56 protein-coding genes and 1 pseudogene (2 of these 57 cut by a window edge) are annotated in these 54,181 nt (G+C 69.0%); 25 read left to right on the plus strand and 32 right to left on the minus strand.

The window, feature by feature from the left end:
* A protein-coding gene (locus AC3WR5_RS26260; protein WP_492488291.1) for an ABC transporter permease crosses the window boundary here: on the minus strand, positions 1–1,800 show its 5' portion. It extends 774 nt beyond the left edge of the window; only the first 1,800 of its 2,574 coding nucleotides appear in the window; its start codon is at positions 1,798–1,800; its stop codon lies beyond the left edge, outside the window.
* Positions 1,801–1,897: 97 nt separating this feature from the next.
* Between AC3WR5_RS26260 and AC3WR5_RS26265 the strand changes: the two genes are divergently transcribed.
* The 9 genes from AC3WR5_RS26265 (at position 1,898) to AC3WR5_RS26305 (ending at position 10,849) form a co-directional block, all read left to right on the plus strand.
* The gene (locus AC3WR5_RS26265; protein ID WP_492488292.1) at positions 1,898–2,752 is read left to right on the plus strand and encodes a dioxygenase family protein; all 855 of its coding nucleotides are present in this window, start codon (positions 1,898–1,900) and stop codon (positions 2,750–2,752) included.
* 73 nt (positions 2,753–2,825) lie between these two features.
* Entirely contained in the window at positions 2,826–3,440 is a 615-nt protein-coding gene (locus tag AC3WR5_RS26270; protein ID WP_170200935.1) for a GNAT family N-acetyltransferase, read from the plus strand.
* 212 nt (positions 3,441–3,652) lie between these two features.
* Positions 3,653–5,254, plus strand: a complete 1,602-nt coding sequence (locus AC3WR5_RS26275; RefSeq protein ID WP_141288593.1) for an ABC transporter substrate-binding protein — start codon at positions 3,653–3,655, stop codon at positions 5,252–5,254.
* A 194-nt stretch (positions 5,255–5,448) separates the two neighbouring features.
* Complete coding sequence (locus AC3WR5_RS26280) at positions 5,449–6,597, plus strand: branched-chain amino acid ABC transporter substrate-binding protein (RefSeq protein ID WP_141288592.1); 1,149 nt, start codon at positions 5,449–5,451, stop codon at positions 6,595–6,597.
* 21 nt (positions 6,598–6,618) lie between these two features.
* The gene (locus tag AC3WR5_RS26285; RefSeq protein WP_492488295.1) at positions 6,619–7,629 is read left to right on the plus strand and encodes an ABC transporter permease subunit; all 1,011 of its coding nucleotides are present in this window, start codon (positions 6,619–6,621) and stop codon (positions 7,627–7,629) included.
* Complete coding sequence (locus AC3WR5_RS26290; protein WP_492488296.1) at positions 7,622–8,539, plus strand: ABC transporter permease subunit; 918 nt, start codon at positions 7,622–7,624, stop codon at positions 8,537–8,539. Before AC3WR5_RS26285 ends, AC3WR5_RS26290 begins: the two co-directional genes overlap by 8 nt.
* Before the next feature lie 112 nt (positions 8,540–8,651).
* Positions 8,652–9,638 carry an ABC transporter ATP-binding protein gene (locus tag AC3WR5_RS26295; protein WP_492488297.1) on the plus strand — a complete coding sequence of 329 codons (987 nt, stop codon included), beginning with the start codon at positions 8,652–8,654 and terminating at the stop codon, positions 9,636–9,638.
* The gene (locus AC3WR5_RS26300; protein WP_492488299.1) at positions 9,635–10,612 is read left to right on the plus strand and encodes a dipeptide ABC transporter ATP-binding protein; all 978 of its coding nucleotides are present in this window, start codon (positions 9,635–9,637) and stop codon (positions 10,610–10,612) included. Before AC3WR5_RS26295 ends, AC3WR5_RS26300 begins: the two co-directional genes overlap by 4 nt.
* Positions 10,613–10,675: 63 nt before the next feature.
* Positions 10,676–10,849 (plus strand): hypothetical protein, encoded by a 174-nt coding sequence (locus tag AC3WR5_RS26305; protein WP_492488300.1) that lies wholly within the window; start codon positions 10,676–10,678, stop codon positions 10,847–10,849.
* Here the strand turns inward: AC3WR5_RS26305 and AC3WR5_RS26310 are convergent.
* From AC3WR5_RS26310 to AC3WR5_RS26325, 4 genes are read right to left on the minus strand one after another with little or no spacing between them, the layout of a single operon-like run.
* Entirely contained in the window at positions 10,833–11,027 is a 195-nt protein-coding gene (locus tag AC3WR5_RS26310) for a hypothetical protein (RefSeq protein ID WP_492488302.1), read from the minus strand. The two genes, AC3WR5_RS26305 and AC3WR5_RS26310, sit on opposite strands and share 17 nt — an antisense overlap.
* Positions 11,028–11,067: 40 nt before the next feature.
* On the minus strand, positions 11,068–11,475 hold the full coding sequence (locus AC3WR5_RS26315) for a hypothetical protein (protein ID WP_492488304.1): 408 nt from the start codon (positions 11,473–11,475) through the stop codon (positions 11,068–11,070).
* Positions 11,472–12,002: a hypothetical protein gene (locus AC3WR5_RS26320; RefSeq protein ID WP_492488306.1), complete on the minus strand. Its 531-nt coding sequence runs from the start codon at positions 12,000–12,002 to the stop codon at positions 11,472–11,474. The genes AC3WR5_RS26315 and AC3WR5_RS26320 overlap by 4 nt, the downstream gene beginning before the upstream one ends.
* 36 nt (positions 12,003–12,038) lie before the next feature.
* On the minus strand, positions 12,039–12,959 hold the full coding sequence (locus tag AC3WR5_RS26325) for a LysR family transcriptional regulator (protein WP_492488308.1): 921 nt from the start codon (positions 12,957–12,959) through the stop codon (positions 12,039–12,041).
* Positions 12,960–13,053: 94 nt separating this feature from the next.
* Between AC3WR5_RS26325 and AC3WR5_RS26330 the strand changes: the two genes are divergently transcribed.
* Positions 13,054–13,473 carry a nuclear transport factor 2 family protein gene (locus AC3WR5_RS26330; protein WP_492488310.1) on the plus strand — a complete coding sequence of 140 codons (420 nt, stop codon included), beginning with the start codon at positions 13,054–13,056 and terminating at the stop codon, positions 13,471–13,473.
* A gap of 160 nt (positions 13,474–13,633) precedes the next feature.
* Positions 13,634–14,698 carry an NAD(P)-dependent alcohol dehydrogenase gene (locus tag AC3WR5_RS26335; RefSeq protein ID WP_492488312.1) on the plus strand — a complete coding sequence of 355 codons (1,065 nt, stop codon included), beginning with the start codon at positions 13,634–13,636 and terminating at the stop codon, positions 14,696–14,698.
* A gap of 213 nt (positions 14,699–14,911) precedes the next feature.
* Here AC3WR5_RS26335 and iolB read toward each other — a convergent pair whose 3' ends face one another.
* From iolB to AC3WR5_RS26370, 7 genes are all read right to left on the minus strand, one after another.
* Positions 14,912–15,757 (minus strand): 5-deoxy-glucuronate isomerase, encoded by an 846-nt coding sequence (iolB, locus tag AC3WR5_RS26340; RefSeq protein ID WP_492488314.1) that lies wholly within the window; start codon positions 15,755–15,757, stop codon positions 14,912–14,914.
* Entirely contained in the window at positions 15,754–16,683 is a 930-nt protein-coding gene (iolE, locus tag AC3WR5_RS26345; protein ID WP_141289483.1) for a myo-inosose-2 dehydratase, read from the minus strand. Before iolE ends, iolB begins: the two co-directional genes overlap by 4 nt.
* 49 nt (positions 16,684–16,732) lie before the next feature.
* On the minus strand, positions 16,733–18,592 hold the full coding sequence (gene iolD / locus AC3WR5_RS26350; RefSeq protein WP_492488316.1) for a 3D-(3,5/4)-trihydroxycyclohexane-1,2-dione acylhydrolase (decyclizing): 1,860 nt from the start codon (positions 18,590–18,592) through the stop codon (positions 16,733–16,735).
* Positions 18,592–20,598, minus strand: a complete 2,007-nt coding sequence (locus AC3WR5_RS26355) for a bifunctional 5-dehydro-2-deoxygluconokinase/5-dehydro-2-deoxyphosphogluconate aldolase (protein WP_492488318.1) — start codon at positions 20,596–20,598, stop codon at positions 18,592–18,594. Before AC3WR5_RS26355 ends, iolD begins: the two co-directional genes overlap by 1 nt.
* On the minus strand, positions 20,598–21,398 hold the full coding sequence (locus AC3WR5_RS26360) for an ATP-binding cassette domain-containing protein (protein ID WP_492488320.1): 801 nt from the start codon (positions 21,396–21,398) through the stop codon (positions 20,598–20,600). The genes AC3WR5_RS26355 and AC3WR5_RS26360 overlap by 1 nt, the downstream gene beginning before the upstream one ends.
* A gap of 30 nt (positions 21,399–21,428) precedes the next feature.
* On the minus strand, positions 21,429–22,589 hold the full coding sequence (locus AC3WR5_RS26365) for an ABC transporter permease (protein WP_492488322.1): 1,161 nt from the start codon (positions 22,587–22,589) through the stop codon (positions 21,429–21,431).
* A gap of 73 nt (positions 22,590–22,662) precedes the next feature.
* Positions 22,663–23,697 carry a sugar ABC transporter substrate-binding protein gene (locus AC3WR5_RS26370; RefSeq protein ID WP_492488324.1) on the minus strand — a complete coding sequence of 345 codons (1,035 nt, stop codon included), beginning with the start codon at positions 23,695–23,697 and terminating at the stop codon, positions 22,663–22,665.
* A gap of 208 nt (positions 23,698–23,905) precedes the next feature.
* Here AC3WR5_RS26370 and AC3WR5_RS26375 point away from each other — a divergent pair, with 208 nt between their 5' ends.
* The 3 genes from AC3WR5_RS26375 to AC3WR5_RS26385 all read left to right on the plus strand — a co-directional run bounded on the left by AC3WR5_RS26375 (position 23,906) and on the right by AC3WR5_RS26385 (position 26,908).
* On the plus strand, positions 23,906–24,808 hold the full coding sequence (locus AC3WR5_RS26375; protein WP_141289024.1) for a MurR/RpiR family transcriptional regulator: 903 nt from the start codon (positions 23,906–23,908) through the stop codon (positions 24,806–24,808).
* A gap of 70 nt (positions 24,809–24,878) precedes the next feature.
* Positions 24,879–25,874, plus strand: coding sequence for an inositol 2-dehydrogenase (gene iolG / locus AC3WR5_RS26380; RefSeq protein WP_231011882.1), 996 nt, complete (start codon positions 24,879–24,881; stop codon positions 25,872–25,874).
* Positions 25,871–26,908, plus strand: coding sequence for a Gfo/Idh/MocA family oxidoreductase (locus AC3WR5_RS26385; RefSeq protein WP_492488327.1), 1,038 nt, complete (start codon positions 25,871–25,873; stop codon positions 26,906–26,908). Before iolG ends, AC3WR5_RS26385 begins: the two co-directional genes overlap by 4 nt.
* 43 nt (positions 26,909–26,951) lie before the next feature.
* Here the strand turns inward: AC3WR5_RS26385 and AC3WR5_RS26390 are convergent, their stop codons facing one another.
* From AC3WR5_RS26390 to AC3WR5_RS26400, 3 genes are all read right to left on the minus strand, one after another.
* On the minus strand, positions 26,952–27,767 hold the full coding sequence (locus AC3WR5_RS26390; RefSeq protein WP_492488329.1) for a class I SAM-dependent methyltransferase: 816 nt from the start codon (positions 27,765–27,767) through the stop codon (positions 26,952–26,954).
* The gene (locus AC3WR5_RS26395; protein WP_492488331.1) at positions 27,764–28,171 is read right to left on the minus strand and encodes a hypothetical protein; all 408 of its coding nucleotides are present in this window, start codon (positions 28,169–28,171) and stop codon (positions 27,764–27,766) included. The genes AC3WR5_RS26390 and AC3WR5_RS26395 overlap by 4 nt, the downstream gene beginning before the upstream one ends.
* Before the next feature lie 77 nt (positions 28,172–28,248).
* Positions 28,249–29,019 (minus strand): hypothetical protein, encoded by a 771-nt coding sequence (locus AC3WR5_RS26400; RefSeq protein ID WP_492488333.1) that lies wholly within the window; start codon positions 29,017–29,019, stop codon positions 28,249–28,251.
* Between the two features lie 162 nt (positions 29,020–29,181).
* On the opposite strand from AC3WR5_RS26400, the gene AC3WR5_RS26405 reads away from it, so the two are divergent.
* From AC3WR5_RS26405 to AC3WR5_RS26420, 4 genes are all read left to right on the plus strand, one after another.
* The gene (locus AC3WR5_RS26405; protein WP_492488335.1) at positions 29,182–29,667 is read left to right on the plus strand and encodes a GFA family protein; all 486 of its coding nucleotides are present in this window, start codon (positions 29,182–29,184) and stop codon (positions 29,665–29,667) included.
* Between the two features lie 110 nt (positions 29,668–29,777).
* A complete protein-coding gene (locus AC3WR5_RS26410) occupies positions 29,778–30,386 on the plus strand; it encodes a sulfite oxidase-like oxidoreductase (protein WP_492488337.1) in 609 nt (202 codons plus the stop codon).
* 56 nt (positions 30,387–30,442) lie between these two features.
* Entirely contained in the window at positions 30,443–31,192 is a 750-nt protein-coding gene (locus AC3WR5_RS26415) for a ferredoxin reductase (RefSeq protein WP_492488339.1), read from the plus strand.
* A 21-nt stretch (positions 31,193–31,213) separates the two neighbouring features.
* Positions 31,214–31,495: a VF530 family protein gene (locus AC3WR5_RS26420; RefSeq protein ID WP_492488341.1), complete on the plus strand. Its 282-nt coding sequence runs from the start codon at positions 31,214–31,216 to the stop codon at positions 31,493–31,495.
* A 10-nt stretch (positions 31,496–31,505) separates the two neighbouring features.
* Here AC3WR5_RS26420 and AC3WR5_RS26425 read toward each other — a convergent pair whose 3' ends face one another.
* Positions 31,506–33,206, minus strand: coding sequence for an FAD-dependent oxidoreductase (locus tag AC3WR5_RS26425; RefSeq protein WP_492488343.1), 1,701 nt, complete (start codon positions 33,204–33,206; stop codon positions 31,506–31,508).
* A 155-nt stretch (positions 33,207–33,361) separates the two neighbouring features.
* On the opposite strand from AC3WR5_RS26425, the gene AC3WR5_RS26430 reads away from it, so the two are divergent.
* Entirely contained in the window at positions 33,362–34,597 is a 1,236-nt protein-coding gene (locus tag AC3WR5_RS26430; RefSeq protein ID WP_492488345.1) for a CaiB/BaiF CoA transferase family protein, read from the plus strand.
* A gap of 10 nt (positions 34,598–34,607) precedes the next feature.
* Here AC3WR5_RS26430 and AC3WR5_RS26435 read toward each other — a convergent pair whose 3' ends face one another.
* The 9 genes from AC3WR5_RS26435 to atpD all read right to left on the minus strand — a co-directional run bounded on the left by AC3WR5_RS26435 (position 34,608) and on the right by atpD (position 41,364).
* On the minus strand, positions 34,608–35,519 hold the full coding sequence (locus AC3WR5_RS26435; RefSeq protein ID WP_492488347.1) for a F0F1 ATP synthase subunit gamma: 912 nt from the start codon (positions 35,517–35,519) through the stop codon (positions 34,608–34,610).
* Complete coding sequence (locus tag AC3WR5_RS26440; protein ID WP_492488495.1) at positions 35,516–37,000, minus strand: alternate F1F0 ATPase, F1 subunit alpha; 1,485 nt, start codon at positions 36,998–37,000, stop codon at positions 35,516–35,518. The genes AC3WR5_RS26435 and AC3WR5_RS26440 overlap by 4 nt, the downstream gene beginning before the upstream one ends.
* 110 nt (positions 37,001–37,110) lie before the next feature.
* Positions 37,111–37,923, minus strand: coding sequence for a F0F1 ATP synthase subunit B family protein (locus tag AC3WR5_RS26445; RefSeq protein WP_492488349.1), 813 nt, complete (start codon positions 37,921–37,923; stop codon positions 37,111–37,113).
* Between the two features lie 3 nt (positions 37,924–37,926).
* Positions 37,927–38,208, minus strand: coding sequence for a F0F1 ATP synthase subunit C (locus AC3WR5_RS26450; RefSeq protein WP_141288412.1), 282 nt, complete (start codon positions 38,206–38,208; stop codon positions 37,927–37,929).
* A gap of 20 nt (positions 38,209–38,228) precedes the next feature.
* Positions 38,229–38,897: a F0F1 ATP synthase subunit A gene (locus AC3WR5_RS26455; RefSeq protein WP_492488351.1), complete on the minus strand. Its 669-nt coding sequence runs from the start codon at positions 38,895–38,897 to the stop codon at positions 38,229–38,231.
* Complete coding sequence (locus AC3WR5_RS26460) at positions 38,881–39,216, minus strand: N-ATPase subunit AtpR (protein ID WP_492488353.1); 336 nt, start codon at positions 39,214–39,216, stop codon at positions 38,881–38,883. The genes AC3WR5_RS26455 and AC3WR5_RS26460 overlap by 17 nt, the downstream gene beginning before the upstream one ends.
* A complete protein-coding gene (locus AC3WR5_RS26465; protein ID WP_492488355.1) occupies positions 39,203–39,529 on the minus strand; it encodes an AtpZ/AtpI family protein in 327 nt (108 codons plus the stop codon). The genes AC3WR5_RS26460 and AC3WR5_RS26465 overlap by 14 nt, the downstream gene beginning before the upstream one ends.
* A complete protein-coding gene (locus tag AC3WR5_RS26470; protein ID WP_492488357.1) occupies positions 39,519–39,935 on the minus strand; it encodes a F0F1 ATP synthase subunit epsilon in 417 nt (138 codons plus the stop codon). The genes AC3WR5_RS26465 and AC3WR5_RS26470 overlap by 11 nt, the downstream gene beginning before the upstream one ends.
* Positions 39,925–41,364: a F0F1 ATP synthase subunit beta gene (gene atpD / locus AC3WR5_RS26475; RefSeq protein ID WP_492488359.1), complete on the minus strand. Its 1,440-nt coding sequence runs from the start codon at positions 41,362–41,364 to the stop codon at positions 39,925–39,927. Before atpD ends, AC3WR5_RS26470 begins: the two co-directional genes overlap by 11 nt.
* A 203-nt stretch (positions 41,365–41,567) precedes the next feature.
* On the opposite strand from atpD, the gene AC3WR5_RS26480 reads away from it, so the two are divergent.
* Entirely contained in the window at positions 41,568–42,464 is an 897-nt protein-coding gene (locus tag AC3WR5_RS26480) for an aspartyl/asparaginyl beta-hydroxylase domain-containing protein (RefSeq protein WP_492488497.1), read from the plus strand.
* A 117-nt stretch (positions 42,465–42,581) separates the two neighbouring features.
* Here the strand turns inward: AC3WR5_RS26480 and AC3WR5_RS26485 are convergent, their stop codons facing one another.
* Positions 42,582–42,968 (minus strand): translation initiation factor Sui1, encoded by a 387-nt coding sequence (locus tag AC3WR5_RS26485; RefSeq protein ID WP_492488360.1) that lies wholly within the window; start codon positions 42,966–42,968, stop codon positions 42,582–42,584.
* 219 nt (positions 42,969–43,187) lie between these two features.
* Between AC3WR5_RS26485 and AC3WR5_RS26490 the strand changes: the two are divergent.
* The 3 genes and pseudogenes from AC3WR5_RS26490 to AC3WR5_RS26500 all read left to right on the plus strand — a co-directional run.
* Positions 43,188–44,132 (plus strand): annotated as a pseudogene (locus AC3WR5_RS26490) (5'-methylthioadenosine/S-adenosylhomocysteine nucleosidase); the annotation flags it as partial.
* The gene (locus tag AC3WR5_RS26495) at positions 44,133–45,203 is read left to right on the plus strand and encodes a purine-nucleoside phosphorylase (protein WP_492488499.1); all 1,071 of its coding nucleotides are present in this window, start codon (positions 44,133–44,135) and stop codon (positions 45,201–45,203) included.
* Positions 45,204–45,339: 136 nt separating this feature from the next.
* Positions 45,340–47,625 (plus strand): TonB-dependent receptor, encoded by a 2,286-nt coding sequence (locus AC3WR5_RS26500; protein ID WP_492488362.1) that lies wholly within the window; start codon positions 45,340–45,342, stop codon positions 47,623–47,625.
* Positions 47,626–47,662: 37 nt separating this feature from the next.
* Here the strand turns inward: AC3WR5_RS26500 and AC3WR5_RS26505 are convergent, their stop codons facing one another.
* From AC3WR5_RS26505 to AC3WR5_RS26530, 6 genes are all read right to left on the minus strand, one after another.
* Positions 47,663–48,277, minus strand: a complete 615-nt coding sequence (locus tag AC3WR5_RS26505) for a DNA-3-methyladenine glycosylase I (RefSeq protein WP_492488364.1) — start codon at positions 48,275–48,277, stop codon at positions 47,663–47,665.
* Positions 48,274–48,567, minus strand: a complete 294-nt coding sequence (locus AC3WR5_RS26510; RefSeq protein WP_492488366.1) for a YciI family protein — start codon at positions 48,565–48,567, stop codon at positions 48,274–48,276. Before AC3WR5_RS26510 ends, AC3WR5_RS26505 begins: the two co-directional genes overlap by 4 nt.
* 40 nt (positions 48,568–48,607) lie before the next feature.
* Positions 48,608–49,225, minus strand: a complete 618-nt coding sequence (locus AC3WR5_RS26515; protein ID WP_492488367.1) for a TetR/AcrR family transcriptional regulator — start codon at positions 49,223–49,225, stop codon at positions 48,608–48,610.
* 78 nt (positions 49,226–49,303) lie between these two features.
* On the minus strand, positions 49,304–50,401 hold the full coding sequence (locus AC3WR5_RS26520; RefSeq protein WP_492488369.1) for an adenosine deaminase: 1,098 nt from the start codon (positions 50,399–50,401) through the stop codon (positions 49,304–49,306).
* Positions 50,401–51,507 carry a Rieske 2Fe-2S domain-containing protein gene (locus tag AC3WR5_RS26525; RefSeq protein ID WP_492488371.1) on the minus strand — a complete coding sequence of 369 codons (1,107 nt, stop codon included), beginning with the start codon at positions 51,505–51,507 and terminating at the stop codon, positions 50,401–50,403. Before AC3WR5_RS26525 ends, AC3WR5_RS26520 begins: the two co-directional genes overlap by 1 nt.
* 54 nt (positions 51,508–51,561) lie before the next feature.
* Positions 51,562–52,191: a hypothetical protein gene (locus AC3WR5_RS26530; RefSeq protein ID WP_231011900.1), complete on the minus strand. Its 630-nt coding sequence runs from the start codon at positions 52,189–52,191 to the stop codon at positions 51,562–51,564.
* Between the two features lie 107 nt (positions 52,192–52,298).
* Between AC3WR5_RS26530 and AC3WR5_RS26535 the strand changes: the two genes are divergently transcribed.
* Positions 52,299–53,579, plus strand: coding sequence for a winged helix-turn-helix domain-containing protein (locus AC3WR5_RS26535; protein ID WP_492488374.1), 1,281 nt, complete (start codon positions 52,299–52,301; stop codon positions 53,577–53,579).
* Between the two features lie 46 nt (positions 53,580–53,625).
* Positions 53,626–54,181, plus strand: the 5' end (the start) of a protein-coding gene (locus tag AC3WR5_RS26540; protein WP_141290803.1) for an amidohydrolase family protein. 731 nt of this gene lie beyond the right edge of the window; only the first 556 of its 1,287 coding nucleotides appear in the window; the start codon lies at positions 53,626–53,628; the stop codon falls past the right edge of the window.

Raw genomic sequence — 54,181 nt, forward strand, 5'->3', positions numbered from 1 at the left:
ATAGCTGAGGTTCAGTTCGCGCTCGACCGAGCGGCGCGCGTCCTCGCGCTGGGCCAGGCGCTGGGCAATGGGTTCGCCGTTGATCGTCGTCAGCCGGCCGCGCACCATCGGGTACCAGTCGCCGCCGGTCACGCCTTCGTTGACCAGTTGCTGGCGGAACGCGTCGGCCTGCTCGGGCACGATGTTGATGACAAAGCGGTTCGGTGCGTCCGGCGGCGTGGACTGGCGCCAGCTGCTGATCAGGTCGGTGCGCAGCAGCACCAAGAGCGCCAGCGCCATCAAGCCGACGGCCAGCGACGAGACCTGCAGCACCGCAAAGGCCGGCCGCGCCGCGACCTGGCGCGTGGCCAGCACCAGCCAGCGCGGCGCACGGCTCTCCGGCACCAGCCGGCGCAACGCCAGCACCGACAGCCAGGCCAGCAGCGCGAACACGCCGACCGCGGCGGCAAAACCGCCGACCGCGATCAGGCCCAGCGTCAAGTCCCGCGCCACGCCCATCAGCAGCGCGGCAAACGCGCCGCCCGCCGCCAGCAGCACGCCCAGCGACAGCGGCTTGATGCTGCCCAGCTCGCGGCGGATGACGCGCAGCGGCGGCACGCGCGCCAACTGCAGCACGGGAGGCAGGCCAAAGCCCAGCATCAGCGTGATGCCCACGCCCATGCCAAACGCGGCGGGCGCCCAGCCGGGCGGAGGCAGCGTGGCCGGCACCAGGCTGCCCAGCAGGTTGACGAACAGCCCGTGCAGCGCGAGGCCCGCCAGCACGCCCAGCAGGCTGGCCAGCACCGCCAGCGCGCCGAACTCGATCGCGTAGATGCCGGCGATCTGCCGCTGCGACAGGCCGAGCACGCGCAGCATCGCGCAGTCGTCCAGGTGGCGCTGGGCGAAGTCGCGCGCGGCAATCGCCACCGCCACCGCGGCCAGCAGCGCCGCCAGCAGGGCGACCAGGTTCAGGAACTTGTCGGCCCGGTCCAGCGTCTGCCGCATTTCGGGCCGGCCGGAGTTCAGGGATTCGACGCGCGTGCCGCGCTGGCCCTGGTCCTTCAGCGCCTGCTGGGCCCAGGCCATGTAAGGCGCCAGCGCCTTTTCCTGGCCCAGCGGTGCCACCAGCAGCGTGCGGTAGGTGATGCGGCTGGCCGGCTGCACCAGGCCTGTGGCCGGCAGGTCCGCCTCGTTGAGCATGACGCGTGGCGCGAAGCTGAGGAAGCCGGTGCCGCGGTCCGGCTCCAGCGCGATCAGCGCGGCAATGCGCAACTGCGCGTCGCCCAGCAGCAGCGGGTCGCCCACCTTCAGCGCCAGCGCCTCGGCCAGCGCCGGGTCCACGAAGACCTCACCAGCGGCCGGCATGCCGGGGCCGGGCTTGGCAGGACCGTTGGCAGTTTGCTGCAGGCTCAAGGCGCCACGCAGCGGGTAGCCCTGGCTGACGGCCTTCACGGCCACCAGCCGGCTGGCGCCGCCCAGGCTGTCCGGCGCGCGGGCCATGCTGGGAAACTGTGCCGTGTGGGCCGCCACCAGGCCTTGCTTCTGCGCCTGCTGCACATAGTCCGCAGGCAGCGGGTGGTCGCTGTTGATCACCAGGTCGCCGCCCAGCAACTGGGCCGCGTCGCGCTTCAGGCCGGCCTGCAGCCGGTCCGCAAAAAAGCCGACCGCGCTGAGCGCCGCCACCGCCAGCACCACGGCCACCAGCACCAGCCGCAGCTCACCTGCAGCGAAGTCGCGCAGCATCTGCCGCGCGGCGAGGCGCCAGATCGACGGAGAAACCGCGGCCGAAGCGGCGGGCAAGATGGGTGACGTGTCGGGCATGGCCGCCACGGTACACGAACGTTCCCAGCCAAGTCGAACGCTGCGTGCAAGCCAATCGAACGACCAGGGCCGTGGGGGCTGCTGCAATGAGGCCATCATGTCGCACACCCTGCCCAGCCTCTACATCTCCCACGGCTCGCCGATGACGGCCCTGGAACCGGGCGCCGCTGGCGCCTTCTGGGCCCAGCTCGGCCCGGCCATCGACGCCGCCTTCGGCCGGCCCAAAGCCATCCTGGCCGTCTCCGCCCACTCGCTGACGCGCGAGCCGGTGCTGCTGGCCGCACCGCGGCACGAAGCGGTGCACGACTTCGGCGGTTTCCCGCAGGCGCTGTTCGACCTGCGCTACCCGGCCGCTGGCGCGCCGGCGCTGGCCCAGCGGGTGCAAGCGCTGCTGAAGGACGCTGGCGTGCCCGTGCACGTCGTCGACGAAGGCGGGCTGGACCACGGCATCTGGACGCCGCTGCGCTCGATGTACCCGGACGGCGACGTGCCCATCCTGCCGCTGGCCTGGCCGCCGAACTGGACGCCGGCACAACTGCTGCAGCTCGGCCACGCACTGCAACCGCTCGCAGCTGAAGGTGTGCTGGTGATGGGCAGCGGCGCGATCACGCACAACCTGCGGCTTTTTGCCGGCGGCGCACGCACGCTGGAGGCGCCCGAGCGCGAGGAAAGCGCCGCCTTCCGCGGCTGGTTCCACCAGCAGGCCCAAGCTGCCGACTGGGCCGCGCTGACCGACTACCGCCGCCAGGCCCCGCACGCCGCCTTCATGCACCCGACCGACGAGCACCTGCTGCCCTGGTTCGTGGCGGCCGGCGCTGCCGGCGACGCGCCCACCGGCCTGCGCCTGCACGACAGCGTGACCTTCGGCCACATGGGCATGGACGTCTACGCCTTCGGCCCAGAAGCGCCGCGGCTGGCCCAGGCGCTGGACACCGCGAGCGCGCCAGCCTGAGGGGCAGCCGGGGAACAGACGCCCCTGCTCGCGTCTCGCGACTGCCGCCCGATCTGGGATAGATTGGGTGGCCATGCTGCTGTCTGCCGCCAAAACCATTCTGACCACGCCGCGCCTGCTGCTCACCGCGGGTGACCCTGCGCTGGCCGACGCCGTGGCCGAGTTCTACCAACGCAACCGTGCTCACTTCGCGCCTTGGGACCCGCCGACGCCGGAGGTGTTCTTCACCGCCGAAGCACAGGCCGCGCGCATCCAGGAAGGGCTGAGCGCGTTTTCGGCCGGCCAGGGCTTTCGCTACTGGGTGCTGCCGCGCGAGGCGCCAACCCAGGTGATTGGCAGCGTGAATTTCAACCAGGTCGCCCGCGGCGCCTTCCACAGCTGCATGCTGGGTTATGCGCTGGACGAAGCCAGCCAGGGCAGCGGCCTGATGCACGAGGCGCTGCAGGCCGGGCTGGCCGAGATGTTCTCGGCGCGGGTCAACCTGCACCGGGTGCAGGCGGCCGTGCGGCCGGAGAACAAGCCCAGCCTGTCGGTGCTGGCGCGGCTGGGCTTCGAGGTGGAAGGGCTGTCGCGGGACTACCTGTTCATCGACGGCGCCTGGCGCGACCACTTCGTGCATGCACTGCGCAACCCGGCCTTCCAGCGGCCGAGCGACTGGCCCCTGGCCCTGCCTGAATCATCTGCCTGAACGCCGGCTGAATGCCGGCCTGAAACTTGCTCGCCTGCACAGGTCGACCAAGGTGTCGGTGAGTTGAGCCAAAGCTAGAGGAAAATCCCGAGCAAGCCAGAATCCGCGCGTCAGGCTGCCGGCCGTACCATCCGCTGCCTTGACGCCGCCCCGTCCATCCGACGACCCGATCAACTCTCGCGACGGTGACCCCGTCCCCCGGAGACCCCTGCATGCGTGCATCCGCCCCTCAGCTGCTGTCCACCCTCGCCCTGGCCCTGCTCGCCGCCTGCGGCAGCGCCGCCAGCGCCAAGACCCTGGTGTATTGCTCCGAAGGTTCGCCCGAGAACTTCACCCCGGCGCTGAACACCACCGGCACCAGCTTCGACGCGGCCCGCCCCGTCTATGACCGGCTGACGCACTTTGCGCGCGGCACCACCACCGTCGAGCCCGGCCTGGCCGAGAGCTGGACCGTGTCGCCCGACGGCAAGGTCTTCACCTTCAAGCTGCGCAAGGGCGTGAAGTTCCACAGCGGCGTCAACGGCTTCACCCCCACGCGCGACTTCAACGCAGACGACGTGCTCTGGAGCTTCGAGCGCCAGTGGAAAGCGGACCACCCCTATGCCAAGGTCTCCGGCGGCAAGTACGACTACTTCGCCGACATGGGCCTGAAGGACGACCTGCTCGCGCTGGAAAAGCTGGACGACTACACCGTCAAGATGACGCTGAAAACGGCCAACGTGACCATGCTGGCCAACCTGGCGATGGACTTCGCGGCCATCTACTCGGCCGAATACGCTGACTTCCTGGCCAAGGCCAACAAGAAGGAACAGTTCGACCAGATCCCCGTCGGCACCGGCCCGTTCTCCTTCGTGACTTACCAGAAGGACGCGGTGATCCGCTACAAGGCCAACAAGGCCTACTTCGGCGAGAAGGCTCAGGTGGACGACTTGGTCTACGCCATCACCACCGACCCGACCGCGCGCTACTCCAAGATCAAGGCCGGGGAATGCCACCTGAGCGCCTACCCGCGTCCGGCCGACCTGCCGGAGATGCAGAAGGACGCCACGCTGAACGTCATCAGCCAGCCCGGCCTGAACATCGCCTACTGGGCCTTCAACACCCAGAAGCCGCCACTGGACAAGAAGGAAGTCCGGCAGGCGCTGACGATGGCCATCGACAAGGCGGCGATCCTGAAGGACGTCTACCTCGGTGCCGGCGCGCCGGCCGTCAACCTGATCCCGCCGACCATTCCGGCCTACAACGACGCGGTCAAGGACTGGCCGTACGACCCCACCAAGGCCAAGGCGCTGCTGGCCAAGGCCGGCGTGAAGACCCCCATCGAGCTGGACCTCTGGTACATGCCGGTGCAGCGCCCGTACAACCCGAACGCCAAGCGCGTGGCCGAGATGATGCAGGCCGACCTGGCCAAGATCGGCGTGAATGCCAAGCTGGTGACGTTCGAGTGGGGCGAGTACCGCAAGCGCCTGCAGCAGGGCGAACACCAGACCGGCATGCTGGGCTGGAACGGCGACAACGGCGACCCCGACAATTTCTTCTTCCTGCACGGCTGCGACGCCGCCCGCCCCGGTGGCCAGAACCTCTCGAAGTGGTGCTTCAAGCCCTTCGACGAGAAGCTGCTGAAGGCCCGCGCCACCGCGGACATGAAGGAGCGCACCAAGCTGTACAAGGAAATGCAGGTCATCGAACACGAGGAGGCGCCGGACTTCAAGATCGCCCACTCGGTGGTCTACGAGGTGATGCGCAAGCAGGTCACGGGCTACAAGCAGAGCCCGTTCAACACGCATGAATTCAACGGCGTCTCGCTGAAGTAAAGCGAGCCCGCCCGGCCGGCCGACGCACCCAGCTCTCAAGAAAACGAAGGGCCGTTCCCGAGTTTTCTTGACCCCCTCGGGGGGCCTGACGCGAAGCGGCAGGTCTGGGGGCGCCCAAGTACCCGGCCGGCGCGCATCGCCGCGCCCACGCAGCGCGGCAGCGCCACGGTTTTACCCACCCACCGCAGCCCACAATGAACCTCCGTCGTCTTCCTTCCCTGGCGGTCCTGGCCACGCTGTGCCTGGCCGGCATGCTGAGCGCGTGCCACCCGCTGCCCGACACGATCAAGATCGGCGTCGCCCAACCGCTGTCCGGCCCGCTGAAGGACCTGGGGCAGGACATGCTGGACGGCACGAAGATGGCGGTCGAGGAGCTGAACAAGGAAGGCTTCAAGATCGACGGCAAGACAATCAAGCTGGAAGTCGTGGCCGCCGACGACAAGGCCGACGCCGAGGCCGGCAAGCAGGCTGCCAAGACGCTGATCGACGCGGGCGTGGTCGCCGTGATCGGGCACCTGAATTCCGGCGTGAGCATGGCGGCAGCCCCGCTGTACGCCGAGAAGATGATCCCGCAGCTGGCCATCTCGACCAAGCCCGAATACACCAAGATGGGCCTGCCGACGACCTTCCGCCTGGTCGCCAGCGACGCGTTGCAGTCCAAGGCCATGGGCTCGTTTGCCGCCCAGCTGCCGGGCCAGCACGTCTACGCGGTGGTTGACGACGCGACGCCTTACGGCAAGGGCTTGGCCGAGTTGGCCCTGGGCCAGTTGAAGACGCGCAACAAGACCGTTGGCCTGACCATGTCGCTGGACGACAAGACCACCGAGTTCGCCAAGCTGGTGGCCGGCATCAAGGACAACAAGGTGGATGTGCTGGTCACCACGCTGGCCGACTTCCAGACCATTGCGCTGGCCGACCAGCTGCTCGCCGCCGGCCTGCACAACATCAGCATCGTCGGTGGCGACACCATCAAGACCGAAGGCCTGCTCAAGATCAACCCCGAGATCGGCAACATCTACGCCACCTCGCCCATCGTCGCGGCCGGCGAATTCCTCGGCGGCAAGATCTTCCTGAACAACTTCCGCACCGAGTTCAAGCACGACCCGGTCTACGCTGCGCACTATGCGTATGACGCCGTGCATGTGCTGATGTCGGCCATCCGCAAGTCGCACAGCGTGGACGGCAAGACCCTGGTCGAAACGCTGAAGACCCTCGATCCGCTGGCCCCGGTGACCAGCAGCATGCGCTTTGGTGCCGACGGCGAACAGCGTTATGGTGCCGTCAGCGTCTACCAGCTGACCCGCGGCAACTGGTTCCTGCTAACACGCAGCGACGTCTGGTAAGACCCAAAAGCAAACGCACGCATGTTCCGTTTTCTCTGGCGCCGGCTGGCGCTCACGGTGCCGACCTTCATCGCCCTGATGTTCGTCACCTTCGTGGCCATCCGGCTGGTGCCGGGCGACCCTGTGGAAGTGCGGGTTGGCGAGCGCGGCATCAGTGCCGAGCGGCTGGCCTTCTTCCGCCATGAGCTGGGGCTGGACCAGCCGATCTGGAAGCAGTTCTGGGACTACTTCGTGCAGCTGCTGCACGGCGACTTCGGCACCTCGCTGGCGACCAACCAGAAGGTGCTGACCGAGTTCCTTGCGCTGTTCCCGGCCACGCTGGAGCTGAGCCTCTTCGCGATGCTGTTCGCCGCGCTGATCGGCCTGCCGGCCGGCACCATCGCGGCAGCCAAGCGCGGCACCATCTTCGACCAGACGCTGATGGGCCTGTCGGTCACCGGCTACTCCATGCCCATCTTCTGGTGGGGCTTGCTGCTGATCATGTTCGTCGGCGAGCGCTGGGGCCTGACGCCAGTCTCCGGCCGCATCGACCTGATCAACTTCTACTTTGAGCCGGTCACCGGCTTCATGGTGATCGATGCCTGGCTCTCCGGCCAGCCAGGCGCGGTGCTGGACGCACTGCACCACCTGGTGCTGCCGGGCATCGTGCTGGGCACGGTGCCGCTGGCCGTCATTGCCCGCATGACGCGCTCTGCGATGCTGGAAGTGCTGAACGAGGACTATGTGCGCACCGCGCGCGCCAAGGGCCTGTCGGCCTGGCGCGTGGTCGGGCTGCATGCGCTGCGCAATGCGCTGATCCCGGTGGTCACCGTGATCGGCCTGCAGGTCGGCGCGCTGATGGCTGGCGCCGTGCTAACCGAGACCATCTTCTCGTGGCCCGGCATCGGCAAGTGGCTGATCGAGTCCATCGCCCGCCGCGACTACCCCGCGCTGCAGGGCGGCGTGATGCTGATCTCCGGCGTGGTGATCCTGGTGAACCTTGTGGTCGACCTGACTTACGGCCTGATCAACCCGCGAATTCGTCATGGCTGAAATGGCTGTTTCTCCTGTTGCCAAGACCAGCGCGCCGCCCTCGGCCGCGCGCCAGTTCTGGCTGTCCTTCTCCGAAAACCGCGGCGCGATGCTGGGCCTGGTGATCGTCGTGGTGGTCGTGCTGCTCGCGGTGTTCGCCGAATGGGTGGCGCCCTACGCGCCAGACCAGCAGTTCCGCGAAGCCGTGCGCGCCGCGCCCGCCTGGGCCGAAGGCGGCAGCCGGCAGTTCCTGCTGGGCACCGACAGCCTGGGCCGCGACATGCTCACACGGCTGATCTTCGGCGCGCGCATCTCGCTGTTCATCGGCCTGTCGGTGATGGGCGTGTCCTTTGTCATTGGCGTGCTGCTGGGCCTGGCCTGCGTCTCGTTCGACGGCAAGCTCGGCCAGACGGTGGACGTGGTGATCACCCGCGTGATGGACCTGATCATGGCGGTGCCCAGCCTGGTGCTGGCCATCCTGGTCGTGGCGGTGCTCGGCCCCAGCCTGATCAACACCATCGTGGCGGTGACCATCGTCTACCTGCCGCGCTACGTGCGGCTGCTGCGCGCCTCGGCGCAGACCGAGCTGGGCAAGGACTACGTCACCGCCGCCCGCGTGGCCGGCGTGGGCAAGTGGCGCCTGATGTTCAAGACCGTGCTGCCGAACTGCCTGGCGCCGCTGATCGTGCAGGCCGCGCTCGGCGTGTCGGATGCCATCCTCGAAGCCGCCGCGCTTGGCTTCCTCGGCCTGGGCGCTCAGCCGCCCACCGCAGAGTGGGGCACGATGCTGGCCGACGCGCGCGAATTCATCCGCTCCGAGCCGTGGCTGGTCACGCTGCCCGGCCTGGCGATCCTGATCACCGTGGTCTCGATCAACCTGGCAGGCGACGGCGTGCGCGATGCCCTTGATCCGAAGATGCGGAGGTCCTGAGGATGAACCACGTCGTTCAATGCGCGGAGCGGGCCGAGCGCCGGGCCGCTCCCAAGCCGGCCCGCATCCCCTCGGGGGATCGGTCGACGTATTCGTCGGACGAGGGGTTGTCATGACTCCTTTACTCGACATCCAGGGCCTGACCGTCAGCTTCGCCACCCGCGGCGGCGCCTTCCGCGCGGTCGATGGCGTGAACCTGCAGGTCGCGCCCAACGAGCTGCTGGCCATCGTCGGCGAATCGGGCTCGGGCAAGTCGGTCGCGATGCTGGCCATCATGGGCCTGCTGCCGTGGACGGCCACCATCACCGCTGAGCGCATGGTGTTCGACGGCCAGGACCTGCTCAAGCTCACGCCCAGGCAGCGCCGCACCCTCATCGGCAAGGACGTGGCGATGGTGTTCCAGGAGCCGATGAGCTCGCTGAACCCCTGCTTCACGGTCGGCTGGCAAATTGCCGAAGCGCTGGCCGCGCACACCGAGCTGGACCGCGCCGCGCGCAAGGCCCGCGTGATCGAGCTGTTGGACCTTGTCGGCATTCCCGACCCGCAGCGCCGCGCCCGCGCCTTCCCGCACCAGCTCTCCGGCGGCATGTGCCAGCGCGTGATGATCGCGATGGCGCTGGCCTGCAAGCCGCGCCTGCTGATTGCCGACGAGCCGACCACCGCGCTGGACGTCACCATCCAGGCCCAGATCATGGACCTGCTGCAGCGCCTGCGCCGCGAGACCGGCATGGCGCTGGTGCTGATCACGCACGACCTGGGCGTGGTCGCCGAAGCGGCCGACCGCGTGGTCGTGCAATACGCCGGCCGCCCGGTCGAGACGCAAAACGCCGATGCGCTGTTCCAGGACCCGCACCACCCGTACACCGCCGCGCTGCTGGCCGCGCTGCCCGAGCGCGCCACCGGCAGCCGCCTCGAAGCCATCGACGGCATGGTGCCCGGCCAGGGTGACCGCCCGCCCGGCTGCCTGTTCGAGCCGCGCTGCGCCTTTGCCAACGAACGCTGCCGCGCCGCAGCCCCCGGCCCCGCCCCCGAGGCGCTGGGCCGCGCGCTGTGCTTCCGCCCGCTGGACCACGGCGTGCCTCACGAGATGCCGGCATGAATGCTGTGACGACCCCTTCCATCCTGGAGGCGCGCGACCTGCAGCGCTTCTACCCCGTCAACCGCGGCCTGTTCAAGCCGCCGGCCACGGTGCACGCACTCGACGGCGTCAGCTTCTCGGTGCAGGCCGGCCGAACGCTGGCGGTGGTCGGCGAATCCGGCTGCGGCAAGTCCACGCTGGCACGGCTGCTGACCATGATCGAGTCGCCCACCGCCGGGCAACTGTTGATCGACGGCACCGACGTGACCGAGGCCGACGAGGCCCAGCGCCGCACGCTGCGCCGCCAGATCCAGATCGTCTTCCAGAACCCCTACGGCTCACTGAACCCGCGCCAGACCGTGGGCGACGCACTGACCGAACCGCTGCTGGTCAACGGCCAGGGCGACGCCAAATCCCGTGAGGCCGATGCCCGCGCGATGATGAAGCTGGTCGGCCTGCGCGAGGAGCATTTCCAGCGCTACCCGCACATGTTCTCCGGCGGCCAGCGCCAGCGCATCGCCATCGCCCGCGCGCTGATGCTCAAGCCGCGCGTGCTGGTGCTGGACGAGCCGGTCTCGGCGCTGGACGTGTCCATCCGCGCCCAGGTGCTGAACCTGCTGGCCGACCTGCAGCAGCAACTCGGCGTGGCCTACATCTTCATCTCGCACGACCTCGGCGTGGTCCGCCACGTGGCCGACGAGGTGATGGTGATGTACCTCGGCCGCTGCGTCGAACGCGGCCCGCGCGACGCCGTCTTCGACAGCCCGCGCCACCCCTACACCCGCGCCCTGCTCTCCGCCACGCCCACGGTCGACCCGGCCCTGCGCCGCGAACGCATCATCCTCAAGGGCGAACTGCCCTCCCCCATCGACCGCCCCAGCGGCTGCCCCTTCCGCACCCGCTGCCCGCTGGCGTTCGACCAATGCGCAAAGGCAATGCCGCCGCTGGAGCGACGTGGCGAGCAGGATGTGGCTTGCTGGGCGGTGACGGGTTGAACCTTCGACCAAGTGCGTCATTCCACCGCGGCGGGCGCGACTTGGCTAAACTCCTCTGACACCATGTCTTCGCTTCCCAAGCCCTCCCCGAAGCCCCGCAAGAAGCCCAGCCCTCAGGCAGTGCGCCGGGCCGTGGCCAGTTCCACCGCAGTGGAAACGGGGCAGAGCGTCGCCGTGCTGGAAGAGAAGCTGCGCAAGCCCTCGCAGCGTTTCGCTCACATCACGCTGGCCCGCTGAGATCTGCCTCGCTGCTGCCCATGGCCGCGGCCACGCAGCGGCGCATCGGGTCGTAGTTGCCGGCAAGCCCGGCATGGATGGCCCCGATGTACGCCGCCTTGTCGGCTTCCCAACTGCTGTAGTCCAGCGGACCGCGCCTGGCCTGTGCTGCCATCACGTCCGCCAGCAGGCGTGACAAGCGTCCATTTCCCTCCCGGAAGGGGTGGATCAGGATGAATTCAACATGGGATCACCGCGATGGCCTCGATCAGCGCCTGCTCCGTCAAATCGTGGCAGGGCGTCCAGCGCAACAGGCAGTCCTTTTCGAAAACTGCGAGCAGCCGCGGCACCTGCACTGCGGGTGCAAACAGGAAATCGCCTTTGCTCAGGTTCACCGAGCGCTCCTGTCCCGCCCATGCGTAGACATTCCCCAGCCAAAGCCGGTGCCAGGTCTTCAGATCCTCGACCAACAAGCGCCTGTCTGGCAACTGCTGCACCAACACGGCCTCGTACAGCTGTCCGAGCAGTCCAAGCTCCAGCTCATCCATGTCGGCGGGCGAATTGATGTCCACGAGATTGCGCAGCACCTGATCGCCAGACCCCGGCTGGAATTCGCCTTCATTGCTGTGGATGTTGTATCGGCTCATGCGCGTCGTGCCCGCAGTTCCGCCAACGCCTCCAAGGCTCTTCGCGTGGAGGCCTGGCGGGGGTCGTTCAACTGAACCCGCAGGTCCAGCGCCTCGGTAAAGCAGGCCTGCGCCTCGTCGAAACGCTGCTGCTCCACCAGGCTTCGCCCCCGGTGCTGCAGCACAAAAGACTGAAGTCGTGACCAGCCATTGAGCCGACACAAAGCCAGGGCCTTGGTAAACACGACGTCAGCTTCATCGCGCCGGCCGCTGTATTGCAGCACTGTCGCGTAGGCATTCAAGAACCAGCCAGCGGGCTCGTGCGCGGTCTGCGCTTCGGTCTCTGCCAGCATCGCCTGCAGCAGCGCAAGGGCTTCGCGCTCTCGCCTCGCGGTGGTCAGCATGCTGCCGAGGTCGGCAGCGTGTTCGACCGCGGCAAGCGTGTCCCCGGCCAGCCGCGCCGCCGCAAGCTTGGCGCGGGTTTCTTCGATGTCGAGCGCCAGTGCGTCAGCATCGGGAGCGTTGAAACGGAGGAATTCCATGGGCACTGCGGGCTGCGCTTGCATGACCTCATTCTCCATGCGTCATCCTGGCACCGACAGCGATGCATTCGCTTCCTCATCCGTCACGGCCAGACCCTGGCGCAATGCAGCGAGCACCGGTCCCCAGCGACGGCGGGTGCGCGTGGGTGCAAACAAGTGCATCTCATAGCGCGGCAACGCTTCCTGCAGGCGCAGCGGGACGATCTGGCCGGGTGGGCTGCTGGCCAGCAGGGCCGGGTGAGGCAGCACGGCGAGCAGGTCGGCGTGGGTCATCAGTTGCAGCAGCGAGGCGTAGTCGGGGCAAGACGCGGCCACGCGCGGTGGTGGCATGCGGCGCACGGCGAAGGCTTCGTGCAGCACGTCCACCGGCCCGGCGACGCTGGGGCCGACGATGGCCCAGGGAGCGAACTGCAACTCGGCAAGCGAACGCGCTTTCGCCAACGGGTGATCGCGGCGCGCGTAGGCCTGCGGGGTGATCTGGTACAGCGCTTCGCAGGCCAGGCCGGCGCCGGCCCAAGCGCGCGGCCGGGGTGAGATCACCAGGTCGAGCTCGCCAGCGGACAGGCGCGCCAGCAGCCGGCCTTCGTCGGTGCTGGCCAGGTCCAGCCGCCGCGACGGCCGGCCGTCGCACCAGAGCGCGTACAGGGCCGGGCCGCACACCAGCGCTGCCGAAGGCGTGAGGCCAACACGCAGCAGGTCACGCTTGGCAGCAGGTCGGGTGGCCTGCGTCAGCGCCGTCAACTGCTCGGCGATGTCGGTGCTGCGGGACGCCGCATGCAGCGCCACCTCGGTCGGTACCAGTACGCGCCCGGACCGCGTGAACAAAGGCGCACCGAAATGCCGCTGCAGTTGCCGCATGCCGTGGCTGACAGCTGGCTGCGAGACCCCGGCGGCCTGCGCGGCCGCGGCGAAGCTGCCATGCGCGATGACCAGCCGAAGGTAATGCAGGTATCGCAGATTCATAAATGTCGTTGATGGATCAGCCGCCATTCTGGCTTGCCCACCGACCCGCCGCCTGAAACCATCACGGCACCGAACCACATTCCTGGAGCACACCGTGAGCGACATCGCCTTGAACACCGTGCGCAGCTACCTGCGCTACCTGCATGCCAGCGACACCTCCGGCCTCATCGCCAGCTTCGAGGACGACGGCCTGGTGCATTCGCCCTTCCTGGGCACCATGCTCGCGCGGGACTTTTTTCCCAAGCTGGCCTCGGCCTCCAGCCAGAGCGTGATCACGCTGATCGACCTGTTTGCCTCGGTGCAGCTGGCCGACGACACGCTGCGCGTGGCGGCCTACTTCCGCTACGACTGGACGCTGAGCGACGGCCGGCTGGTCGACTTCACCTGCGTGGACGTGTTCAGCTTCCGCCCCGGCTGTACCCGCATCGCCCAGATGCACATCGTCTACGACACGCATCCGCTGCGCGAACGGGTGGGCGACAAGTACGCTCCCAGCCCGGCAGGCGGCGCCTGAGACAGCCCCATCGGGAATGGCGTCCCAGCGCTAGCACGTCGGGCATGAACGCGATGTGTCAGCGCAGGAAACCCTGCACGGGGTGCGGCCCTTGGACAGCGCAGTCGCCCACAGCGAAACTGCACTGTTCGTCCGCCACTGCACCTCAGGAATTCTGCCCATGACCACCCTCGCCTACGCCGCCCAGAGCGCCACCGGCCCGCTTGCGCCTTTCAGCATCGAGCGCCGCCCGCCCGGGCTGGACGACGTGCAGATCGACATCCTCTACTGCGGCGTCTGCCACTCGGACCTGCACACGGCGCGCAACGAATGGAAGAACACGCTGTACCCGACGGTGCCCGGCCACGAGATCGTCGGCCGGGTCAGCGCAGTCGGTGCCAACGTCACGAAGTTCAAGCTCGGCGACATGGCCGGCGTGGGCTGCATGGTGGACAGCTGCCAGCACTGCGCCTCCTGCGGCGAAGGCCTGGAGCAATACTGCGAAAACGGCTTCACCGGCACCTACAACGGCCCAGTCTTCGGCGGCGAAAACACCTTTGGCGGCTACGCAAGCCGCATCGTCGTGAAGCAGAAGTTCGTGCTGAAGATCAGCCATGCGGAGAAGGACCTGGCAGCCGTCTCGCCGCTGCTGTGCGCCGGCATCACCACCTACTCTCCTCTGCGCCAGTGGGGCGTGGGCAAGGGCCAGAAGGTGGGCGTGGTCGGCCTGGGTGGCCTCGGCCACATGGCGGTGAAGATCGCCGCGGCGATGGGCGCGCACGTGGTGCTGTTCACCACCTCGCCGAGCAAGATCGAGGACGCCAAGCGCCTGGGCGCGGCCGAGGTCGTGATCTCCAAGGACCCGGCCGCCATGGCCGCGCACCAGAACTCCTTCGACTTCATCCTCAATACCGTGGCCGCCCAGCACGACCTGGACCCGTTCATCGCCCTGCTCAAGCGCGACTGCACGATGACGCTGGTCGGCGCGCCCGAGCACGCCCACCCGGCGCCCAACGTCTTCGGCCTGATCTTCAAGCGCCGCCGCCTGGGCGGCTCGCTGATCGGCGGCATCCGCGAAACGCAGGAGATGCTGGACTTCTGCGCCGAGCACAACATCGTCTCGGACATCGAGATGATCGCGATGCAGGACATCAACACCGCCTACGAGCGCATGCTCAAGAGCGATGTGAAGTACCGCTTCGTGATCGACATGGCAACGCTGGGGGCAAAGGCAGCAGCAGCCTGACGCTCACTCGCGTCCGGTGCGAAGCAGACGAAATGAACCGGCAGCCGGTCGGCGCGCTGGTCCCCAGCCTGGCTGGCCAGAGACAGAGGCAGAGGCCAACGCGGCGGCGGCCGCTGCAAGACAGGCGAGGACAGCAAAGCTCAGCCGGGCCGGCATCGACTGCGCGGGCGCAGCTGCCTTCGGCGCAGGGCCACTCCGCCGTGGCCTGCCGCGTCACCCCTTCAACATCCATTCATGCACCGGGTCATTGCGGAAGACCCAGAGGCGTTGGGGGCCGGCCATGACGTTGAGGTAGTAGAGCTCGTAGCCGTGCGGGGCGACGACGGGGTGGTAGCCGCGGGGGACCATCACCACGTCGTGGTCCTCCACGGCGCAGGCTTCGTCCAGGCTGCGGTCGTCGGTGTAGACGCGCTGGAAGGCGAAGCCTTGCGGGGGGTTGAGGCGGTGGTAGTAGGTTTCCTCCAGCTGGGTTTCCAGCGGCGGCTGCTCGGCGTCGTGCTTGTGCGGGGGGTAGCTGGAGGAGTGGCCGGGCGGGGTGATGACTTCCACCACCAGCAGGTGGGCGGCGGTGGGATCGTCGTGCGGCAGGATGTCGCAGACGTAGCGGGTGTTGCTGCCTTGGCCACGGGTGCTGCGGCGCATGCCGGCAGGATCGATCAGGCGCACCTGGCGCGGCTGGGCATCGCCCGGCGCGCTGCACAGCGCCACTTCCGCAGCCGTGCTTGCCCGCACCACCACCTGGCAGTTCGGCGGCACATAGACGGCGGCCGGAGAGACCGGTTCGAACACATCGGCCCGCGTTCCCAGCGCCCGGAATTCATGGCTGCGGTGACCGGCGGCCTCACCGGCCTGCGCGGCTGGCTCGATCACCTGCACATCGACCTGCCCGCTCAGCACCACCAGGCAGAGCTCACGCGCCCCGGTGGCCAGGCTCTCGGCTTCGCCGGGCGCGAGCCGCAGGGCCTGGAAGCCCACGTGGCGCCAGCCGGCGCGCTCGGGCGTGACGGTGACGATCTCCCGGCCCTCAGGGTTGGCCTTGACCAGCAGGGGGCTGGTCATCCGGTGACTCCGCTGGCGGTGGCTGTGGCGATGCAGCGGCGCAGCGTCTCGTAGCCCTTGCGGGCATAGGGCTCGCTGGGGGCGACGGCGGGGTCCTGCTCGGCTTCCACCACCAGCCAGCCTTGGTAGCCGGCGGCGTGCAGGGTCTGCAGCACGGCGTCGAAATCGATCACGCCGTCGCCGGGCACGGTGAAGGTGCCATTGAGCACGCCGGTAAGAAAGCTCCAGCCTTCGTTGCGGGCCTGGGCGATGACCTGGGGCCGCACGTCCTTGCAGTGCACATGCACCACGCGGCTGACGTGCTGGCGCAGCAGCGCGGCGGGGTCGCTGGCGCCGCCATAGAAGGCGTGGCCGGTGTCGAACAGCAGGCCCACCTGCGGTGCCTGGGTCACGGCCATCAGCTGCGCAACGTCTTCGGGCGACTCCACATAGGCGCCCATGTGGTGGTGGTAGGCCAGCGTCAGGCCGTAGGCGGCTTGCAGGTGCTCGCCGAAGGCGTTCAGGCGCTGGCCGTAGGCGCGCCACTGGGCCTCGTTCGTGAAGCGCGGGCGGCGGGCCAGCGGGGTGTCGATGCGGCCCTGGATGCTGCCTGCCACTTCGCCATAGACCACCACCTTGCAGCCGTTGTGCTGCAGCTTGTGCATGTGGGCATGGCAGTTGGCGATCTCGTCGTCCAGCGGGCCTTCGGCCAAACGGCCGGAGTACCAGCCGCTGACGCAGGCCACGCCGAATTCGGCCAGCTTGGCGGCCAGGGCCTCGGGCGCTTGCGGGAACTTGTTGCCCAGCTCGAAGCCCTGGTAGCCAATGGCTGCGCCTTCGCGCAGTGCGGTCTCCAGCGGGGTTTCGCCGCCCAGCTCGGGCAGGTCGTCGTTGCTCCATGAAATCGGGTTGATGCCGATGCGGACGTTCCAGGGGGTGGGCTGCATGCCGATGTCTCCGGGGGGGCAGAAATAAGGAATGGAAAAAGGGCGAATCTCAGGGGCGCTGCGCGGCCTTGGCGGCTTGCAGCGCGCTGTGCGCGGCCTGCACCTCGGCGCGGGCCGAAACCTCGGGCACGGCCACTTCCCACCAGCAGCCGCCGTCGTCGGTGGTGCGGCGGTGGGTGGTGGCTATCACGATGACCTGGGTGCGCTGCGCGGCGCGAGCGCGCTTCAGCGCGGGCTTGAGCGCGGCCAGGCTGTCCACATGCACCGCCTCGGCGCCCAGGCTGCGGGCATGGGCGGCGAAGTCGATGGCCACGTCCTGCCCGCCTTCGGCCACGCAGTCGGCCAGCAGGTTGTTGAAGCGCTCGCCACCGGTGGCCGTCTGCAGGCGCTGGATGCAGCCGAAGCCGCGGTTGTCCAGCACCACGATGAGCAGCTTGCGGCCCAGCATCACCGAGGTGGCGATCTCGGAGTTCATCATCAGGTAGGAGCCATCGCCCACCATCACCACCACCTCGGCCTCCGGCCGGGCCAGCTTCACGCCCAGCCCGCCGGCAATCTCGTAGCCCATGCAGGAGTAGCCATACTCCATGTGGTAGCCGCCGGGGCGGCCGCTGCGCCAGAGCTTGTGCAGCTCGGCCGGCAGCGTGCCGGCAGCGCAGACCACCACGTCGCCGCCGGGCGAGTCGGCAGCCGAGTCGCGCACGGCGCCGATCACCTCGGCGTCATACGGCAGCGTGCCAGGTTCCGGCGTAGCGGTGGTCAGTGCGTCCACCCGCTGGCGCCAGGCGGCAGCGGCGTGGGTGGCGCGCTCGCGCCAGGCCGGCTCGGCGCGCCAGCCGGCTTCCTGTTCCAGCCGGGCCAGCGCCACCTGCGCATCGGCCACCAGGGCCTGGCCATGCCACTTCTGGGCGTCCAGCGGCGCCACGTTGAGGCTGAGCAGACGGGCCTGCGCAAACAGCGAGTGCGAGCCGGTGGTGAAGTCCTGCAGCCGGGTGCCCACGGCCAGCACCACATCGGCCTCGCGGGCCAGCGCGTTGGCAGCAGGCGAGCCGGTGACGCCTATGGCGCCCAGGTTCAGCGGATGGTCCCAGGCCAGGCTGCCTTTGCCGGCCTGGGTTTCGGCCACCGGGATGCCGCGCTGCTCGGCCAGCCGGGCCAGCACCTCGCAGGCGCCGCTGTAGAGCACGCCACCGCCGGCCACGATGAGCGGCCGGCGGGCCTGGCGCAGCAGGGCCAGCGCCTGCGCAAACTCGGCTTCATCGGGCGGCGGCCGGCGCAGGCGCAGCGGCGCGGGGTGCAGGAAGTCTTCCGGACAGTCGAAGGCCTCGGTCTGCACGTCCTGCGGCAGCGCCAGGCAGACGGGACCGCACAGGGCCGGGTCCGTCATCACCTGCACCGCGCGGGGCAACGCACTGAGCAGCTGGGCGGGCCGCACGATGCGGTCGAAGTAGCGGGTAACGGGCCGGAAGCAGTCGTTGACGGAGAGGTCGCCGGCCTGCGGGTCTTCCAGTTGCTGCAGCACCGGGTCCGGCGCGCGCGAGGCAAAGGTGTCGCCGGGCAGCAGCAGCACCGGCAGCCGGTTCACATGGGCCAGCGCGGCGGCAGTGACGAGGTTGGTGGCACCGGGGCCGATGGAGCTGGTGACGGCCATGATGCGGCGGCGGAAATTCGCCTTGGCATAGGCGATCGCGGCGTGCGCCATGGCCTGTTCGTTGTGGGCCCGCAGCGTGGGCAGCTCGGCGCGCTGCTGCCACAAGGCTTCGCCCAGCCCGGCCACATTGCCGTGGCCGAAGATGGACCACACGCCGCCGCAGAAGGGCTGCAGCGAACCGTCTGGCGCCTCGATGCGCAGGGCGGCCAGGTGGCGCACCAGCGCCTGGGCCATGGTGAGCCTGATCGTGTTGCCCATCATGCAGCCTCCTGAACATCGTGGACCCGCGCGCCGGGGCGGCTGGCACGCCAGGCGTCCACCAGCTGGGCGAAGTTGTCGGCCGCCTGGTGGACCAGCTCGGCGTCCCCGATCTGCCCGGCCAGCCAGCGTTGGCTAGGGCCGGCCCACAGCGTGCGGCCCACCATGAAGCCTTTGACGATGGGATGCGTGGCCTGCGCAAAGCCGGCCACCAGGCTGGCAAGCGGCTGGTTCAGCCCCAGGATCACCACGCCGCGGCACTGCGGGTCGCGCGCCTCGACCAGCGCGGCCAGCTGCTGCCAGCCGGCCTGCTGCATGGGCGCCAGCTTCCACCATTCGGGCTGGAAGCCCAGGTTGTAGAAGCGCTGCACCGAGCGCAGCACCGCCTGGTCGGCCGAGCCCTCTGGCGTCAGCGCGCGCGGCGGGATCAGCTCCAGCAGCAGCTCGTGGCCGCTGGCGCGGGTGGCCTGCCAGAGCTCGCGCACCCGGGCCTCCTGTTCCAGCCGCAGGTCCACCGCGTCATCCGGGTGGTAATGCACCAGGCACTTGACCACCTGCTCGCGTGGCCAGCCTGCCAGCTCGGAGCCGATGGAGGCGGTGCCGTCAAAGCGCAGCGGGCGCGAGCCGGGCAGCTCCACCGGCCGGCCCACCCACCAGCCGCGGCCGGTGGCGGCGTGCAGCGCGGGGGCGCCGAAGTCGGCGTCGATCAGCACGCCCACGCGGCCTTGCAGCCCGTGGCTGTGGGCGACCTGCTCGGCCGCCTGCACCAGCAGCTGCTTGAGCAGCGGCAGCCGGGCCGGGTCAGCGCCAGCCTCGCGGGCCAGGTCCAGGAACTGGCTGCGGTGGTCAAAAGCCATCACGTTCAGCTCGGGCCACTGCGGCCGGGCGGCGGTGCTGCGGTGCAGGTGGGCCAGCTGCGCGTCGGCATCGACCCTGGGCAGGCGCCGGCCGCTGAACCAGTGCGCCAGCTCGGCCGGCGTGGGCATGGCCGGCGCGCAGGCATGGCGCGACACGACCAGCGCGCCGCAGGCATTGGCCAGCGTGGCAGCCTCGGCAAAGCCCTGGCCGCGCAGCAGGCCAGTCATCAAGCCGGCGGCGAAGGCGTCGCCCGCGCCCAGCACATTGAGCACTTCCACGCGCTCGCCCTGCACCGTCAGCGCATCGTCCAGCCGTGCGGGCACCTCGCCTGGCACATAGCTGCAGCCCAGAGGGCCGCGCTTGACCACCATGGCCGCCGGCGTCAGCGCCCGCACCCGGCGCAGCGAGCCCATCAGATCGCCCGGCACGCCACCGGCAATCATGAACTCCTCTTCGGTGCCGATCAGCAGCTCGAACTGCGGCAGCAGGGCCTGCAGGCTGGCGCTTACGGCGGCATCGGCCACGTAGCGGTTCTGGCCCTCGCCGCGGGCGGTGAGGCCCCACAGCACCGGCCGGTAGTCGATGTCCAGCACGCGCAGCGTGCCGTGCCGGCCGGCATGGGCCAGCGCGGCGCTGGAGGCCGCGCGCACCGTGGGCTGCGAGAGGTGGGTGCCGGTGATCAACAGCGCCCGGCACTGGGCGATGAAGTCCTCCGAGATGCCCTCGGCCTGCAGTGCCATGTCGGCGCAGTTCTCGCGGTAGAAGAGCAGCGGGAAGGTGTCGCGGTCCTTCAGGCCCAGCAGCACCAGGCCGGTCAGGCGCTCCGGGTCGACCTGCACCATGCGGGTGTCGCAGCCCTCGCGCTGCAGGGTCTGCAGCAGGAAGCGGCCCATCTGCTCATTGCCCACGCGGGAGATCATGGCGCTGCGCAGGCCCAGCCTGGCGGCGCCGAAGGCGATGTTGGCCGAGCTGCCGCCCAGGTATTTGGCAAAGCTGCTGGCGTCTTCCAGCGGGCAGCCCACCTGCTGGGCATACAGGTCCACGGCCAGCCGGCCCAGGCAGGCCAGGTCGTGGCGGCGGCCGCCGGGAATGGCCAGCTGCGGGCCTGGGTGGGTGTTGGGGGTGAGGTACATGGCGGGGGTGTCCATCAGATCGTCACGCCTTCCAGCTCGGCCATCATCTTCTGCATCTCCGCGCCGCCGGCCATCATGTCCAGCACCTCCGCCTTGCTGACATCACGCTTGGCGAAGCTGCCCATGGACTGGCCGCGGTTGAGCAGCGTGAAGCTGTCGGCCACCGGGTAGGCGTGGTTGACGTTGTGGGTGATGAAGATCACCGAGATGCCGCGCTCGCGGGCCCGGTGGATCAGCTTGAGCACGTTGACGCTTTGCTTGACGCCCAGCGCCGCGGTGGGTTCGTCCAGGATCAGCACATGGGCGCCGAAGTGGATGGCCCGGGCAATCGCCAGGCATTGCTTTTCGCCGCCGGACATCTGGCCCACCATCTGGTCCGCGTCTCGCACGCGAATGCCCATGGCGGCCAGCTCCTGGGCGGCGATGCGGGCGGCCTGGGCGTGGTCCATCACCGGCAGCACGCCCAGGAGTTTCCTGACCGGCTCGCGGCCCATGAAGAAGTTGCGCGAGACGCTCATCAGCGGCACCAGCGCCAGGTCCTGGTAGACGGTGGCGATGCCAGCGTCCAGCGCCTCGCGCGGCGAGCGAAAGCGCACCGGCTGGCCATTGACCAGGTACTGGCCCTTCTCGGGCGTGAACACGCCGGCCAGGGTCTTGATCAGCGTGCTCTTGCCGGCACCGTTGTCGCCCAGCAGGCAGTGCACCTCGCCGCGGCGCAGGCGCAGCGTGATGTCGCTCAGCGCGATCACGGCGCCGAAGTACTTGCTGATGTTCTCCAACTGCAGGATGTAGTCGTCAGGCTTGGGGTTGCTCATCACAGCTCCGGTGTGGTGGCTGAGCGCGGCTCAGCGGCCCAGCGCAACGCGCCGGCGGATGTAGTTGTTGAACAGCACCGCGGCCAGCAGCATGCCGCCCAGGAACACGCGGTACCAGTTGTTGTCGATGCTGGTGTAGCCAATGCCGATCTGCACCACGCCGAAGATCAAGGCCCCCAGCGCGGCGCCTATCACCGAGCCGAAGCCGCCGGTCAGCAGGCAGCCGCCGATGACCGCGGCGATGATGGCCTCGAACTCCTTCTGCAGCCCGCGATCGGCCGCCGCCGAGCCGGCATCGGCCACCTGCAGCACCGCAAACACGGTGGCGCAAAAGGCCATGAAGACAAACAGCAGCACCTTGACCCGCGCCACCGGGATGCCCACGTTCTTGGCCGCGTTGGCGTCGCCGCCGACCGCAAGGATCCAGTTGCCCACCCGCATGCGGGCCAGCACGAAGGCGCCGCCTGCCGTCAGCGCAGCCCACCACACCATCACCTTGGGCACGCCGATGGCCAGTGCCGCGCCATCGTCGCGCGCGGCCAGCAGGCCCAGCCGGGCCAGCGCGTTGAACAGGCCGGTCAGCACATGGCCCTGGAACAAGGCCTGCACCAGCGGGTCGGCAGCGATCAGCTCGTGCAGCACCGCGTCCCCATTGCTGGAGACGATGGTCTTGCCGGTCAGCAGCACCGAGATGGCCAGGCTCAGGCCACGCAGGATGAAGTAGAACGCCAGCGTGACGATGAAGCTGGGCAGCCCGGTCTTGACCACCAGCCAGCCGTTGAGCCCGCCCAGCGCCATCGCAGTGGCGAAGGCGAACAGCACGGCCAGCCAGACCGGCCAGCCCCAGTAGAGGCAGGGGATCGCCAGCATCATGCCGGCGAAGCCGATCATCGAGCCGATGGAGAGATCGAACTCGCCGGCAATCATCAGCAGCGCCGCACCCACCGCGAGGATGCCCAGGAAACCGGCCACCGTGCCCCAGTTGACGATGCCCTCGGCGCTGAACATGCCAGAGCCGCCCGCGCCGAGGCCGAACAGCAGGAACACCAGCGCGGTGCCGGAGAGCGCGCCGAACTCGGGCCGCGCGAGCAGCCGCCGCAGGCGACCGACCTGGCGCAGGCGCTCGTCGCTAGCAGGGACCGGCGTCACCGTGCTGGGTGGCGGATGGGGAGTGGACAGCAGGGCACTCATGAAAACCTCGTGCGTCAATCAAGCCAGAAGAGGCCGCGGCGCAGGGAGCTGCCGCGGCGCAGGGTTCACCACTTCACCGGTATTGGCCGGCGTACTTCTCGACCGTGGCGATGTTGTCCTTGGTCACGAAGCCGGGGCCGGAGCCAATGTGGCGCGGGCCATAGGCGGGCGCCAGGCCGTAGGTGTCCAGCCTGATCTTGAACTTGGCGTTGGCCTTGAGCGCGGCCGTGGCCTGGGCCAGGTCGGTGCTCTTGGCATCGTGCATCAGCGACAGCACGGCCACCGGGATGTAGCCCTGCAGGTAGGGTTGCTGGTCGATCGCGAAGTTGATCTCGCCGGCCTTGATGCCGCGCGAGATCTCGTCGGAAAGGTCGAAGGTGGCGAAGAAAATTTTGCCTGCCAGGCCCGCTTTCTTGACCGCCTTGAGGGCCGGGGCGGCAGCGTCCGGGCCCAGGGCCAGCACGGCCTGGGTGCCGGGGTTCTGGCGCAGATAGGCGGCGGTCTTGCTCTCCACCGAGGCGGGGTCGATGCCGGTGTCGATGGTGCTCTTCTTGAAGTCGGCACCAATCGCCTCGGCAAAGCCGCGGCAGCGCTCGAACGAGGCCGGATTGGTGGCGAAGTGATTGATGCAGACAAAGCTCTTCACGCCCGCCGCCTTGGCCCGCTCGCCCGCCCCCTTGCCGGCCTCGTACTCGGGCTGGCCCACATGCATCAGCGCGCCCAGCTTCTCGCTTTGCTCGGGCGTGCCTGAGTTCACCGTGATCAGCGGGATCTTCTTGTCGGTGACTCTTTTCAGCGCGCCTTGCAGCACCTGGAAGTCTGCGATGGTGGTGATCACGCCGTCGTAGTTCTGCGCGCTGGCCTGCTCGATCAGCCGGGCCATGTCGGCCAGGTCGCCGTTGGCCGGGTTGCGGTAGTCCACCGTCACGCCGAAGTCCTCGCCGGCCTGCTTGAGCGAGTTGCGGATGGTGTTCCACCAGGCGTCGGAGTCCGGCGCGTGGCTGATGAACACGTAGCGGCCGCCGGCCTGTGCGGCGACGCAGGTCAGGCTGGCCGCCAGGACCAGGGTGGTGATGGCAAGGCGCCGGCTGAGCGAATGCTGCTTCATGTGTTTGTCTCCTCGCAATGCGTTGCGATTGGCTGGGAATTTCGGCAGATCTCATGGCGGACAAACCGGTTCAGGGCCTGCCGCGACGCCAGTGTAGTCAGAAGAGAAAAAAACTTCTTAGTGGATAACGATTAGAAATTAATTTCTAATTTTCCACCTGCCGACCTATCATGCAAACCGGTTTGTTGGCCCCATCCCTGCGCTCCCCATGTCCGCTCCGCCCGTCGCGCCCGCTGCTTCTCCTGCCCCCGCCGAACGTGCCCAGGCGGAATCTCCCGTGCATGCGCTGCTGCAGCGCATCGCCGCGGAGTACCCCTCGCTGAGCAAGCAGCTCAAGCAGATCGCCCAGCACGTGGAGCAGCACAGCGACCACCTGGGCCTGGAGAAGATCCAGGACGTGGCCGCGCGCTGCGGCGTGCAGCCTTCGGCCGTGGTGCGCTTTGCCAAGCACTTCGGCTTTTCGGGCTACAGCGAGCTGCAGAAGCTGTTCCGCGACGGCATCGCCGCGCAGATCGCCCCGACGCGCAACTACCAGGCGCGCATCCGCGAGGTGATCGCCCAGGGCCAGGGCCGGCTCTCCAGCGCCGACATCGCCTACGAGTTCATCGCTGGCGCGATTGCCGGCATGAACGAGCTCCAGCGCGATCTGCACGGCTCCACGCTGGGCGATGCCGTGGAGCTGCTGGCGCAGGCGCCCGCGATCTGGGTGGTGGGCGCGCGCCGCTCCTTCCCGGTGGCCACCTACTTGGCTTACGCGCTGCAGCACACCGACAAGCCGGTTCAGCTCGTCACCGGCATGGGCGCCATGCACGAGGGCCAGCTGCGCAGCCTGCGCCGCGACGACGTCATGATCGCCATCAGCTTTGCACCCTATGCGCAGGAAACCACGCAGGCCGCCGAGGCCGCCGCCGCCCAGGGTGCGCGCCTGATCGCCATCACCGACAGCCGCATGGGCCCGCTGGCGGCGCTGGCCCTCACCACGCTGGTGGTCAACGAAAGCAGCACCTTCGGCTTTCGCGGGCTGACCAATGTGATGGCCCTGGCGCAAAGCCTCTTCATCGCCCTGGCCTACCGGCTGGAGCTGGACTACCACCCCGCCGCAGGTGCATGAACAACCCCCGCGCACGGCCCCCGGGCTGCTGCACGAACAACTTCCCCCACACTTCCAGAGGAGACACCCCATGAAGAACGTCGCCGTCTTCGGCGCCGGCCGCATCGGCCGCATCCATGCCACCAACCTGGCGGCACTGCCTGGCGTGCGCCTGCGCAGCGTGTGCGACCCCATGGCCGCGCAGGCCGCCGAGTTGGCGAGCCAGCTCGGCGCCGAGGTCTCGACCCCGGAAGCGGTGCTGGCAGACCCCAGCATCGACGTGGTGGCCATTGCCTCGCCTACCGACACCCACAGCGAGCTGATCACCCGCGCCGCAGCGGCCGGCAAGCACATCTTCTGCGAGAAGCCGGTGGACCTTTCCGTGCCGCGCGCCCAGGCCTGCGCCCAGGCGGTGCGGGCCGCGGGCGTGGCCTGCATGATCGGCTTCCAGCGTCGCTTCGACCCCACCTTCAACGAAGCCCAGCAGCGCCTGGCGCGCGGCGAGATCGGGGCGCCGGAGATGCTGGTGGTGACCAGCCGTGACCCCGGCGCGCCGCCGGCCCAATACCTGCGCGGCTCGGGCGGCATCTTCCGCGACATGCTGATCCACGACTTCGACATCTTCCGCTGGATCCTCTGCAGCGATGGCGACGAGGCAGCCACGCTCTATGCCACCGGCTCGGTGCTGGTGGACCCGGCCATTGCCGAGGTGCCCGACATCGACTCCAGCGTGGTCACCATCCGCACCCGCAAGGGTCGGCTGGCGCAGATCAACACCAGCCGCCGCGCAGCCTATGGCTACGACCAGCGCTTCGAGGTGCTGGGCTCGACCGGTATGCTGCAGTGTGGCAACCACCGGCCCACCGAGGTCGTGCAGTCCGACGCCCAGGGCGTGCGGGCCGACAAGCCCGAGCACTTCTTCCTGCAGCGCTACCGCGAAGCCTATCGCCTGGAGCTGGCGCACTTCTTCGAATGCCTGCAATCGGGCCGTGCCTTTCGCACCACCATCGAGGATGGCGTGGCAGCCCAGCAGTTGGCGGACGCGGCCGCCCAGTCGCTGGCCAGCGGACAGGTGGTGGTGCTGTGAGCGCGGCCGCTGCAACGAGCGCGCCGCTGCGCGTGGGCATTGCCGGCCTGGGCCGGCTGGGCCAGCGCCACGCCCAGCACCTGGCCCGGCATGCGTCTGGTGCCCAACTGGTGTCGGCCTGCAGCCCCGTCGCCGAGGAACGCACCTGGGCCCGCGAAACGCTGGGTGTGCAGACCCTGCACAGCGATTTCCAGGCCTTTGTGCAGGACCCGCAGCTGGACGCTGTGGTGCTGGTCACCCCCACCACCCTGCATGCCGAGCAGACCATGGCGGCGCTGGCCGCGGGCAAGCACGTCTTCGTCGAAAAGCCCCTGTCACTGGACGTGGAGACCTGCGAGCGGGTGGAGGCGGTGGCGGCCCGCCACCCTGGCTTGGTGGCCATGGTGGGCTTTGTGCGGCGCTTTGACCCCAGCTACCGCCAGGCCCGGGCCGACATCGAGGCCGGCCATGTGGGCCGGCCCTTCCTGGTGCGCTCGCAGACCTGCGACATGCACGACCCGGCCGGCTTCTTCGTGCGCTTTGCCCCCACCTCGGGTGGCCTGTTCATGGACTGCAGCGTGCATGACATCGACCTGGCCCGCTGGATGCTGGGCAGCCCGCGCGCCCTGCGGGTGTTCGCCAGCGGCACCATCGCGCTGCACCCGGACCTGGCCGAGCACGGCGACGTGGACAACGGCATGGCCATCATCGAGTTCGAGGGCGGCGCCCGGGCCGTGCTCTACGCCAGCCGCACCATGCCGCATGGCCACGAGACCACCACCGAGGTCATCGGCACCCAGGGCGTGCTCAGCGTGGGTGTCGGGGCCCACCGCGACCGCGTGCAGACGCGGGACGCAAGCGGTGTGCACCACCGCCCGGTGGCCGATTTCTTCGAGCGCTTCCACGAGGCCTTCCGCCACGAACTGGACGCCTTCGTCCAGGCCTGCCGGGGTGGCCCGCCCACCGGCCTGAGCCTGGCCGATGCCACCGCAGCCACCCGCATCGGACAGGCCATGCGGCGCTCGCTGCACAGTGGCCAGCCCGAAACCGTGTGAAGGCGTTTGCGCGGCGTGCCAAGGGCGCCGCGGCGCTGTGCAGTCAGCCGGTCCGGGTCCCCACCAGCACCGGCTGGTAGAACACATCGTCCAGGCGCCGCACGTCGCGCAAGCCCGCCGCCCGCATCAGCTTCAGCAGCGTGTCGGTACTCACCGCGTGGTAGACCGAGCGCATCACGTGGGTCTGCACCGCCTGGCTGGCAGTGTCTTCCTCGACGAAGAAAAATGTGATGTGGCACAGGTCGGCCTGCGGGGTCCCGTCGGCCGCCGCAGGGCGTGCCTCGAAGTCCCAGACCTGGCTCAGCAGGAAGCGCTTGCCGGCTTCTTCGCGCACGCCGTAGGGCTTGACGATGCCGCGCCCGCGCGGCTCGGCGGCGTAGTCGCGCACGCTGATCACGCAGCCGCCACCGGGGGCGAGGCAGTCGTGCATCTGCTGCAGCGCCTGCAGCAGGTCCGCATCCGTGAGCAGGTGCGGCAGCGAGTTGTCGGCACACAGCACCAGGTCGAAACCGCCCCCGTGGTGGCAGTGCACCTCCCGCATGTCCGCCACCGAGAAGGCGATGTGCAGGCCGCGTCGGGCCGCCTCGTCTCGCGCCCGAGCCACCGAGGCAGGCGACAGGTCAGAAGCCGTCACGGCGTGGTCTTGCTGCGCCAGCCCCAGCGCCTGCGTGCCGATGCCGCAGGCGACGTCCAGCACGCGGCGCTGCGGGGTGGCCCGCGGCCACTCACGCTGCATCAGCACTGAGAGTTGCTCACCCTGGCGCCGCACGCTGGCCGGCCAGTCCGGGTAGACCAGGTGGTAGAGCGGTGCCAGCGCGTCGTAGAAGGCCGGGGCTTCCGTCGGTCCGCCAGCCGTCACCCCTGATCCCGCAGCCGCCTGGCCAGCAAGGCATATTCCTTGGGCCGGTCTTTCTTCATCGTCTCCAGCAGCACGCCAATGCGGTCCATGTCCGCCTTGAGCTTGCGCAGCTTCAAGGCTTCGACCTGCCGCTGCGTGTCTTCCAGCCCCTTCAGGGCGTCTTCGACCGTGTCGGCGTCGACCTGACCTCGACCGAGTTGACCTAGCACGACCTCGGTCAGCCAACCCAGCTGCTTGCCATAAGAAGCCACATCAAACGCCTGGCGTTCGATGTCCTTGTCGCCGGACTGAGGCGAGATGCCGTTGAAAAACGCCGTCAGGTTGGGCTCGATCTGTTGCGCGACCGAGCCGCTCCAGGGAAAGTGATACTGCGGCGCCCAGAACACGAACCAAGGCAGAAACATGGCGGCCTCCCGCTTGTTGAGAACCTTCACTGTCAGCGGGCGCGGCGCAAGGCGCAACGCCAACTTGGGGGACGTCTTCAGGAGCCGGTGGTGTGGCGCGCGACCAGGCCAGGCCAGCTGCGACTGAATTCGGCTGTGAGCTTGGCGAAGGCGTCCCGCTCGGTGATCTGGCGCTGCTCGTCGGCGCTGTCCTGGCTGCCCCAGGAAGTGGCCAGGGTCTGGGCCTGCGCGGTGGCCTCGTAAGCGCTGTAGACGTAGCCCGTGCGGGTGTCCACCAGCAAGGCGGAGGCCACGGTGCTGACCGAGATCTTGCGCGTGGGCGCTAGGCCTAGCGTGACGACGGTGAGCGGCTTGGCCTGGTCGTTGTCGAAGAAGCGGGTGTCGAAGGTGTAGAGCCAGACCACGTCGGCCTGCAGTCGCGAGGCGGCAAGCCGCAGGTCGCGTTCGCTGCTGATGCGCTCCGGCAGCAGCATGCGGTTAACGGACGCCAGGCCGGCCACCTGCGGCAGCTTGCCCAGGCGCTCCAACTCGGCTTGTTCAGCGTCGTCGCGCGTGGTGACGACGGTGTACCGGCCGCCGCCATCCACGGCACCGCCGCGGCGGCCCAGCGCGAAGTTGTTGTAGGCCGGACCTTGTACATGCATGGCCACGATGCTGGCCGGGAACTTCAGCGTGGGCTTGGCGGCAAAGCCTGCTTGCAGGTCTGCCGGCGTTTCTTCCTGCAGGTCGGCCTTGGGACCGGGCGTGAGGTAGGTCGATGAGCAGCCCGAAAGCCACAGCACCGCCACGCAGGCGAACGCGCCAGCGGCCAGCCGGCGAACGGAGAAAAGCGAACGTTCCAGGGTCATGGCAGCAATGCGTTGAACGAGCGCTCACCGCGAGACTGACGGCGAGCAGACAGGCCGCGACGGCCCGGCAGAAGAATGGCAAACGAGTATGCCGTAACCTCCGACGGCCCAGGCACGCGGCCTGCCCGGACAACGTTCCACCACCCGAGCCAGGAACCCCCAATGCAACTCGAAGGCAGCTGCCACTGCGGCAGCGTCAAGTTCTCGGTCCAGTCCGCGCAGCCGGTGCCGTTCATGCGCTGCTATTGCTCGATCTGCCGCAAGACCGCCGGCGGCGGCGGGTTTGCGATCAACCTCGGTGCGGACTTCCGCACGCTGAAGGTCACGGGCAGGCGCTACCTGCGCGTGTACCGCGCCCACATCGAGCGAGACGGCAAGCTTGAGCAGAGCACCGGCCAGCGGCACTTCTGCACGCGCTGCGGCAGCGCGCTGTGGCTTTACGACCCGACCTGGCCGGAGCTGGTGCACCCGCATGCCAGCGCCATCGACACGCCGCTGCCCCTGCCACCCTCGCATGTGCACCTGATGCTGGGTTCCAAGGCGCCGTGGGTGGCCATGGAAGGCTTGCCCGGCGACCCACGTTACGACGAATACCCGCCGATGTCGCTGGCCGAATGGCACGCGCAGCACGGGCTGACCTCGCCCTGATGGTCGACCTTGTGGACGATCCACATCCCTGCCTTCGGCGGTGGACAGGCTCGCCCTGTAGAGGCACAGTCGCCTGACTTCCACCTTCCTGACCAGACAAAGGACTTGCCATGGCCACCCGTGGATTCTTCGGGATGCGGCCCAGCGCCGAAACCGCCAAGCGCCTGCCGCCTGGCCAGCACCTGACGCCGGACTTCCCGGTGCTCTCCTTCGGCCCTACGCCGCGTGTGGACCTGGCGACCTGGCGCTTCACGTTGAAGGCTGGCGCCAAGCCGCTGGCCAGCTGGAGCTGGGACGAATTCCAGGCGCTGCCGCAGACAGAGTGGCAGGGCGACATCCACTGCGTGACGACCTGGTCCAAGTTCAACACCGCCTGGCGGGGCGTGTCGCTGGACGACCTGTTCGCCGCCGCCGGCATCACGCCGCCCACGCCCTTCCTGCTCGCGCAATCATTCGACGACTACACGACCAACGTGCCGCTGGCCGACGTGATCGGCGGCAAGGCGATGATTGCCACGCACTTTGGCGGCGAGCCGCTGGCGCCCGAGCATGGCGGCCCGGCGCGCCTGCTGGTGCCGCACCTGTACTTCTGGAAAAGCGCGAAATGGGTCAACGGCCTGAAGTTCACCGAGCGTGACGAGGCCGGTTTCTGGGAGCTGCGCGGATACCACACGTACGGCGACCCGTGGCGCGAGCAGCGCTTTTCGGACGATCCGTGAGCCCGCCGGACCGCCCCAAGGGCGAACACCGGAGTGCGCAGCACGAAGGTCCATCCGTGAGCGCAGTGCCCACGCCTGCAGCCTCGCCCTGGCGGGAGGCGACGGTCGACGAAGTGCAGCGCCACGGCCCGCGCGCGCTCAGCCTGTTCCTGAACAGCCCGCTGCCGCCGCACCAGGCGGGCCAGCATGTGGACCTGCGGCTGGTCGCCGAAGACGGCTACGAGGCGCGGCGCAGCTACTCCATTGCTTCGGCGCCCGGCGCGCCGCGCATGGAGTTGCTGATCGAGCGGCTGGACAACGGCGAGGTCTCACCCTACTTCCACGAAGTGACCGTGGCCGGCGACGTGCTGGAACTGCGCGGGCCGATTGGCGGCCACTTCGTCTGGCGCGTCACCCAGCCCGGCCCGCTGCTGCTGGTGGCCGGTGGTTCCGGCATTGCGCCGCTGATGGCCATGCTGCGCCACCGCGCGGCCACGCAGGCGCCCGTCGACACACTGCTGATCTACAGCGCCAGGACCTGGGATGAACTGGTCTACCGCGACGAGCTGGCCGCGATGGCGGCGCAGGATGCCCGCTTTCACTTCACAGCGGTCACCACCCGCGAGCCGGCGCGGCGCGCCGGCGACTTTTCGCAGCGACTGGACCGTGCCGCGCTGGCCACCGCGCTGCGGCAGTGGGGCCGGCTGCCGCAGGACGTGTACGTGTGCGGTGCGACAGGCTTTGTCGAGACGGTGGCTGCAGCACTGGTGGACCTGGGCATGCCGGCCGCGAGCATCCGCACCGAGCGCTACGGCGGGCTGAGCTGAGCGGGCTGCGAGAATCGCCGCATGTCAGACGCACCCGCCGCACCACCCGATCAGCCCCCGAGCAAGCCGCCCGGCCAGCCCAAGAACCCGCTGCACGGCCTGACGCTGGAGGCCATGCTGCAGGCCCTGGTCGCCTACTTCGGCTGGGAAGGCCTGGCCGAGCAGGTGCCGGTGCGCTGCTTCGCGCTGGACCCGAGCATCGGCTCCAGCCTGAAGTTCCTGCGCAAGACGCCGTGGGCCCGCGAGAAGGTCGAAAACCTGTACCTGTTCATGCTGCGTGAGCAGCGGCGCGAGGCGCGCTGAGGCGCTGGCATCAAGCCACGGCCTGCGTGCCGGACAGGTACTGGTGAATGGCCGCGACCACCGCGGCGCCTTCGCCAATGGCCCCGCCCACGCGCTTGACCGAGCCAGCGCGCACATCCCCCACCGCGAACACGCCGGGAATGCTGGACTCCAGCGCGGCGGGCACGTGGCCGGGAATCTTGCAGATGGTGCCCTGGCCGGTGAGCACAAAGCCATGCCGGTCCAGCTTCACGTCGCAGCCTGCCAGCCAGCGCGTTTCGGGTTCGGCGCCGACGAACAGGAAGACGTTGCGCACCGGATGGGTTTCGACCTCGCCGCCATTGCGCCGGCGCCAGCTGGTGGCCTCCAGGCCAGTGCAGTGTTCGCCGTGCAGCTCGGTGATCTCCGTCCGAACGAGCAGCTCGATGTTGGGCGTGGCTTCGATGCGGTCGATCAGGTAGCGTGACATGGTGGCCGCCAGCCCGGGGCCTCGCACCAGCATGCGCACGCGCGCCGCGTGCTGCGACAGGAACACGGCGGCCTGGCCGGCGGAATTGCCGCCGCCCACCAGCGCGACCTCGGTCTTGGCGCAGATGCGCGCCTCCAGCGCCGAAGCCCAGTAGGAAATGCCGCGGCCCTCGAACTCTTCCAGGCGCGGCACCGCAGGCCGCTTGTAGCGCGCGCCGCTGGCGATCACCACGGTGCGCGCACACAGCCGCCGGCCGTCGGTGAGCCTGATGGCCAGGCCGCCGCCGGGCTGGTCGCGGGTGCAGTCCAGCGAGGCCACTTCGGACGGGATCAGCATCTCGGCGCCGAACTTCTGCGCCTGCACATAGGCCCGCCCGGCCAGCGCCTGGCCGGTGATGCCGGTCGGGAAGCCGAGGTAGTTCTCGATGCGCGCGCTGGCCCCCGCCTGGCCGCCATAGGCCCTGCAGTCCAGCACGGCCACGCGCAGGCCTTCGGAGGCGGCGTACACCGCTGTCGACAGGCCCGCCGGGCCAGCGCCCACCACGGCCACGTCGAACACCTCGTCGAATTCTTCCGTGCTGACCATGCCGGCGCAGCGCGCCAGCGCGCCTTCGCTGGGGTTCACCAGCACCGCGCCGCTGGGGCAGACGGCCACCACGTCGCTGGCCTTGGCGTCGTACTGCACGGCCAGCGCCTTGGCGGTCTCGTCCTGCTCGGGGTCGACCACATGGTGCGGCTGTCCGTTGCGGCTCAGGAAGCTCTGCAGGCGCAGTACATCGGGCGAATTCGGCGCGCCGATCAGCACCGGCCCGCTGCCGCCGGATTCGATCAGCGAGACGCGCCGCAGGATCAGCGCGCGCACCATGCGCTCGCCCAGGTCGGCCTCGGCAATGATGAGGGCACGCAGTTGGTCCGGCGGAATCAGCAGCACCTCGACCGGCGTCTCGGCGTGGCCGTCCACCAGCGAAGGCCGGCCGGACAGCTGGCCCACTTCAGCCAGGAACTGCCCGCGGTCCTGCGACAGGATGGGCGTGACGCGGCCCAGGCCGTCGCGCTGGGTGATGGCCACGGTGCCGGCCAGCACCACGAACATGCCGGGCCCCGGCTGGCCTGCGGTGAACAGGCAGCTGCCGGGCGCGTAGTGCTGCACCGTGCCAAAGCGGCCGATGCGCTCGATCTCGGCATCGGTCAGCGCCGGGAACATCTGCGCGCGGCGGCTGTTGAAGGTGTTGTAGGGCGTGTACGGCGCAGCTTCGTCAGGCATGCGGGTCTCCGATGAGGCAAGCGGGGTTGGGCGTAGCTTAAAGCGTGTCGCGGGCGCCGGCATCGGCACAAGGGCATAGCGCTTTCGCCCGACACGAACACAGCCCTCGTCTTTGCGGATGCCAGGCAGGGCTTGCGCTTCGCACAATGGCGGCCATGCCTGAACCCACCAACTCGTCTTCCGCCCCCGCCACTTCCGCCGCTTCCGGCCCGCTGCACGGCCTGCGTGTGGTCGAAATGGGCCAGTTGATCGCCGGGCCGTTTGCCGCCAAGACCCTGGGCGACTTCGGCGCCGAGGTCATCAAGATCGAACCGCCTGGCACTGGCGACCCGCTGCGCAACTGGCGGCTGCTGCAGGACGGCACCTCCGTCTGGTGGCAGGTGCAGTCGCGCAACAAGCGCTCGATGGCGCTGGACCTGCGCCAGACCGAGGGCCAGGCCATTGCCCGGCAACTGATCGCCGAGGCCGACGTGCTGGTCGAGAACTTCCGGCCCGGCACGCTGGAAGCCTGGGGGCTGGACTACGACAGCCTCTCGGCGCAGAACCCGGGCCTGGTGATGCTGCGCATCTCAGGTTACGGCCAGACCGGGCCTTACCGCGACCTGCCAGGCTTTGGCGCCATTGGCGAGGCCATGGGGGGCTTGCGCCACCTCACCGGCGAGCCGGGCCGCGTGCCGGTGCGCTGCGGCGTGTCGATTGGCGACACGCTGGCGGCGCTGCATGGCGTGATCGGCATCCTCGCCGCGCTGCGCCACCGGGATGTGAACCAGGGCCACGGCCAGGTGGTGGACGTGGCACTGCACGAGGCGGTGTTCAACGTGATGGAAAGCCTGGTGCCGGAGTACAGCGCCTTTGGTGCGGTACGTGAGGCCGGTGGCAGCGCGCTGCCCGGCATCGCCCCGTCCAACGCCTACCGCTGCGCGGATGGCTACGTGCTGATCGCCGGCAATGGCGACAGCATCTTCAAGCGGCTGATGCAGGCCATCGGCCGGCCGGACCTGGCGGCGGACCCGGCACTGGCCGACAACGCCGGCCGTGTGGCCCGGGTCGAAGAACTGGACCGCACGATCGCCCTGTGGGCGCAGCAGCGCACGGCCACCGAAGTGCTGGCACTGCTGGGCCAGGCCCGCGTGCCAGCCGGCAAGGTCTACACCGCAAAAGACATTGCCGAGGACCCGCATTTCCGCGCCCGCGACATGCTGCTTTCGCAGACCACGCGCGACGGCCACACGCTGGAAGTGCCTGGCATCGTGCCCAAGCTGACGGGAACGCCCGGCGGTGTGCGCAGCAGCGCGCCACGCCTGGGGGAGGACACCGACGCGGTGCTGCGCGAGCTCGGCCTCACGGCGGCGCAGATCACCGCGCTGAGAGACCGCAAGATCGTCGCCTGAGGCTGGCTGCTCAGGCCGCGGGCGCGGCAGCGACTGGCTTGCCAGACAGCGCGCCAAAGGCCGCGGTCAGGTCAAACAGCTCTTCGTCGATCGCGTCCTGCCGCTGCTTGTGAAAGCTGGCGCGCAAGCCGGCCAGCAATTCCTCGATGTTCCTGTCGGCCCGCTCCATCGCGGCCAGCCGGCTGGCGTTTTCGCTCGCCAGGGATTCGGCGCAGGCCTGGAAAAGCGAGATGAACAGGTGCTGGCGAATCAACACCCGCAGCACCGGGGCGCCCTCGACTATCAACTCGGGCTGGCGCCGGGTGGGCCAGGCTTGCTGCTGCAGCCCGGCGCGCCAGGCGTCGTCCAGCGGCAGCAGGGCTTCGTCCGTGGGCTCGACCGCAGAACCGTCCCGCATCCGGTTGAAGAACAGCCGGATGTGGGGCGATGCGACCTGGCCCGGATGCGACTCGGTGGCCAGCAGCAGGCGCTCGACCAGCGGCGCAATGCCCTGCACCGAACCGGGCACCGGCTGCGTGCCCACCACCGAAGCACCCGCGTCCACCAGCAAGGCCCTGGCCCGCTCACCCACCACCCAGACCGGACAGGCCCCGGCCCCGGATCGCAGCACCTGCAACACACGCTCGACCAGCACCTCGTTGAACTGCCCCACCAGGCCCTGGTCGGAGCCGAAGACGACCAGGCCTGTCGCTGCTGCCTCGCGACCGGGCCGCACTGGCGCAGCAGCTTCGGAGGCCTGCATCTGCCGCAGGCACACACCCAGGCCCTGGTTCACGGTGAGCCGGTAGTCGGCCAGCGCCAGCACCGCCTGTTCGTACTGGCGGATGCTGGCGGCGGCCAGCGCCCGCATGGTCCGCACGACGGACTGCAGGTCGCTGGCAGCGCCCATCTGGTGACGCAGCGCTGCGGTCGAGTCCGTCACGGCGCCGCTTCGGCAAAGGGCCGCAAGGCCGAGCGCGCGAGGGCGACCAGCGCGGCGACGTCGCCCTCGCCCAGCTTGCCGGCCTGCGCCAGGCCTGCGAGCAGGGCCGGCGGCATGGCCGCCACCGCGTACCGCACGGCCTGCTCGGCCTCGGCCATGCGCGCCAGCGGCACGGCGTCGAACAACCCTGCGGTCAGGGCACTCAGGATCAGCACCTGCTCGGGCACCGACAAAGGATCGGCCTGCGCCTGCTTCAGGCAGGCCCGGATGCGCTGCCCGTGCGCGATCACCTGCTGGCTGCGCTCGTCCAGGCGGGCGCCGAACTTCGAGAAAGTCTCCAGCTCCTCGAACTGCGCGTAGGCCAGCTTGAGGTCCCCGGCCACGGCGCGCAAGCTGCCCAGCTGTGCCTTGCCGCCGACCCGCGAGACCGACTGGCCCACGTCGACCGCCGGCAGCACGCCCAGTTCGAACAGCCGCGGCGACAGGTAGATCTGCCCATCGGTGATGGAGATCAGGTTGGTCGGGATGTAGGCCGACATGTCCTGCGCCTCGGTCTCGACGATGGGCAAGGCCGTGAGCGAGCCGCCACCCCGTTCGGCGCTCAGGTGGGTGGCGCGTTCCAGCAGCCGGGCGTGCAGGTAGAAGATGTCGCCAGGGAAGGCTTCACGGCCGGGAGGCCGCTGCAGCAGCAGCGACAGTTCACGGTACGCGCGGGCATGCTGGGTGAGGTCGTCGTAGACGATCAGCACGTCCCGCCCGGCTTCCATGAAGTGCTCGGCGATGCTGGTGGCCGCGTACGGCGCGATGTAGGCCAGGCCCGGCGCCTGCTGGCCTTCGCAAACGACCACCACCGTGTAGTCCAGCGCGCCGTGCTCGCGCAGCGTGGCCACCGCCTTGGCCACCGCCGAGGCCCGCTGGCGAATCGCGCAGTAGATGCACAGCACCTGCTTGCCGCGCTGGTTCAGGATGGCGTCGATGGCAATCGCCGTCTTGCCGGTCTGGCGGTCGCCGAGGATCAGCTCGCGCTGGCCGCGGCCCACGGGGATCAACGCGTCGATGACCTTGACGCCGGTCTGCAGCGGCGTGGTCACTGCCGAGCGCTCCATGATGGGCGCGGCGGGCCGCTCCACGGGCAGCCGGCTGCTGGCGCGCACAGGCCCCAGGCCATCCAGCGGCCGGCACAGCGGGTCGATGACGCGGCCCAGCAAGCCCTCGCCCACGGCCACGTCCATCACCCTGCCGGTGCGCTCGACCGGATCGCCTGCGCGCAGGCGCCAGTATTCGTCCAGCAGCACCACGCCCACGCCGTCTTCGTCGATGTCGAACGCGATGCCGTAGACGTCTCCGGGAAAGCGGACCAGTTCATCGAACGCGACATTCGGCAGGCCGGTCACCCTGGCCACCCCTGCGGCCACGTGCGTGACGGTGCCAACCTCGCTCAGGCCCAGCACCGGCGCGTGCCCCGTCCTGGCCTCGGCCATGGCGGCGAACAGCCGCTCGACCGCACGCCGCGGCGCGATGGTTTCGGCGTTCACTGGACTACCTTCGCGCTGACGCGCTTCGGTTTCGCCCTTGGGGCGGCCCGGCGGGCTCATGCGGCGCCCTGAGCTTGCACCGCCCCGGCTGCCTCCGGCCGCGCGCCCTGCTGTTGGCGGGCCAGCAGGTCGGTGAGCACCTGTGCGATGCCGTCCAGGTGCTGCGCGATGCTCCATGCAAGCTTCTGGCCGCCGGCCACCAGCTCGAGGCCGCAGACGAGGTCTGGCGCGACGACGAACTGCAGCGCGGTGACGGCGCCAAAGGTCTCTGTCAATGCGGCCTGGATCTCGGCACGCTGGGCCGCCGGAAGCGCGAAGGCGCTGCTCAGCCGGGGTGCCGCCGTGGGCACGGCCAGCGCGGCGGCAAGCGCCTGCCGGTCGGCCGCGTCCAGCGCATGCAGCCGCTGCATGAAGGCGCGGGTGGCCAGCGCTTCGAGTTCGGCCGAGGCCAGCTCGGCGAGCACCTTGCGGGAGATGGCGAAGACCTCGCGGCTGGCGCCGTCGCGCAGCTCGGCTTCCAGCGTGGCGGCCTGCTCGTGCAGCGCGTCGAGCCGGCGCGCGCTCAGCGCATCGGCGGCCTGGCGCGCGGCGGCGATCAGCCGGGCCTGCTCGGCGTCGGCCTCGCGCCTGGCCTGCGCCAGCAGTTCCGCCCGTTCACGCTCGAACGCGGCGCTCTTCTGCGCAAAGCTGTCCTGCTGCGCCTGGGCCTGCTGGGCGATGGCCTTGGCGTCGGCGAGCTGCTTGGCGATCTGCGCCTCGCGTGCGTCCACTGCGTCCAGCACAGGCTGGTAGAGGAAGCGCTTGAGCAGCGCCACCAGGATCACGAAATTGAGCGCCTGGGCGCCCACGGTGAACCAGTCGATCAACATGGCTCACTTCCCGGCGACATGGGCGATCGCGGTGTTCCAGAACGGGTTGGCGAAGATCAGGATCATCGAGACCACGAAGCAGTAGATCGCGGTGGACTCGATCATCGCCAGGCCGACAAACAGCGTGCGCGTGATGGTCGAGGAGGCATCCGGCTGCTGCGCCAGCGCCGTCAGCGCAGTGGCCACTGCACGGCCCTCGGCGAAGGCCGGGCCCATGCAGCCGAAGCCCGTGGTGAGGCCGGCAATGACGATGGAGGCCACCGCGATGATGGTCATGCTGTCCATGAGATTTCTCCTTGTGCCGGCTAGTCGCCGACGTGGGTGGCTGCGGCCACATAGACCGCGGCGAGGATGCTGAAGATGTAGGCCTGCACCATGCCGGTGAGCAGGCCCAGGGCCGTCATCAGGACAGGGAACAGGAAGGGGGTGATGGTCAGCAGGATGGCGATGATCATCGCGCCGCTCATCATGTTGCCGAACAGGCGCACCGCCAGTGCCAGGGTGCGCGAGACCTCGCTGATGATGTTGAACGGCAGCATCAGCGCGGTCGGTTCGAGGTAGGACTTGAGGTAGCCGCGCAGGCCCTGGTCGCGAATGCCGTAGAGCGGCACCGCCACGAAGACGCACAAGGCCAGCGCCAGCGTGGTCGACAGCGAGCCGGTCGGCGGCTCGTAGCCGGGCAGGATGGTGAACAGGGCCGCGGCGGCCACGAACAGGAACAGGGTGCCCAGGAAGGCCAGGTAGCGCCGCGGCTGGCGCAGGCCGACCTGCTCGATCTGCTGCACGATGCCCAGCACGACGATCTCCAGCAGGTTCTGCCAGCGCGAGCGCTGCAACCCGCGGCTCAGCCGGCGCGTCACCAGCCAGGCACCCAGCGTGAGCACCAGCGTCAGCAGCCAGGTGAACGCGATGGTGGCATTCAGCTTGAGAAAGCCGTGCAGCCAGAAGATCCATTCGTCAGGGCTGAGCCGCATGGCGTGCCTCCAGCGCTTCGTGGCCCATGCCGGGCGGGCGTGGCCGCGTCAGCCGGACCGCGATGAAGCGGGCGACCAGGAAACCCGCCAGGCAGGCCAGCAGCCGCTGCCAGTGGCCGGCACCCACCAGGTAGAAGCCCAGCGGGGTGAGGAACATGCGCAACAGCCAGCCGGCCAGGTGCTGCAGCGCAGGGCGCCGGGCGCTCAACGTGCGCTGCACCGTCCACCACAGGCTGCCGAAGAAGCAGCCGCCCAACACCAGGCCAGCCAGGCCGGCCATCGCCAACGACGGCCATGTCCAGGCCTCATTCAACTGCATCGGATCGTTCCTCGTTTTCCTTGCGCATCGCGCGGTCGGCCTGGGCCACCCAGTGCCAGGCATTGGCGCAGCCCAGCACCAGGCCAGCCACCAGCAGGGCCAGGGTCCAGCGGTGCGGCCCGGGGTAGCGCGCGTCCAGCCAGATGCCCAGGGCCGCGCCGAGCAGCGTGGGCACCACGACGGACCAGCCGATCAGGCCCATGGCACCCAGCCCGCTCCACACACCCGGTGCGCCGCGGCGCCGGGCCTGGCGTTTGCGGTCTGCCTTCGCCCCCACTTGCGCCGCCAGGGAGTTGTCGGGATCAGCGGCCACGGGCAAGCCCCTGCAGGCCGGAGAGCCGCGTCAGGCAGGCGGTCTCCAGCTTGGCCATCAGCGTGCGAAATTGCAGGGCTTCTTCGTCCTGGGCCCGGAACTCGTGCTCGACGGCGGCACGCAACTGGCCCAGGTCACGGCCCAGCATGGCGCGGCGCACCGAGACGCGAACCTCGGGCCCGGCCTTCAGCAGCACGCCTTCGTCCACCGCGACAAACACCTCGCCGTCTGCTTGCGTCTCGAAGCTGAGGATGCCCGGCGTGAGCGCGGCCACGCAGTCCCGCCGGCGCGGCAGGATGCCGAACGAGCCCTGCGCCGTTTCGGCGACGATGCGGGTCACGCCGCTTTTGGACAGCAGCACGCGCGACGGCAGCAGCACTTCCAGCCGCATGGGTTCAGGCGGCATGCGCATCCTCTGCCGGCAAGGCCTGCACCGTGATCGGCTCGCGCTTGGCCTCGGCGATGCGGCCAATCATGTAGAGCGCGCTTTCCGGATGGTCCTTGAACTCGTCGCGCAGGATGCGCTCGCAGCCGTCCAGCGCGTCCTTCAGGCCCACCGTCTTGCCGGCGATGCCGGTGAACTGCTCGGTGGTGAAGAAGGGCTGGGTCAGGAAGCGCTCGAGCCGGCGCGCCCGGGCCACCACCTTGCGGTCCTCGGAAGACAGCTGCTCCAGCCCCAGCATCGCGATGATGTCCTTCAGCTCGGCGTATTGCGCCAGCGTGCGCCGGATCTCCTGCGCCAGCCGGTAGTGCTCGGCGCCCACGATGCCGGGCGTGGCCATCTTCGAGTTGGACTGCAGCGGATCAATCGCCGGGTACAGGCCCTCGCTGGCCCGCTTGCGCGAGAGCACGATGGAGGCCGACAGGTGCGAGAAGGTGTGCACCGCCGCCGGGTCGGTGAAATCGTCTGCCGGCACGTAGACCGCCTGGATGGAGGTGATGGCGCCGGTGGCGGTGTTGGCAATGCGCTCTTCCAGCTCCGACAGCTCGGTGCCCATGGTCGGCTGGTAGCCCAGGCGCGAAGGCATCTGTCCCATCAGCCCGGAAACCTCGGAACCGGCCTGGATGAAGCGGAAGATGTTGTCGACCAGCAGCAGCACGTCGCGGTGCTCGTCGTCGCGGAAGTACTCCGCCATCGTCAGCGCTGCATGGCCGACGCGGAAGCGCGCACCGGGCGGCTCGTTCATCTGGCCGAAGACCATCACCATGTTGGGCAGCACACCGGCCTCGCGCATGTCGTGATAGAGCTCCTCGCCCTCCCGGCAGCGCTCGCCGATGCCGCAGAAGATGCTCACGCCGTCGTGGTGGCCCACCATGTTGTGGATCAGCTCGGTCAGCAGCACCGTCTTGCCCACGCCGGCACCACCGAACAGACCGGCCTTGCCGCCGGTCTCCAGCGGCAGCAGCACGTCAATGGCCTTGATGCCGGTCTCGAACACCACCGAGCGGGTGGACTGGCTGCTCAAGGGCGGCGGTGCCCGGTGCACCGAGCGGCGCTGCACGTTGGCCGGTGCGGGCAGGCGGTCGATGGGCTGGCCGAACACATCGAACATGCGAGACACGATGCCGGGCCCGACCGGCGCCTGCAGCGGCGCACCGGTGTCGTGCACCGCCATGTGGCGCGCCAGCCCCTGGGTGGAGGTCAGCGCAATGCAGCGCACATGGCCGGCATCCATCTGGGCCATCACTTCGAGCGCGATCTCTCTGCGCTCGCCTGCCAGCAGCAGCGTGCGGATCGGCGGCAGCCCGGCCTCGAAACGCACGTCCACCACGCTTGCGCGGATGGCCGTGACGCGGCCTGGCAGTGGCAATGCCCCGGGCGGGGAGACGGGCATGGGTGCCGGCAAGAAAGTCATGTGGGCCGATCTTGCAGCGCCTGGCGCCGCAGCCCTTGATCTGGCACAACTCCCGGCCCTGAAATGCCGCACCGGCGCAATTCAGGTCAACCCCACAGTCGTTCTGGAAATTCGACGTTTTTTAAGATGCGCGCACCTGACTCGCAGGCCCGTTCAACATGGCCCATCTCTGGCTACCGCCGCTGCGCTACTGGCTGCTGTTCGTCTTCGCCACTTCTGCCCTGTACGCGCATTTCCGTGGCCGCGTGCGCTTCAAGCTGTCGCGTGCGCTGACCGACTTCACGGTGCTGCTGGCGCCCGTCAACGCGCTGCTGTACCTCAGCTCCCGCGTGCCGGCCACGCCCTACCTGCCGGTGCAGGACTTCCCGGAACTGGCGCCGCTGCGCGAGCACTGGCAGGAGATCCGCGACGAGGCGCTGCTGCTGAACCACGACGGCCACATCAAGGCCGCCACCGGCCACACCGACATCGGTTTCAACTCCTTCTTTCGCACCGGCTGGAAGCGCTTCTACCTGAAGTGGTATGGCACCGACATGGCCTCGGCGCAGGCCATGTGCCCGCGCACCGTCGAGTTGCTCAGGCAGATCCCGAGCGTGAAGGCCGCGATGTTCGCCTCGCTGCCGCCCGGCGCGAAGCTGGTGCGCCACCGCGACCCCTACGCCGGCTCGCTGCGCTACCACCTGGGCCTGTTCACGCCCAACTCGGACGGTTGCTACATCGAGGTCGACGGCCAACGCCATGCCTGGCACGACGGCGAGGCGGTGATGTTCGACGAGACCTTCATCCACCACGCCGAGAACACCACCGACCAGCAGCGCGTGATCCTGTTCTGCGACGTGGAGCGCCCTGTGCACACCGCGCCCATGCGCTGGTTCAACCGCCTGTTCGGCCGCCTGGTGATGACGGCCGCGGCCGCGCGCAACCAGGACGACGAGCCCATCGGCGCCCTGAACAAGCTGTTCTCCTACGGCTACAAGATCCGCCTGGCCGGCAAGGCGCTCAAAGCCCGCTCGCGCACCACCTACTACGTGGGCAAATGGGCGCTGATGCTGGGCGCGCTGTACCTCATCCTCCGCTGACCGCGACCACGGCCACACTGCGGCGCAGGCCGGCCATCGCCGGGCCGCTCCCAAAGCGGCCGGCCCAACCCTCCCGGAGGGTGGCTTCACGTACCCGCGAAGCTGGGTGCTCCATCCCTAGCCTCCCGCCCGCTTGACCTTCCAGCCTCTGGCAGCGAGTTTTTCCATCAACAGGGCCACATGGTCGCCCTGGATCTCGATCACGCCGTCTTTCACGGTGCCGCCGGTGCCGCAGGCGGCCTTCAGTTCCTTGGCCAGCTTGGCCAGGTCTTCGGCGTTCAGCGGCACGCCACGCACCAGCGAGACGGCCTTGCCGCCCCGGCCCTTGGTTTCGCGCGAGATGCGCACCACGCCGTCCCCAGCCGGCACTGCGGCCGCCTTCAGCGCGGCGCAGCGGCAGTCGGCCAGCGCCTGCTTGCAGTCCGGACAGGTGCGGCCGCCTTCGGTCGAATAGACCAGGCGGGACAAGGACGACAGGCCGGAGCCGCGGGTCGAGGAAGCCATGGCAGTTGAAACAGGCAGCAAACAGCGAGGGAAGGATGGTGCACGGCGGCGCCAGCCGATAAGCTCGCGCGGTGCCGGATTGTCGCCGCGCTACTGCGGCTTGTACTGCTGCTGGTACGGCGCCTGCTTGCCACGCCAGCCCCTCGCGTCACACGGCCGCGTCCTGCCGTGCCTGAACCTTTGCGCATGCCTGCCTTGTTCCGTTCGCCCCTTCTCCTGATGCGCACTGCAGCCGCTGCGGCGCTGCTGGCGCTCACCGGCCTGCCGGCGTTGGCCGCAGACAGCCCGCGCTGCCTGAGCGACTGTACGCCGCGCATCGGCATCGTCTCGGCCTTCGGCGCCGAGGCCGACCTGCTGCTCGCCAAGCTGCAGCAGCCGCAGGCCTGGACCATCGAAGGCAAGCGCTTCACCACCGGCGAGCTCGAAGGCCACCGCGTGGTCGTCGTGCTGAGCGGCGTGAGCATCGTCAACTCGACGCTGGTCACGCAGCAGATGCTGGACCACTTCCGCATCGAACGGCTGGTGATGAGCGGCATTGCCGGCGGCGTGAATCCCGCCAACCACGTTGGCGACGTGACCGTGCCGGACCGCTGGGCCATGCCGATGGAGGTGTTCTGGAACGGCGACGAGAAGCTGCCTTCGCCGTGCGGCGCGCAGGGTGACGTCTCCTGCCTGGGCCTGAAGCTGGCGCAACCGGACGGCAAGACAGTGCCGCCGTTTGCGCTGCAAGGCGCCGGCGGCAGCGTGCAGACCGGCCTGTTCATGCGCGAGACCTACGCGCTGAACGCTGCCAACGCACCGGCCGGCGAATACCGCTTCGACTACCCGGTGGACCCGGCGATGCTGGCGGTGGCCAAGTCCCTGAAGCCGGACCTGCAGCGCTGCGGCCCGCGCGCGAAACAAGCTGACGGTTCGCTGGACCCCAAACTGTGCATGAAGACCCAGCCGCGCCTGCTGGTGGGCGGCCGCGGCGTGTCGGCCCCGGTGTTCCTGGCCAATGCGCAGTACCGCCGCTACCTGTTCGACACGCTGCAGGCCCAGACCTTCGAGATGGAGACCGCGGCCCTCGCCCACGTGGCCTATGTGAACCAGGTGCCGTACATCGCCTTTCGCAGCCTGAGCGACCTGGCCGGCGCCGAAGCGTTTGACGCCGACGTGGGCGCGATGTTCGCCAGCGGCCTGGCCGAGGCCAACGAGGCCGCGGTGACGCTGGCCTTCCTGAAGGCCTGGCAGTCCCCCTTGACCTCGGTGAACGCACAGATCATCGCGCCGGCCACCGGGCGCAAGGTCAAGGCGCTGGTCATTTCGATGTTCGGTCCCGAAGCAGAACCGTGGATCAAGCCGTTTGCACTCAACGAAGCCATCACCGTGCCCGGCCTGTCGCCCGACTACCCGGCCCTGCGCTGCAACGCCGACGACGTGTGCCTGCTGACCACCGGCATGGGCCACGCGAACGCCGCGGCCTCGGTGCTGGCCGTGACGCTGGATCCGCGCTTCGACCTGCGCCAGACGTATTTCCTGATCGCCGGCATTGCCGGCATCGACCCCGCGCAAGGCACGCTGGGCAGCGCCGCCTGGGCGCGCTGGCTGGTGGACGTGGGCATTGCGCACGAGATCGACGCACGCGAGATGCCCAAGTCCTGGAAGAGCGGCTACTACGGCGTGTTGACCAAGGGCCCGGGCGAAAAGCCCAAGCTGGAATACCGCACCGAAGTCGCCCGCGTGGACGAGGCGCTGCTGCAAAAGGCGCTGGCGCTGAGCAAGGGCGTGGCGCTGCAGGACAGCCCGCAGGCCCAGGCCTACCGCGCCAGGTACAAGACCGGCCCGGCCGCGCAGCCGCCAGCCGTGATCCAGTGCGACACGCTGGGCGGCGACACCTGGTGGCATGGCGACAAGCTCGGCCAGCACGCCCGTGACTGGACCAAGCTGATGACCGATGGCGCCGGCACCTACTGCACCACGCAGCAGGAAGACAACGCCACGCGCAATGCGCTCGAGCGCGCCGCCGCGGCTGGCAAGGTCGACCTGAAGCGCCTGGCCGTGCTGCGCACCGCGTCGAATTTCGACCGGCCGCACCCGGGCCAGACCGCACAGCAATCGCTGCTGGCCTCGACCACCGGCGCCACCGGGGGCTTCGTGCCGGCCACGCAGAACCTCGCCATCGTCGGCGGCACGCTGGTACGCGACATCGTGGCGAACTGGGCGCAGTGGCAGCGCGGCGTGCCGGCGCCCTGAAGCGACGGATCGCGGCAGCCCGCGCCCACCGGCGCGGCTGGATGACAAGCGCAACCGAATGCAAGCGCCCCGCAAGCGGCACGCCGGTGGCATATGCGTTGCTTTGCATGGCGGCACAACTACTTCACAAGCCGCCATGTCATCGAAGCCCACCTTCATTCCCCGCCTCTCGCCGCTGTGCCTGGCACTCGCCGCCGCACTGGCGCCTGCCCAGGCCCTGCGCGCGCAGCAGGCCAGCCCGCCGGCAGAGGAAGCCGGCAAGCTGGCCACCGTGACCGTGACCGCCGAGCGCCGCGCCGAAAGCGTGATGACCGTGCCGATGGCCGTCTCCACGCTGCGCGGCGAAACCCTGGACGTGCTGAACTCCAGCGGCGAGGACCTGCGCATGCTGTCTGGCCGCGTGCCCAGCCTGAACATCGAATCGTCCTTCGGCCGCGCCTTCCCGCGCTTCTACATCCGCGGCTACGGCAACACCGACTTCCGCCTCAACGCTTCGCAGCCTGTCTCGCTGGTGCTGGACGACGTGGTGCAGGAGAACCCGATCCTGAAGGGCTTCCCGATCTTCGACGTGGAAGGCGTGGAAGTGCTGGCCGGCCCGCAGGGCACGCTGTTCGGCCGCAACACGCCGGCCGGCGTGGTCAAGATCGACTCGGTCAAGCCGCAGAAGGGCTTTGGCGGCTACGGCAGCATCAGCTATGGCACGTATGGCACGGTGAACCTCGAAGGCGCCGTCAACGCGCCGCTGTCGGACCAGTGGCAATCGCGCTTCTCGGTGCAGGTCCAGCACCGCGACGACTGGGTCACCAACGAAGCCCCGGCCGAGCTGCAGCAGACGCACAAGCTCGAAGGCTATGACGACCGCGCCGCCCGCGCCCAGTTCCTCTACGGTGCCGGCACGCCGTTCACCGCGCTGTTCAACGTGCATGCCCGCGACCTGAACGGCAGCGCCCGCCTGTTCCGCGCCAACATCATCAAGAAGGGCAGCAACGACCTCGCCGACGATTTCGACATCAACAAGGTCTACCTGGACGGCAAGAACGAGCAGAAGCTGACCAGCATCGGTGCCAACGCGCACCTGACCTGGGCGCTGGACGGCGTGAAGCTGCACTCGATCACCGGCCTGGAGACGGTGCACTCGTACAGCCGCGGCGACGTGGACGGCGGCTACGGCTCGCAGTTCATACCCGGATCCGGCCCAGGCACCCTCATGTTCTCCAGCGAAACCGCGGACGGCCTGAGCGGCCACCGGCAGTTCTCCGAGGAACTGCGGCTGGAGTCCACCCTGCCCGGCCCGCTCAGCTGGCAAGGCGGCCTGTACTTCTTCCGCGAAACCTTCCGGATGACCTCGTACAACTACGACTCGACCGCCGGCGGGGCCTTCACCAGTTCGTCTCCCACCACGCAGAGCAACAATGCCTACGCGGCCTTCGGCTCGGTCAACTATGCGCTGGCGCCTGACCTCTCGCTGCGCGCCGGCCTGCGCTACACGCACGACAAGAAGAAGCTCTCTACCGACCCAGGCACCGTGCCCGACTTCAATGTGAGCGAAGGCCTGAGCGACGAGGTCTCCAGCAGCAAGGTCACCGGCGACGTGGCGCTGAGCTGGGCACTGGACAAGAACACCAACGTCTACGGCCGCGTTGCCACCGGCGTGCGCGGCGCCAGCATCCTGCCGGCCTCGGCGTTCAATCCGCAGTCGCACGCCGAGCCGGAAACCAGCACTTCGTACGAGCTCGGTGTGAAGACCGAGCTGTTCGACCGGCGAGCCCGCATCACCGCAGATGTCTTCCACTACGACGTGAAGAACCAACAGCTCACGGTGGTGGGCGGTGCCACGGGCAATTCCACCGTACTGGCCAGTGCCAAGAAGGCCATGGGCCAGGGCGTGGAATTCACGCTGGAGGCCTACCTCAGCGAGAACCTGCTGCTGGGCCTGAACGGCAGCGTGAACATCACCAAGATCAAGGACAAGGAGCTCGTCGTTTCCGGCTGCGGCGTCAATTTCGTCGACACAGTGCCAGTCTGCAACGTGACCGACCCCAAGATCACCAACTCCAAGGGTGCCACCGGCTACTCCATCGACGGCAACCCGCTGCCGCAGGCCCCGAAATACGTGGCCAACGCCAACCTGCGCTACAGCATCCCGACGGCGTCCGGCGAGTTCTACGCCTACACCGACTGGACCTACCGCAGCAAGGTCAACTTCTTCCTGTACGAATCGCCCGAGTTCACCGGCAAGCCCCTGACCACCGGCGGCCTGCGCCTGGGCTACGTCTGGGACAACGGCAAGTACGAACTCGCCGCGTTCGGCCGCAACATCACCAACCGTGTCGTCGTCAATGGTGCCATCGACTTCAACAACCTGACCGGCTTCGTGAACGAGCCGCGGACCTGGGGGGCGCAGTTCAAGGCGATGTTCTGAGCGTCAAGGCACAGGCGCAGTGGCGCCTGCCTGTCGTTCAACGCGGCCCGGCAAACTGCTTGCGGGCTTCGCGGGCAGGGCCCGCCATCACGCAGCCGGGCACGTGGTCATTGACCAGCCCCACGGCCTGCATGAAGGCGTAGACGGTGGTGGGGCCGACGAACTTCCAGCCGCGTTTTTTCAGGTCCTTTGACAGCGCGATGGACTCGGCCGACACCGAGACGGCCTGCGCCGGCGCGGCTTTGGCCGGATCGGCCTCGAAGCACCAGAGGTAGGCCGCCAGCGAACCCCGCTCAGCCTGCAAGGCCACCGCATGCGCGGCGTTGTGGATCACGGCTTCAATCTTGCCGCGATGGCGCACGATGCCTGCGTCGCCCAGCAAGCGCTCGACTTCAGGTTCGCCAAAGCGGGCCACGCGGTGGAAGTCAAAGCCCTCAAAGGCACGGCGAAAGTTCTCCCGCTTGGCCAGGATGGTTCGCCAACTCAGACCAGACTGGAAACCCTCCAGGCAAAGCTTCTCGAACAGCCGCACATCGTCTGACACCGGGAAACCCCATTCGGTGTCGTGGTACGCCTGAAACTCGGGCGCCGCGGCGCACCAGCGGCAGCGCGGTTGGCCATCGGTGCCGGGCAGCGTCTGCCCGGACGTCATGCCGCTTCCAGCACCGCCTGGAAAGCCGGCGCAGCGCGCGAGGGGGCGACGCCATGCACCTCGGCCTGCACCACGCCGTGCGCGACAAATGGGTCCTGCTGCAGCCGCGCCATCAAGTCTTCGCGCGAGCCCGCCCGAGCCAGCAACGCGCCACCCTGGGCATTGTCCAGTGAGCCAGCCATGAAGAACACGCCATCGTCGATGCCCTGCTGGATCCACTCGCCATGCGCGGCCATCCATTGCCTGGCCTGCGTGCGGTTCGGGCCGAAACGAAGGAATACGACATACATCACCAAAGCCTCCTGCGGGATTGAGGGAAAGAAAGAGTTCTTACGCGGCCGGCTGAGGCCGCAGCGAAGCCAGCCAAGCCTCGACCAGGTCCACCTCACGGCGGATGAAGGCTTCGTCACGGAACGCATGGGCCAGCGAGGCAATGCCTTGGCTGCGAGCCAGCAGGTGCAGGGCCAGCGCATCCGCATCCGGCTCGCGACCCAGGGCCTGGAACTGCTCGCGCAGCCAGCTGCGGAACTGGCTGAAGATCATGCTGGCGTCCGCCTGCGAGGCGTGATCCAGCTTGGACAGCTCGGCGCACAGGGTACCCACCGGACAGCCGAAGCGCTGGATGGCCTCTCGGTTCTGGATCAGCATGTCAGCGAAGCAACGCAGACGCTCAAGCGGCGTGAGCGCCCGACCAGTCCAGTCGTCCAACATGGCCTGCGTGGCAGCCTTGCGGTGCGCGATGACCGCCGAGAGGATCTCGTCCTTGGCCTTGAAGTGGTGGTAGAAGTTGCCGCGCGAAATCTTCACCTCAGCGGCGATGTCAGCGAACGAAGTGCGCTCAAAGCCCTGCTCATAGAAAAGCCGATCTGCGGCCCGAACGATGAGCTCGCGCGTGCCGACGCTGGCTGACGCTGCGGCAGGGGTCGAAGACGAAGGGCTGCGGAACATGGCGTTCGCATATTAGGACGAATGTCCTAGAACTTCAACCCGGCAGCCGTGCGGTGCTCCGCCCAGCCGCGACTCAGCCTACGCCGCGGCCTCCACGAACACCGCATCCAGCATCTCCGTCCAGCGCTCCTTGCGCAGGTCGCTGACGAAGCTGGCGTCGAAGCTGTTGCGGGCCAGGAGGTAGGCCTCGCGGGCGCCGAGCTGGGGCAAGGCTTCAAAAGTTTCGAGGTAGTTCTGGTTCAGGTAACCGCCGAAGTAGGCGGGATCGTCGGAGTTGAGGGTGGCGACCAGGCCGGCGGCGAGCAGCGCGGGCAGCGGGTGGTCGGCCAGCGTGCCCACGACGCAGAGCTTCAGGTTGGACAGCGGGCAGACGGTGAGCGGGATCTGCTCGGCGGCGAGGCGGCGCATCAGCGCCGGATCGTCGATGCTGCGCACGCCGTGGTCGATGCGCTGCGCGCCCAGCAGGTCCAGTGCGTCACGCACGTACGCGGCCGGGCCTTCTTCGCCAGCGTGGGCCACGCGGTGCAGGCCCAGTTCCTTCGCGCGGGCGAACACACGCTCGAACTTCCCGGGAGGATGGCCGCGCTCGGAACTGTCCAGGCCCACGCCGATGAACAGCTCCAGGAAGGGCTCAGCCTCCTCCAGCGTGGCAAACGCATCTTCCTCGCTGAGGTGGCGCAGGAAGCACAGGATCAGCGCGCCGCTGACGCCCAGCTGGTCGTGCGCGTCATTGCAGGCGCGCGACAGGCCGCGCATCACGGTCTCCATGGCCACGCCGCGGGCAGTGTGGGTCTGCGGGTCGAAGAACAGCTCGGCGTGCACCACGTTGTCCGCCTTGGCCTTCTCGAAGTAGGCCCAGGCCATGTCGTAGAAGTCCTGCTCCTGCAGCAGCACGCTGGCGCCGGCGTAGTAGATGTCCAGGAAGCTCTGCAGGTCGGTGAAGGCATAAGCCTGGCGCAGCGCTTCGACGCTGGCGTAGCGCAGGGCCACCTGGTTGCGCTGCGCGAGCTTGAAGATCAGCTCCGGCTCCAGCGAGCCTTCGATGTGGATGTGCAGTTCGGCCTTGGGCATGCGGGCCAGCAGCGCCGGCAGCGCGGCGCGCGGAATGCGGTCGAACAGCGTGTCGTCCAGCGGAACGGACGGGGCGGCAGCGGCAACAGCAGGAACGGCTGGCATCAGCAGACTCCAAAGGTGATCAGGTGGCGGCGCAGGTAGCGCCGGTAGGCGGCGGAAGCCTTGTCGGCCGCACTGTGCACTTCACGTGCCATGCGGCCTTCGTCGGTCAGGCCCAGCGGCAGGCGGCGCGGGCGTTGGGATTCGAGCACCGGCCGGTCCTGCAGGAAGATGGCCTGCTGAAACTCGCGCAACGCCGCCTCGCGCTCGGGCGACACGCCGCCTTCTGCTGGCACCGCGAGACGGAACCAGACGCGGCTGCGTTCTTCATCGAGCGGGCAGATCAGCAGCGCGATGGCCTCGCGGTGACCGTCATCAAGTGCGGGCACCTTCTCCAGCACCGCGGCATACGGCGCGGGCAGGTGGTAGACGTAGTCGACCCAGGCGCCCTCGGCAGCGGCTTCATGGGCACGCGGCTGCCAGGCCTTGCAGCCGCTGATGCGCAAGGCTTCGGCGCGGCCCGTGGTGGCGTCGGCCGGCACGATTTCGACCTGGTAGTCCGGCACCTGCAGGTGCTCGGCGTCGCCCAGCCAGCCCGCATGCACCAGGCCGAAGTGCGCCAGGTCCAGGAAGTTCTCGACGATGCGCGGCGCGCTGGCCGCCACGTCGAAAGGGCCGACGTTCAGGCGGTGCAGGCCGGCGTCCGCCTCGGCATCGAAGCTGGGCAGCTGGACCGGCCCGCCGTCTGGCCGCAACCAGACCAGGCCGCGCGCCTCGGCCAGGCTGGCGCAGTGCAAGCGGTGCGAGGCGGGCGGCACGAAGCCGGGCACGGCCGGCACCGCAACGCAGTGGCCGTTGCCGGCAAAACGCCAGCCGTGGTATGGGCACTGCAACTCGCCGGCAGCCACCCGGCCGAGCGAGAGTTGCGCGCCGCGGTGGGGGCATTGGTCAGGCGCTGCGCGCAGGCTGCCTGCGGCATCGCGCCAGAGCACCCAGTCGCGGGCCAGCACGCGCACGGGCCAGGGGCCGGGGCCTTGGCAGGCCGCAACATCGGCAACCGGGTGGCTGCCGGCAGCCTCGGGCCGCGGCGGTTCGGCGGCGCCAGGCGGCGCGCGCTCAGGGTCGGCGGGAGCAGACGGGGCTGCCGAGGCTGGCGGTGAGGCGGGCATGGCCCATTGTGAACCCGCGCACCCCGGCCGGGCGACCCTCGCCTCAGCCGCGCATCACTTCGGGGCGACGGGCTTGGCGTCGACGCTCAGCGTCAGTGCGGCACCTTCGCCGCCGGTCTGCCAGGCGCCCTGGTAGGTGGTGCTGGTGAACAGCAGGCCTTCGGCGGCGGTGACCCACACGGCGTTCTTCAGCGCCTTGGCCTTGGACTCGGCCACCACCCAGTAGCTGTGGCCGGCCTTCAGGCGCGGCGTCTTTTCGCTGCTGAAGAACTGCTGCACGGGGGTCCAGCCGAAGGTGGCCACCGGTGCGGTCCAGTGTTCCAGCTTGTGGCCGCTGGGCAGGCTCTCGCCGCCGCCTTCGTCCAGCGCGTCGGTCTGCAGGGTCAGCTTGATCTTGGCCTGGTCGACGTCAGAGTTGTTCATCAGCCAGATGCCGATGCGCGAGAGCTTGAAGTCGCTGTCCACCGGCACCGTGAAGCGGGCGCCCACGGTCTGCTCGGTGTAGATGTCGAAGCCCCAGTAGCCGAACCAGCCACCGGGCGCGCCGGTGTCGATCAGCACCTGTTTGGCCGCGGCGGTCGGCACCGCCAGCTGGGTGGCAACAGGGCCAGCCGCCCAGCTGCTGCCAGCCAGCATGCCCCAGCCGACCAACACCGCGCCCAGGACTTGCAGAGAACGTTTCATGAAATGGCTCCGAAACAATCAGAAAGAAGCCTGGATGCTAGAAGCCCGGCTTGTGGCAATCTTGACCAGATCATGACGGACACGCCCTGCCCGCCAGTTTTCCTGCCATGCCTGCCGACACCTTGACCCTGGACACTGCTGGTTTCCCCCAGCTCGGCGACCAGCCGCTGCGCCTGCCGCCCAAGGAGCGCGCGGCGCTGTCGCTGCTGCTGCAGCGGCAGCCGGCCGTGGTCGCGAAAAACGATTTCGCGGCCGTGGCCTGGCGCGGCGGGGACATGTCCGACGAAAGCCTGGCGCGCTGCATCAGCCGGCTGCGGCAGGCGCTGGCCCCGCATGGCTGGCAGATCGAGTCGGTCTACGGCACAGGCTACCGGCTCAGCAGCGAAACCGCGCTGCCCGCAGGCCCCGCGACGCGCCCGGCCCAGCCTTCCGCGAGCACGCTGGACGCCTACATCCACGCGCGCCAGCTGGCCCAGCAGCGCACGCCGGAGGCCCTGGGCCGGGCCATCGCACTGCTGCGCGAGCTGCTGAGTACCCACCCGGACTACACGCCGGCCGCAGTGGCACTGGGCGACGCGCTGGCTGCCGCCATCGGCTGGGGCCAGTCCGACACCGACGCAGCGGTTGCCGAAGGGCTGCAGGCGCTGGACGATGCCGCGGCGCGCGATCCCGCCACGCCCGGCCTGGACGCCGCCCGCGGCTGCCTGCTGGACATGGCCTGGCGTTTTGCCGATGCCGAGGTGGCCCATGCGCGCGCACTGAAAATTGGCGCCAACGATCCGGACACGCTGCTGCTGCACGCCCGCCACCTGCTGTTCACCGACCGACCGGCACTGGCCGTCGAGCAATTGCGCCGGGCCCGGCAGCAGTCGCCGCATTCGCTGATGCTGCGCATGTCCTTGTCCCGGGCGCTGGTGCAGGCCGGACACGGTGCCGAAGCGCTGGCCGAGGCCGACGCTGCCGTGGCCGACCACCCGGGCCAGCTGCTGATCGGCGCGTTTGCACTGTCCATGCGGGCCATGGTGGCGCCGGAGCCAGCGCTGGCTGCGCCGACGCTGCGCTTGATCGAAGGCCACGACACGCCGCCCTACGTCTGGACCATCTCGTCCTTCGTGCTGGCGCGCCTGGGCCAGCGCGAAGCGGCACTGGACATCATCGACGCCTCGCTGATGTGTGCGCGCACCAGCACCGGCGAGGCCACGCTGTATGCCGCTTCACTGGCCGCACTGGGCGAGGTGGACCGCGCCGCCGAGCTGCTGCGCCAGGCCTGCGACGAACGCTGCGGCATGCTGGCCATGGTGCTGCGCGACCCTGCGCACGCCGACTGGCTGCCGCAGCACCCGGTGGGCCGCGCGTTGTTGACTCGCGTCTTTGGCCCGAACGGGTGACAGGCCCGCCGCCAGCCCGGCCACCGAACTGCGATAACCTTTCCCCATGCTCGACCTGCTGATCCACGACGCCACCCTGCCCGACGGTCGCCGCCAAATTGGCGTGGCCGTGCAGGACGGCCTGATCGCCGACATCGGCCCGCACCTGACGCCCGACCACGCCCCCGCGGCCCAGACGGTCGACGCGCAGGGCATGCTGCTCAGCGCACCGTTTGTCGACGCCCATTTCCACATGGACGCGACGCTCAGCTACGGCCTGCCCCGCGTCAACCAGAGCGGCACGCTGCTGGAAGGCATCGCGCTGTGGGGCGAACTGAAACCCGATCTGACACAGGAGGCGCTGGTCGAACGCGCGCTGGCCTATTGCGACTGGGCGGTCGCCAAGGGCCTGCTGGCGATCCGCACGCATGTGGACGTGTGCGACCCGCGGCTGCTTGCGGTGGACGCGCTGCTGGAAGTCAAGCGCCGCGTGTCGCCCTACCTGGACCTGCAACTGGTCGCCTTCCCGCAGGACGGCGTGCTGCGCGCGCCGGGCGCGATGGACCTGCTGAAAGAAGCGCTGCGCCGCGGCGTGGACGTGGTCGGTGGCATTCCGCATTTCG

The sequence above is a fragment of the Ideonella sp. FW305-24 genome (assembly GCF_058788035.1).

Bases quoted from the DNA above. Each gene is read 5' to 3' on its own strand.
- AC3WR5_RS26460 (WP_492488353.1), bottom strand. From the start codon at position 39,216: ATGCAGTTGAATGAGGCCTGGACATGGCCGTCGTTGGCGATGGCCGGC.
- AC3WR5_RS26275 (WP_141288593.1), top strand. From the start codon at position 3,653: ATGCGTGCATCCGCCCCTCAGCTGCTGTCCACCCTCGCCCTGGCCCTG.
- AC3WR5_RS26295 (WP_492488297.1), top strand. From the start codon at position 8,652: ATGACTCCTTTACTCGACATCCAGGGCCTGACCGTCAGCTTCGCCACC.
- AC3WR5_RS26365 (WP_492488322.1), bottom strand. From the start codon at position 22,589: ATGAGTGCCCTGCTGTCCACTCCCCATCCGCCACCCAGCACGGTGACG.
- AC3WR5_RS26430 (WP_492488345.1), top strand. From the start codon at position 33,362: ATGCCTGAACCCACCAACTCGTCTTCCGCCCCCGCCACTTCCGCCGCT.
- atpD (WP_492488359.1), bottom strand. From the start codon at position 41,364: ATGCCCGTCTCCCCGCCCGGGGCATTGCCACTGCCAGGCCGCGTCACG.
- AC3WR5_RS26530 (WP_231011900.1), bottom strand. From the start codon at position 52,191: ATGAAACGTTCTCTGCAAGTCCTGGGCGCGGTGTTGGTCGGCTGGGGC.
- AC3WR5_RS26335 (WP_492488312.1), top strand. From the start codon at position 13,634: ATGACCACCCTCGCCTACGCCGCCCAGAGCGCCACCGGCCCGCTTGCG.
- AC3WR5_RS26505 (WP_492488364.1), bottom strand. From the start codon at position 48,277: ATGACGTCCGGGCAGACGCTGCCCGGCACCGATGGCCAACCGCGCTGC.
- AC3WR5_RS26450 (WP_141288412.1), bottom strand. From the start codon at position 38,208: ATGGACAGCATGACCATCATCGCGGTGGCCTCCATCGTCATTGCCGGC.
- iolG (WP_231011882.1), top strand. From the start codon at position 24,879: ATGAAGAACGTCGCCGTCTTCGGCGCCGGCCGCATCGGCCGCATCCAT.
- AC3WR5_RS26485 (WP_492488360.1), bottom strand. From the start codon at position 42,968: ATGGCTTCCTCGACCCGCGGCTCCGGCCTGTCGTCCTTGTCCCGCCTG.
- AC3WR5_RS26375 (WP_141289024.1), top strand. From the start codon at position 23,906: ATGTCCGCTCCGCCCGTCGCGCCCGCTGCTTCTCCTGCCCCCGCCGAA.
- AC3WR5_RS26290 (WP_492488296.1), top strand. From the start codon at position 7,622: ATGGCTGAAATGGCTGTTTCTCCTGTTGCCAAGACCAGCGCGCCGCCC.
- AC3WR5_RS26395 (WP_492488331.1), bottom strand. From the start codon at position 28,171: ATGTTTCTGCCTTGGTTCGTGTTCTGGGCGCCGCAGTATCACTTTCCC.
- AC3WR5_RS26470 (WP_492488357.1), bottom strand. From the start codon at position 39,935: ATGCCGCCTGAACCCATGCGGCTGGAAGTGCTGCTGCCGTCGCGCGTG.
- AC3WR5_RS26325 (WP_492488308.1), bottom strand. From the start codon at position 12,959: ATGAATCTGCGATACCTGCATTACCTTCGGCTGGTCATCGCGCATGGC.
- AC3WR5_RS26525 (WP_492488371.1), bottom strand. From the start codon at position 51,507: ATGCCCGCCTCACCGCCAGCCTCGGCAGCCCCGTCTGCTCCCGCCGAC.
- AC3WR5_RS26265 (WP_492488292.1), top strand. From the start codon at position 1,898: ATGTCGCACACCCTGCCCAGCCTCTACATCTCCCACGGCTCGCCGATG.
- AC3WR5_RS26360 (WP_492488320.1), bottom strand. From the start codon at position 21,398: ATGAGCAACCCCAAGCCTGACGACTACATCCTGCAGTTGGAGAACATC.
- AC3WR5_RS26495 (WP_492488499.1), top strand. From the start codon at position 44,133: ATGTTCGCCAGCGGCCTGGCCGAGGCCAACGAGGCCGCGGTGACGCTG.
- AC3WR5_RS26315 (WP_492488304.1), bottom strand. From the start codon at position 11,475: ATGAGCCGATACAACATCCACAGCAATGAAGGCGAATTCCAGCCGGGG.
- iolB (WP_492488314.1), bottom strand. From the start codon at position 15,757: ATGACCAGCCCCCTGCTGGTCAAGGCCAACCCTGAGGGCCGGGAGATC.
- iolD (WP_492488316.1), bottom strand. From the start codon at position 18,592: ATGGGCAACACGATCAGGCTCACCATGGCCCAGGCGCTGGTGCGCCAC.
- AC3WR5_RS26400 (WP_492488333.1), bottom strand. From the start codon at position 29,019: ATGACCCTGGAACGTTCGCTTTTCTCCGTTCGCCGGCTGGCCGCTGGC.
- AC3WR5_RS26370 (WP_492488324.1), bottom strand. From the start codon at position 23,697: ATGAAGCAGCATTCGCTCAGCCGGCGCCTTGCCATCACCACCCTGGTC.
- AC3WR5_RS26500 (WP_492488362.1), top strand. From the start codon at position 45,340: ATGTCATCGAAGCCCACCTTCATTCCCCGCCTCTCGCCGCTGTGCCTG.
- AC3WR5_RS26535 (WP_492488374.1), top strand. From the start codon at position 52,299: ATGCCTGCCGACACCTTGACCCTGGACACTGCTGGTTTCCCCCAGCTC.
- AC3WR5_RS26410 (WP_492488337.1), top strand. From the start codon at position 29,778: ATGGCCACCCGTGGATTCTTCGGGATGCGGCCCAGCGCCGAAACCGCC.
- AC3WR5_RS26440 (WP_492488495.1), bottom strand. From the start codon at position 37,000: ATGGCCGAGGCCAGGACGGGGCACGCGCCGGTGCTGGGCCTGAGCGAG.
- AC3WR5_RS26405 (WP_492488335.1), top strand. From the start codon at position 29,182: ATGCAACTCGAAGGCAGCTGCCACTGCGGCAGCGTCAAGTTCTCGGTC.
- AC3WR5_RS26520 (WP_492488369.1), bottom strand. From the start codon at position 50,401: ATGCCAGCCGTTCCTGCTGTTGCCGCTGCCGCCCCGTCCGTTCCGCTG.
- AC3WR5_RS26355 (WP_492488318.1), bottom strand. From the start codon at position 20,598: ATGGACACCCCCGCCATGTACCTCACCCCCAACACCCACCCAGGCCCG.
- AC3WR5_RS26515 (WP_492488367.1), bottom strand. From the start codon at position 49,225: ATGTTCCGCAGCCCTTCGTCTTCGACCCCTGCCGCAGCGTCAGCCAGC.
- AC3WR5_RS26270 (WP_170200935.1), top strand. From the start codon at position 2,826: ATGCTGCTGTCTGCCGCCAAAACCATTCTGACCACGCCGCGCCTGCTG.
- AC3WR5_RS26425 (WP_492488343.1), bottom strand. From the start codon at position 33,206: ATGCCTGACGAAGCTGCGCCGTACACGCCCTACAACACCTTCAACAGC.
- AC3WR5_RS26455 (WP_492488351.1), bottom strand. From the start codon at position 38,897: ATGCGGCTCAGCCCTGACGAATGGATCTTCTGGCTGCACGGCTTTCTC.
- AC3WR5_RS26285 (WP_492488295.1), top strand. From the start codon at position 6,619: ATGTTCCGTTTTCTCTGGCGCCGGCTGGCGCTCACGGTGCCGACCTTC.
- AC3WR5_RS26420 (WP_492488341.1), top strand. From the start codon at position 31,214: ATGTCAGACGCACCCGCCGCACCACCCGATCAGCCCCCGAGCAAGCCG.
- AC3WR5_RS26510 (WP_492488366.1), bottom strand. From the start codon at position 48,567: ATGTATGTCGTATTCCTTCGTTTCGGCCCGAACCGCACGCAGGCCAGG.
- AC3WR5_RS26445 (WP_492488349.1), bottom strand. From the start codon at position 37,923: ATGTTGATCGACTGGTTCACCGTGGGCGCCCAGGCGCTCAATTTCGTG.
- AC3WR5_RS26305 (WP_492488300.1), top strand. From the start codon at position 10,676: ATGTCTTCGCTTCCCAAGCCCTCCCCGAAGCCCCGCAAGAAGCCCAGC.
- iolE (WP_141289483.1), bottom strand. From the start codon at position 16,683: ATGCAGCCCACCCCCTGGAACGTCCGCATCGGCATCAACCCGATTTCA.
- AC3WR5_RS26280 (WP_141288592.1), top strand. From the start codon at position 5,449: ATGAACCTCCGTCGTCTTCCTTCCCTGGCGGTCCTGGCCACGCTGTGC.
- AC3WR5_RS26300 (WP_492488299.1), top strand. From the start codon at position 9,635: ATGAATGCTGTGACGACCCCTTCCATCCTGGAGGCGCGCGACCTGCAG.